The 57,671-nt window shown below is 41.8% G+C and carries 49 protein-coding genes (2 of these 49 cut by a window edge); 25 read left to right on the top strand and 24 right to left on the bottom strand.

What is annotated here, in order from left to right:
* The 10 genes from pnp to deoD form a co-directional block, all read left to right on the top strand.
* On the top strand, nt 1-1,443 hold the 3' portion of the coding sequence (gene pnp / locus IEY42_RS03210; protein ID WP_188923910.1) for a polyribonucleotide nucleotidyltransferase. 654 nt of this gene lie to the left of the window's left edge; the window shows 1,443 of its 2,097 coding nt (coding positions 655-2,097); its start codon lies off the left edge, out of view; its stop codon occupies nt 1,441-1,443.
* A 149-nt stretch (nt 1,444-1,592) separates the two neighbouring features.
* The gene (gene nlpI, locus IEY42_RS03205; RefSeq protein ID WP_188923909.1) at nt 1,593-2,504 is read left to right on the top strand and encodes a lipoprotein NlpI; all 912 of its coding nucleotides are present in this window, start codon (nt 1,593-1,595) and stop codon (nt 2,502-2,504) included.
* A gap of 76 nt (nt 2,505-2,580) precedes the next feature.
* Nucleotides 2,581-4,161 (top strand): peptide chain release factor 3, encoded by a 1,581-nt coding sequence (gene prfC / locus IEY42_RS03200; RefSeq protein WP_188923908.1) that lies wholly within the window; start codon nt 2,581-2,583, stop codon nt 4,159-4,161.
* Between the two features lie 210 nt (nt 4,162-4,371).
* Nucleotides 4,372-5,133, top strand: coding sequence for a TatD family hydrolase (locus IEY42_RS03195; protein ID WP_188923907.1), 762 nt, complete (start codon nt 4,372-4,374; stop codon nt 5,131-5,133).
* A gap of 177 nt (nt 5,134-5,310) precedes the next feature.
* Nucleotides 5,311-6,570: a NupC/NupG family nucleoside CNT transporter gene (locus tag IEY42_RS03190; protein WP_188923906.1), complete on the top strand. Its 1,260-nt coding sequence runs from the start codon at nt 5,311-5,313 to the stop codon at nt 6,568-6,570.
* A gap of 357 nt (nt 6,571-6,927) precedes the next feature.
* Nucleotides 6,928-7,785 (top strand): nucleoside-specific channel-forming Tsx family protein, encoded by an 858-nt coding sequence (locus IEY42_RS03185; protein ID WP_229779892.1) that lies wholly within the window; start codon nt 6,928-6,930, stop codon nt 7,783-7,785.
* Between the two features lie 395 nt (nt 7,786-8,180).
* On the top strand, nt 8,181-8,954 hold the full coding sequence (gene deoC / locus IEY42_RS03180) for a deoxyribose-phosphate aldolase (RefSeq protein ID WP_188923904.1): 774 nt from the start codon (nt 8,181-8,183) through the stop codon (nt 8,952-8,954).
* A gap of 146 nt (nt 8,955-9,100) precedes the next feature.
* Entirely contained in the window at nt 9,101-10,432 is a 1,332-nt protein-coding gene (gene deoA / locus IEY42_RS03175) for a thymidine phosphorylase (RefSeq protein WP_188923903.1), read from the top strand.
* Nucleotides 10,433-10,443: 11 nt separating this feature from the next.
* Complete coding sequence (locus tag IEY42_RS03170; protein WP_188923902.1) at nt 10,444-11,661, top strand: phosphopentomutase; 1,218 nt, start codon at nt 10,444-10,446, stop codon at nt 11,659-11,661.
* 103 nt (nt 11,662-11,764) lie between these two features.
* A complete protein-coding gene (deoD, locus tag IEY42_RS03165; protein WP_188923901.1) occupies nt 11,765-12,475 on the top strand; it encodes a purine-nucleoside phosphorylase in 711 nt (236 codons plus the stop codon).
* Between the two features lie 68 nt (nt 12,476-12,543).
* Here deoD and IEY42_RS03160 read toward each other — a convergent pair whose 3' ends face one another.
* Complete coding sequence (locus IEY42_RS03160; RefSeq protein ID WP_188923900.1) at nt 12,544-13,230, bottom strand: AhpA/YtjB family protein; 687 nt, start codon at nt 13,228-13,230, stop codon at nt 12,544-12,546.
* A gap of 163 nt (nt 13,231-13,393) precedes the next feature.
* Here IEY42_RS03160 and serB point away from each other — a divergent pair, with 163 nt between their 5' ends.
* A complete protein-coding gene (gene serB / locus IEY42_RS03155; RefSeq protein ID WP_188923899.1) occupies nt 13,394-14,380 on the top strand; it encodes a phosphoserine phosphatase SerB in 987 nt (328 codons plus the stop codon).
* A gap of 104 nt (nt 14,381-14,484) precedes the next feature.
* The gene (locus IEY42_RS03150; RefSeq protein WP_188923929.1) at nt 14,485-15,393 is read left to right on the top strand and encodes an alpha/beta fold hydrolase; all 909 of its coding nucleotides are present in this window, start codon (nt 14,485-14,487) and stop codon (nt 15,391-15,393) included.
* Between the two features lie 9 nt (nt 15,394-15,402).
* Here IEY42_RS03150 and IEY42_RS03145 read toward each other — a convergent pair whose 3' ends face one another.
* A complete protein-coding gene (locus tag IEY42_RS03145) occupies nt 15,403-17,796 on the bottom strand; it encodes a PilZ domain-containing protein (RefSeq protein ID WP_188923898.1) in 2,394 nt (797 codons plus the stop codon).
* Between the two features lie 469 nt (nt 17,797-18,265).
* On the opposite strand from IEY42_RS03145, the gene radA reads away from it, so the two are divergent.
* Nucleotides 18,266-19,645, top strand: a complete 1,380-nt coding sequence (radA, locus tag IEY42_RS03140) for a DNA repair protein RadA (protein WP_188923897.1) — start codon at nt 18,266-18,268, stop codon at nt 19,643-19,645.
* 103 nt (nt 19,646-19,748) lie between these two features.
* Here the strand turns inward: radA and IEY42_RS03135 are convergent, their stop codons facing one another.
* From IEY42_RS03135 to ubiU, 4 genes are all read right to left on the bottom strand, one after another.
* Nucleotides 19,749-20,114, bottom strand: coding sequence for a PilZ domain-containing protein (locus IEY42_RS03135; RefSeq protein WP_188923896.1), 366 nt, complete (start codon nt 20,112-20,114; stop codon nt 19,749-19,751).
* Between the two features lie 167 nt (nt 20,115-20,281).
* On the bottom strand, nt 20,282-21,559 hold the full coding sequence (locus tag IEY42_RS03130; RefSeq protein WP_188923928.1) for a YjiH family protein: 1,278 nt from the start codon (nt 21,557-21,559) through the stop codon (nt 20,282-20,284).
* Nucleotides 21,560-22,047: 488 nt separating this feature from the next.
* Nucleotides 22,048-22,986, bottom strand: coding sequence for a U32 family peptidase (locus tag IEY42_RS03125; protein ID WP_188923895.1), 939 nt, complete (start codon nt 22,984-22,986; stop codon nt 22,048-22,050).
* An 8-nt stretch (nt 22,987-22,994) separates the two neighbouring features.
* Nucleotides 22,995-23,996 carry a ubiquinone anaerobic biosynthesis protein UbiU gene (gene ubiU / locus IEY42_RS03120; RefSeq protein WP_188923894.1) on the bottom strand — a complete coding sequence of 334 codons (1,002 nt, stop codon included), beginning with the start codon at nt 23,994-23,996 and terminating at the stop codon, nt 22,995-22,997.
* A gap of 140 nt (nt 23,997-24,136) precedes the next feature.
* On the opposite strand from ubiU, the gene ubiT reads away from it, so the two are divergent.
* On the top strand, nt 24,137-24,643 hold the full coding sequence (gene ubiT / locus IEY42_RS03115; RefSeq protein WP_188923893.1) for a ubiquinone anaerobic biosynthesis accessory factor UbiT: 507 nt from the start codon (nt 24,137-24,139) through the stop codon (nt 24,641-24,643).
* 62 nt (nt 24,644-24,705) lie between these two features.
* Here ubiT and IEY42_RS03110 read toward each other — a convergent pair whose 3' ends face one another.
* Nucleotides 24,706-24,954 (bottom strand): YfhL family 4Fe-4S dicluster ferredoxin, encoded by a 249-nt coding sequence (locus IEY42_RS03110; RefSeq protein WP_188917317.1) that lies wholly within the window; start codon nt 24,952-24,954, stop codon nt 24,706-24,708.
* Nucleotides 24,955-24,960: 6 nt separating this feature from the next.
* Nucleotides 24,961-26,325, bottom strand: a complete 1,365-nt coding sequence (gene trhP, locus IEY42_RS03105) for a prephenate-dependent tRNA uridine(34) hydroxylase TrhP (RefSeq protein WP_188923892.1) — start codon at nt 26,323-26,325, stop codon at nt 24,961-24,963.
* Nucleotides 26,326-26,573: 248 nt separating this feature from the next.
* On the opposite strand from trhP, the gene IEY42_RS03100 reads away from it, so the two are divergent.
* A complete protein-coding gene (locus IEY42_RS03100) occupies nt 26,574-27,416 on the top strand; it encodes an HDOD domain-containing protein (RefSeq protein ID WP_188917321.1) in 843 nt (280 codons plus the stop codon).
* A 151-nt stretch (nt 27,417-27,567) separates the two neighbouring features.
* On the top strand, nt 27,568-29,049 hold the full coding sequence (locus tag IEY42_RS03095) for a putative bifunctional diguanylate cyclase/phosphodiesterase (protein WP_188923891.1): 1,482 nt from the start codon (nt 27,568-27,570) through the stop codon (nt 29,047-29,049).
* Nucleotides 29,050-29,072: 23 nt separating this feature from the next.
* Here the strand turns inward: IEY42_RS03095 and IEY42_RS03090 are convergent, their stop codons facing one another.
* From IEY42_RS03090 to ettA, 9 genes are all read right to left on the bottom strand, one after another.
* Complete coding sequence (locus tag IEY42_RS03090; protein ID WP_188923890.1) at nt 29,073-29,513, bottom strand: thioesterase family protein; 441 nt, start codon at nt 29,511-29,513, stop codon at nt 29,073-29,075.
* Between the two features lie 23 nt (nt 29,514-29,536).
* Nucleotides 29,537-30,226, bottom strand: coding sequence for a substrate-binding periplasmic protein (locus IEY42_RS03085; RefSeq protein WP_229779890.1), 690 nt, complete (start codon nt 30,224-30,226; stop codon nt 29,537-29,539).
* Between the two features lie 220 nt (nt 30,227-30,446).
* Nucleotides 30,447-32,261 (bottom strand): EAL domain-containing protein, encoded by a 1,815-nt coding sequence (locus IEY42_RS03080; protein WP_188923889.1) that lies wholly within the window; start codon nt 32,259-32,261, stop codon nt 30,447-30,449.
* Between the two features lie 55 nt (nt 32,262-32,316).
* Nucleotides 32,317-34,296 (bottom strand): ligand-binding sensor domain-containing protein, encoded by a 1,980-nt coding sequence (locus IEY42_RS03075; RefSeq protein ID WP_188923888.1) that lies wholly within the window; start codon nt 34,294-34,296, stop codon nt 32,317-32,319.
* Nucleotides 34,297-34,415: 119 nt separating this feature from the next.
* Nucleotides 34,416-34,889, bottom strand: a complete 474-nt coding sequence (locus tag IEY42_RS03070; RefSeq protein WP_188923887.1) for a LabA-like NYN domain-containing protein — start codon at nt 34,887-34,889, stop codon at nt 34,416-34,418.
* Nucleotides 34,890-34,906: 17 nt separating this feature from the next.
* Complete coding sequence (locus tag IEY42_RS03065) at nt 34,907-38,011, bottom strand: multidrug efflux RND transporter permease subunit (protein WP_188923886.1); 3,105 nt, start codon at nt 38,009-38,011, stop codon at nt 34,907-34,909.
* Nucleotides 38,011-39,114: an efflux RND transporter periplasmic adaptor subunit gene (locus tag IEY42_RS03060; protein WP_188923885.1), complete on the bottom strand. Its 1,104-nt coding sequence runs from the start codon at nt 39,112-39,114 to the stop codon at nt 38,011-38,013. The genes IEY42_RS03065 and IEY42_RS03060 overlap by 1 nt, the downstream gene beginning before the upstream one ends.
* 203 nt (nt 39,115-39,317) lie before the next feature.
* Nucleotides 39,318-40,553, bottom strand: coding sequence for a hypothetical protein (locus tag IEY42_RS03055; RefSeq protein WP_188923884.1), 1,236 nt, complete (start codon nt 40,551-40,553; stop codon nt 39,318-39,320).
* A gap of 299 nt (nt 40,554-40,852) precedes the next feature.
* Nucleotides 40,853-42,520, bottom strand: a complete 1,668-nt coding sequence (ettA, locus tag IEY42_RS03050; protein ID WP_188923883.1) for an energy-dependent translational throttle protein EttA — start codon at nt 42,518-42,520, stop codon at nt 40,853-40,855.
* 263 nt (nt 42,521-42,783) lie between these two features.
* On the opposite strand from ettA, the gene glyA reads away from it, so the two are divergent.
* The 9 genes from glyA to IEY42_RS03005 all read left to right on the top strand — a co-directional run bounded on the left by glyA (nt 42,784) and on the right by IEY42_RS03005 (nt 50,272).
* The gene (gene glyA, locus IEY42_RS03045; RefSeq protein ID WP_188917339.1) at nt 42,784-44,037 is read left to right on the top strand and encodes a serine hydroxymethyltransferase; all 1,254 of its coding nucleotides are present in this window, start codon (nt 42,784-42,786) and stop codon (nt 44,035-44,037) included.
* 108 nt (nt 44,038-44,145) lie between these two features.
* On the top strand, nt 44,146-44,595 hold the full coding sequence (gene nrdR / locus IEY42_RS03040; protein WP_188917341.1) for a transcriptional regulator NrdR: 450 nt from the start codon (nt 44,146-44,148) through the stop codon (nt 44,593-44,595).
* Between the two features lie 75 nt (nt 44,596-44,670).
* Nucleotides 44,671-45,816 (top strand): bifunctional diaminohydroxyphosphoribosylaminopyrimidine deaminase/5-amino-6-(5-phosphoribosylamino)uracil reductase RibD, encoded by a 1,146-nt coding sequence (gene ribD / locus IEY42_RS03035; protein WP_188923882.1) that lies wholly within the window; start codon nt 44,671-44,673, stop codon nt 45,814-45,816.
* 64 nt (nt 45,817-45,880) lie between these two features.
* Nucleotides 45,881-46,537 (top strand): riboflavin synthase, encoded by a 657-nt coding sequence (locus tag IEY42_RS03030; protein ID WP_188923881.1) that lies wholly within the window; start codon nt 45,881-45,883, stop codon nt 46,535-46,537.
* Nucleotides 46,538-46,601: 64 nt separating this feature from the next.
* Nucleotides 46,602-47,705: a bifunctional 3,4-dihydroxy-2-butanone-4-phosphate synthase/GTP cyclohydrolase II gene (ribBA, locus tag IEY42_RS03025; protein WP_188923880.1), complete on the top strand. Its 1,104-nt coding sequence runs from the start codon at nt 46,602-46,604 to the stop codon at nt 47,703-47,705.
* A gap of 123 nt (nt 47,706-47,828) precedes the next feature.
* On the top strand, nt 47,829-48,305 hold the full coding sequence (ribH, locus tag IEY42_RS03020; RefSeq protein WP_188917349.1) for a 6,7-dimethyl-8-ribityllumazine synthase: 477 nt from the start codon (nt 47,829-47,831) through the stop codon (nt 48,303-48,305).
* A gap of 13 nt (nt 48,306-48,318) precedes the next feature.
* On the top strand, nt 48,319-48,723 hold the full coding sequence (gene nusB, locus IEY42_RS03015) for a transcription antitermination factor NusB (RefSeq protein WP_188917351.1): 405 nt from the start codon (nt 48,319-48,321) through the stop codon (nt 48,721-48,723).
* Between the two features lie 87 nt (nt 48,724-48,810).
* On the top strand, nt 48,811-49,767 hold the full coding sequence (thiL, locus tag IEY42_RS03010) for a thiamine-phosphate kinase (protein ID WP_188923879.1): 957 nt from the start codon (nt 48,811-48,813) through the stop codon (nt 49,765-49,767).
* Between the two features lie 10 nt (nt 49,768-49,777).
* The gene (locus IEY42_RS03005; protein ID WP_188923878.1) at nt 49,778-50,272 is read left to right on the top strand and encodes a phosphatidylglycerophosphatase A family protein; all 495 of its coding nucleotides are present in this window, start codon (nt 49,778-49,780) and stop codon (nt 50,270-50,272) included.
* Nucleotides 50,273-50,472: 200 nt separating this feature from the next.
* Here IEY42_RS03005 and IEY42_RS03000 read toward each other — a convergent pair whose 3' ends face one another.
* The 7 genes from IEY42_RS03000 to barA all read right to left on the bottom strand — a co-directional run.
* Nucleotides 50,473-50,811, bottom strand: coding sequence for a hypothetical protein (locus IEY42_RS03000; protein WP_188923877.1), 339 nt, complete (start codon nt 50,809-50,811; stop codon nt 50,473-50,475).
* Between the two features lie 128 nt (nt 50,812-50,939).
* Entirely contained in the window at nt 50,940-51,608 is a 669-nt protein-coding gene (locus IEY42_RS02995) for a hypothetical protein (protein WP_188923876.1), read from the bottom strand.
* Nucleotides 51,609-51,675: 67 nt separating this feature from the next.
* Nucleotides 51,676-53,334: a DNA repair protein RecN gene (recN, locus tag IEY42_RS02990; RefSeq protein ID WP_188923875.1), complete on the bottom strand. Its 1,659-nt coding sequence runs from the start codon at nt 53,332-53,334 to the stop codon at nt 51,676-51,678.
* A gap of 128 nt (nt 53,335-53,462) precedes the next feature.
* Nucleotides 53,463-54,431 carry an AEC family transporter gene (locus tag IEY42_RS02985; RefSeq protein WP_188923874.1) on the bottom strand — a complete coding sequence of 323 codons (969 nt, stop codon included), beginning with the start codon at nt 54,429-54,431 and terminating at the stop codon, nt 53,463-53,465.
* A 186-nt stretch (nt 54,432-54,617) separates the two neighbouring features.
* On the bottom strand, nt 54,618-54,791 hold the full coding sequence (locus IEY42_RS02980) for a DUF3319 domain-containing protein (protein WP_188923873.1): 174 nt from the start codon (nt 54,789-54,791) through the stop codon (nt 54,618-54,620).
* Nucleotides 54,792-54,884: 93 nt separating this feature from the next.
* Nucleotides 54,885-55,484: a YjaG family protein gene (locus tag IEY42_RS02975; RefSeq protein WP_188923872.1), complete on the bottom strand. Its 600-nt coding sequence runs from the start codon at nt 55,482-55,484 to the stop codon at nt 54,885-54,887.
* Nucleotides 55,474-57,671, bottom strand: the 3' portion of a protein-coding gene (gene barA / locus IEY42_RS02970) for a two-component sensor histidine kinase BarA (RefSeq protein WP_444544467.1). Its footprint extends 637 nt past the window's final position; only the last 2,198 of its 2,835 coding nucleotides appear in the window; its start codon lies off the right edge, out of view; it ends in the stop codon at nt 55,474-55,476. Before barA ends, IEY42_RS02975 begins: the two co-directional genes overlap by 11 nt.

Below are 57,671 nucleotides of genomic sequence, written 5' to 3'. Positions count from 1 at the left end.
GGCGAATTTAAAGCTGAAGCGGGTAAGCCTACTTGGGATTGGACTGCACCAGTTCAAGACCAAGACTTAGTTGCTAAAATCAAAGATCTTGCTGAAGCAGAATTAACTGAAGCTTATCAAATTGAAGTTAAACAAGACCGTTATGTTCAAGTCGGTGTTGTTAAAGCTGCGGCAAAAGCTGCACTAGTTGCTGAGAATGCTGATGTTGATTTACGTGAAGTAGACAACTTATTAGGTAGCTTAGAGAAAAAAGTTGTTCGTGGTCGTATTATCAGTGGCAAGCCACGTATCGACGGTCGTGAACCAGACATGATCCGTGCGCTTAACGTACTTGCAGGTGTGTTACCTCGCACACACGGTAGTGCATTATTTACCCGTGGTGAAACTCAGGCATTAGTTACTTGTACATTAGGTACAGAACGTGATGCTCAGAAGATTGATAGCATTATGGGCGAGCGCACTAACCGCTTTATGCTTCACTATAACTTCCCTCCGTATTCTGTTGGTGAAACAGGTATGGTTGGCTCACCTAAGCGCCGCGAAATCGGTCATGGTAAGTTAGCATGGCGTGGTATGAATGCTGTTATGCCTTCAGCTGAAGAATTTCCATACAGCGTTCGCGTAGTATCTGAAATCACTGAGTCAAACGGTTCAAGCTCTATGGCTTCTGTTTGTGGTACATCATTAGCATTAATGGATGCGGGTGTTCCTATTAAGTCTTCTGTTGCTGGTATTGCAATGGGTCTTGTGAAAGAAGGCGACGATTTCGTTGTACTTTCTGACATCTTAGGTGATGAAGATCACTTAGGTGATATGGACTTTAAAGTAGCCGGTACTCGTGATGGTATTACTGCTTTGCAGATGGATATCAAAATTGAAGGTATTACAAAAGAAATCATGGATATCGCACTGCAACAAGCATACGGTGCACGTGTTCATATCTTAAACGTGATGGACCAAGCAATTGGATCGCACCGTGATGATATTTCTGATCATGCTCCACGTATTACGACTATCAAGATTAATCCTGAAAAAATTCGTGATGTTATTGGTAAAGGTGGTGCGGTTATTCGTGCTCTTACTGAAGAAACTGGCACTACGATTGAACTTGATGACAACGGCACAGTCAAAATTGCATCGTCTAACGGTGAAGCAACTAAAGAAGCGATTCGTCGTATTGAAGAAATCACTGCTGAAGTTGAAGTGGGCCGTATCTACAATGGTAAAGTTATCCGTATCGTTGATTTTGGTGCGTTTGTTAACATCCTTCCAGGTAAAGACGGTTTAGTACACATCTCGCAAATTAGCGATGAGCGTGTAGCTAATGTGTCGGATCACCTACAAATGAACCAAGAAGTTGCTGTTAAGGTAATGGAAGTGGATCGTCAAGGTCGCGTAAGATTGTCAATTAAAGAAGCTCAGACTAAGGATACTGCTGAGTAATTTAATCTAACATGTTAAGCGACTTAAAAAGGAGATCATATGATCTCCTTTTTTTATGTTTATTAAAATAATCTGTGTGAGTCCATAGCTCTTAGATAAGCAGATTGCTATGATATTGAATATAAATAAAACCTGATAAGGTAATACGAATGGAATGTAAACTACGCACCACAGTCATTGCCGTTGCTGTCGGTGTAAGTATGTTGTTGTCAGGCTGTGCTGCAACGCAAGGTTCAAGTGAAGATGTTGCAGGGCAAATGATTGTCGCGCCTGTCATGCCTGATTATAAAATGGAAGTGACCCTCGCTAAGCTAAATGAAGTATTAGCAACAATGGAGCTCACTGATGAACAACGTGCACGTTTTCATTACGACCGCGGGGTCATTTACGACAGCGTTGGTTTACGTTTATTAGGTCGAATTGATTTTCACCAAGCCATTAAGCTTCAGCCTGATTTAGCCGATGCGTATAATTTTTTAGGTATTTATTACACCCAAGAAGGCGAGTTTGAAAGTGCCTATGAGGCCTTTGACGGTGTATTGGAATTATCACCAGGTTACGATTATGCCTACCTTAATCGTGGCATCGCCTTGTACTATGGTGAGCGTTATCAATTAGCGATAGAAGATATGCAAGCATTCTTTGAGCGAGACCCTACTGATGGCTATCGGGTGCTATGGCTTTATTTAATGTCATCTGCGGTTGATAACACACAGGCATTAGCGGATTTAGCATTACAACGTCAACAGTTAAAGAATCAAGATTGGGCGAGTGTTTTGGTTGATTTTTATTTAGGTAAAATTAATCAAGAGCAAGTGTTTGCCGCGGCAAAAGTGGGTTTGTCACAGCCTAAAGAATATGCTGAGCGTTTATGTGAAGCGTATTTCTATTTAGCAAAACACGCTGCAGCACAAGGGCAATACCAACAAGCCGCTAATTTTTATCGATTAACATTAGCGACAAATATTTACGATTTTGTTGAACATCGCTACGCCAGAATTGAATTAGCAAAAATGAAAAACATGATCCAAAAGTCAGTGGCATTATCTGCCGAAGGTTAAACTTTACTTTGCCTAGCCAATTCTATCGATAGGCGCTATAATTTGCGCCTTTTTTAGCGGCTAGTGCAAGGTTAACATGTCAGGCAACAACGTTGAGGTCGACAAGCGTCGTACCTTCGCCATCATTTCGCACCCCGATGCGGGTAAAACCACCATCACCGAAAAAGTACTATTATTCGGCCAGGCTTTACAAAAAGCCGGTACGGTTAAAGGTAAAAAGTCTGGACAACATGCTAAGTCAGACTGGATGGAAATGGAAAAAGATCGTGGTATCTCTATCACAACTTCTGTTATGCAATTTCCTTACGGTGGCGCACTCGTCAATTTACTTGATACGCCTGGTCACGAAGACTTTTCGGAAGACACATACCGCACACTGACCGCAGTAGACTCTTGTTTGATGGTAATCGACTCTGCCAAAGGTGTAGAAGATCGTACTATTAAGCTGATGGAAGTGACACGATTACGCGACACTCCGATTGTGACGTTCATGAACAAATGTGACCGTGACATTCGTGATCCAATAGAACTAATGGACGAGGTTGAAGACATTTTAAAAATGGCTTGTGCACCGATTACTTGGCCTATTGGCTCAGGTAAAGAATTTAAAGGTGTTTACCATATTCTGCGTGACGAAGTGATTCTGTACCAAAGTGGTATGGGTCATACCATCCAAGAAAAACGTATTATTAAAGGGTTAAACAACCCAGAGCTTGATAAAGAACTGGGTGCTTACGCGGCAGAAATCCGTGATGAAATGGAACTGGTTGCAGGTGCATCACATGAGTTTGATCAAGCAGCATTTTTAAAGGGTGAATTGACACCTGTCTACTTTGGTACTGCATTAGGTAACTTTGGTGTTGACCATATTCTAGATGGCATCGTTGAATGGGCGCCTAAGCCACTGCCGCGTGAAACAGATGCTCGTGAAGTGCTACCGAATGAAGAGAAGTTCTCTGGATTTATTTTTAAAATTCAAGCCAACATGGATCCTAAGCATCGTGACCGTGTGGCCTTTATGCGTATTTGTTCGGGTAGATATGAACAAGGCATGAAAATGCACCATGTGCGTATTGGTAAAGATGTCAATGTGAGCGATGCATTGACCTTTATGGCGGGTGACCGTAATCGTGCTGAAGCTGCATACCCAGGTGATATTATCGGTTTACATAACCACGGTACCATGCGCATTGGGGATACATTTACTCAAGGTGAAAAGATACGTTTCACTGGGGTGCCTAACTTTGCGCCTGAAATGTTCCGTCGTATTCGTTTAAAAGACCCCTTAAAGCAAAAGCAATTACTCAAAGGCTTAGTGCAACTATCAGAAGAGGGCGCGGTCCAGGTGTTTAGGCCGATTGACTCTAATGATTTGATTGTTGGTGCTGTAGGTGTACTGCAGTTTGAAGTGGTTGTTGGACGCTTAAAAAGCGAATATAACGTTGAAGCTATTTACGAAGGTATTAGTGTGAGTACTGCTCGTTGGGTTTACTGCAAAGATGAGCGTAAACTTGAAGAGTTTCGTCGAAAGTGCAGCCCTAACCTTGCACTAGATGGTGGTGATAATTTAACTTATATTGCGCCAACTATGGTTAATTTAAACTTGTCGATGGAGCGTTATCCAGACATTGAGTTTGCTAAGACCCGCGAACACTAATTGTTAATCGATATGTTGTTTTAATGTTAAAAAGGTGGCTTTGGCCACCTTTTTTTATTGTTTTTTAAGCGGCTCGTCACAGTATCAATGGTATCTTTCTGTATCTAAATGACGTGTTTGTGTAGAGGTTCGTAGCAAAGAGCGTGTGCTTGATACTATATTGATTCCAATTGTTGGCGAAATAGGTGCCATTTGCTAAGTAGGTGATTAATGATCGATACCCATGCTCATCTTGATATGCCAGAGTTTGATGCTGATAGAACTGAGTTGGTCGCAGCGATGGCTGCCCATGGCATTACCTCTGCCATTATCCCTGGAGTGACTGTGGACGCTTGGGATAAACAACTGGACATTGCTGTAAAGTATCAATGGTACTTTTCGCTAGGGATCCATCCTTGGTATGTACCAGATGATATTGATGATGCCATTTGTAAGCTAGATGCCAAGTTGAAGCAATATAGAAAAAATAAGCATTTAGTTGCCGTGGGCGAATGTGGTTTAGATAAATTGCATAATTGGTCTGATAAGCAACTGTTAATATTAGAGAAGCAATTAGAGCTTGCACAAAAATATCAATTGCCAGTGATTTTACATGCGGTTAAAGCGCATCAAGAATTATTAGGGTTACTACGTAAAGCCAAGTTAAGCCGAGGAGGTGTGGTACATGGCTTTTACGGAAACAGTATTGTGGCTCAACAATATATCGATCTCGGCTTTAAATTAGGAATTGGTGGTTTATTGCTCAACCCTAGTGCCAAAAAGCTTCGACAGGCGGTGACTGACTTACCGTTAAATCACTTTTTATTAGAAACGGATTCACCCAGTATGAGTCCTTTCGATGAAGTGAATCAACGTAATACCCCTTTAACATTAACCAGAATTGTGTCCGAAATCTCATTTTTAAAGAAAACTGAAACTGTCTGTATATTAGAACAGTTGAATAAAAATGCAGTGCAACTGTTTGAGCTTTAATTGTTTTTTTTGAAACGGATTGCGTAAATTTTGGTTTTATTGCCTAAGAGATTGAAATTAAACTCTAAAAAGTTGATCAAAACGACGCTTTTCGTTTCACGCTCAGTTATAATCATCAACGGAAATTAGGTGAGTTAACAACATTCAAAAAAACTGTTAACAAAAGGGTGATGATTAATGGATATTTTAATGAGTTTAGTAGGGGTGGTCACCCTACTTGCGATAGGTTTCTTACTATCAAACAATAAAAAAGCAATTAGTATACGTACTGTTGGTGGTGCTTTAGCAATTCAAGCATTCTTCGCCGGCTTCGTATTATATGTTCCAATCGGTAAAGATATTCTGAAAGGTGTTTCTGACGCTGTATCAAGTGTAATTAGTTATGCACAAAGTGGTATTAGCTTCTTATTTGGTGATTTAGCTAACTTTAAAGTTGGTTTTATTTTTGCCATTAACGTATTACCCGTCATTGTATTCTTCTCTTCTTTAATTGCAGTGCTTTACTACTTAGGCATTATGCAGTGGATCATTCGTATTATTGGTGGTGGTTTACAAAAAGCATTAGGCACAAGCCGTACAGAGTCTATGTCTGCTACAGCCAACATCTTTGTTGGTCAAACTGAAGCGCCTTTAGTTGTTCGTCCGTTCATTGCCACAATGACTCAGTCTGAATTATTCGCCATCATGGTGGGTGGTTTAGCCTCAATCGCTGGTTCTGTACTAGCGGGTTACGCGCAAATGGGTGTACCTATTCAATACTTAGTTGCAGCGTCATTCATGGCAGCACCAGGTGGTCTATTAATGGCCAAACTGATGCACCCTGAAACAGAAACTGCTATTAACGAAATGGATGAGTTACCAGAAGATCCTGATAAGCCAGCTAACGTATTAGACGCTGCTGCTGGTGGTGCTTCATCTGGTATGAGCCTAGCGTTAAATGTTGGTGCAATGTTGATTGCATTCGTTGGCTTAATTGCCATGATCAACGGCATCATTGGTGGTGTAACAGGTTGGTTTGGTCTAGAGGGTATTACTCTAGAACTTATCCTTGGTTATATCTTCATGCCTTTAGCATTCTTAATCGGTGTACCTTGGAACGAAGCATTAGTTGCAGGTTCTTTCATCGGTCAAAAGATTGTTGTAAACGAATTCGTTGCTTACTTAAACTTTGCTCCATACCTAAAAGATGTTGCTGATGGCGGTATCTTAGTTGAAGCAACACAAGCAGTGATGACTGATCGTACTAAAGCGATTATCTCATTTGCACTGTGTGGATTCGCTAACTTATCTTCTATTGCAATCTTACTTGGTGGTTTAGGTGCTATGGCTCCTTCACGTCGCCATGACCTTGCAAAATTAGGTATCCGTGCTGTTATCGCTGGTTCATTAGCTAACTTAATGAGCGCGACATTAGCAGGTTTATTCTTAGCTATCTAAGTTAAGAGTATTGATAGGAGGTTATCTCCTATCACACTGGGTCTTTACACTTATAACGATAGAGACCCAGTGTAATAAGAACATTGTTATTGATTTTTGTGTTAATCCACCATTTCCGATGTGACACGACAACTGATTGATTACTGCGAAAGAGGATGCTTTAAAACCGCTAGTTAGTATCAATGAGTGTTGTTATCAATATGTAGGCATTATGTCGCGATATTGTTCACAAAATAGAATTTTGTATTCGTTTTTTATCGATTAATTGTTGTGATTTGTACTATTAGCGGTAAAATACGATTGATTAGAAAAGAAGTGCTATCCAAAAAGATAGTTTAATAATATATGGGGTTGATGATGATAAATTTAAAAACTGTTGCATTAGCAAGTACTCTTGCTCTAGCTGGAACATCTTTTACTGCTTCTGCTACTGACTTTAGTGATGGCGACATCCATAAGAATGATTACAAATGGATGCAGTTCAACTTGATGTATGCGTATGAAGAGGTTCCTCGTTCTCCTGCTGCTCATACTGGTCATGACTACTTAGAGATGGAATTTGGCGGTCGTTCAGGTCTTTGGGACCTATACGGTTACGTTGATGTGTTTAACTTAACTGAACATGATGCATCTGACAAAGATGGTTCTCCTAAAATGTTCATGAAGTTCGCTCCTCGTCTTTCTTTAGATGCATTAACTGGCAAAGACCTTTCTTTTGGTCCAGTTAAAGAGCTTTACATAGCAACATTATTTGAATGGGGCGGTGGTGCGAACAATATTTATAGCGCTGATGGATCAAACGGTCGTGGTGACGGTGATGTAAACAACGCTAAGATCGGTCTTGGTTCTGATGTTGAAATCCCATGGTTAGGTAAAATTGGCCTAAACGTAATGGGTTACTACAACATTGAAGCTAAAGATTGGAATGGTATCCATATTGCCACCAACTGGTTCAAACCTTTCTACTTCTTTGAAAACGGTAGCTTCCTATCTTACCAAGGTTACATCGATTGGCAGATTGCTGATGATGAATTCCAAGGTCGCTCTCAAGCAGAACAAAGCATTATCTCTTACCAGGGGATTCACTGGCATTCAGATCGCTTTGCACTTGGTTATGGCTTGAAAGGCTATAAAGATGCGTACTTGATTGAAGATTCTAAGTACTTCGAATCTACAGGTTTCACGCATTACTTTACAGCGACATACAAGTTCTAAGATTGGTATAGTGAATATGTTGGAGCCGCAGATTGCGGCTCCAAATTTTAAAAATAAAAAGAAAAAACAACCCAATTATTGAAATCTTTATCTAAAATTATTGTCTAAGTATCGTAGTTTTATATAAAGGTTTGTACTCTACAAAGTTTTATTTTCGCGCGCTAAAATGGATTTTTCGCGGAATGGTTGAAACAACTGTCTTTGTTTTATCTTTTCCGGTCTTCAAGGATTCAAGTCGTGGTACTCGTTATCAGATTGAATACTTAGGTTAGTAAATATCACCTAGATTTACTGGCAATACTGAAGGCCCGGCCATAATAATAATCATATGCCTGTTACCTAGTGTTGCCTGAATAAAAATTTATCTACTTTGATTTTTCGTTTGGAGAGCAATAATGACTGATTTAAAAAAAGCGGCGCAACTTGGCATTTCTTTAATGGATTTAACCACATTAAATGACGATGATACCGATCAAAAAGTGATCGACTTGTGCCACAAAGCTAAATCACCTGCTGGCAATACTGCCGCTATCTGTATTTACCCACGTTTTATTCCTATTGCGCGTAAAACGCTAAATGAGCTTGACTGTGAAGATATCAAAATCGCCACAGTAACTAACTTCCCACACGGTAACGATGATATTGCGATTGCGGTATTAGAAACTCGTGCAGCTGTTGCTTACGGTGCTGATGAAGTGGATGTGGTATTCCCATATCGTGCATTAATGGACGGCAATGAAACGGTTGGTTTTGAGCTTGTTAAAGCCTGTAAAGAAGAATGTGGCGATGCGGCCATTCTTAAGGTCATCATTGAGTCTGGTGAGTTAAAAGACCCTGCGCTAATCCGTAAAGCATCTGAAATATCAATTGATGCTGGTGCCGACTTTATCAAAACATCAACCGGTAAAGTACCGGTTAATGCCACATTAGAAGCCGCTGAAATTATGTTAACCGTTATCAGCGAAAAAAACCGTAACGTTGGCTTTAAGCCAGCCGGTGGCGTACGTGATGCAGCACAAACCGCCGAGTTTTTAGGTCTAGCAGCACGCATTTTAGGCGATGATTGGGTGACTCCCCAAACATTCCGTTTTGGCGCATCAAGCCTATTAAATAGCTTATTGCACACATTAGAGTTGTCAGACGCGCCTAAACCGACTTCAGGTTACTAATGACAATAGTCTAGTGGAGTTCTGCTAGGTTTTATCTTCACTTTAGATGACGCATCAATGCGTTATCTAAAGACACTATCATACGATAGTATTCCTATATTAATGGCGATCCTAAAGGTGATGGGTTGCCTAAAGGGGGATGTATTATGTTTCTTGCTCAAGAGATTATCCGTAAAAAACGCAACGGCGAAGCGCTAAGCACAGCCGAAATCCAATTCTTTGTTAATGGCATTACTCACAATACCGTATCTGAAGGTCAGATTGCGGCATTTGGTATGGCAGTTTATTTCCAGGACATGAATATGGATGAACGTATCGCACTAACAAGTGCCATGCGTGATTCTGGTACTGTATTAAATTGGGATGCATTACGAGTAGACGGCCCTATTATTGATAAGCACAGTACTGGTGGCGTAGGAGATGTTATTAGCCTGATGCTTGGCCCTATGGCAGCAGCTTGTGGTGGTTATGTACCCATGATTTCTGGACGTGGTTTAGGCCATACCGGTGGTACACTCGACAAATTTGATGCCATTCCTGGTTACCAAACTGAGCCATCTAGTGAGTTATTTCGCAAAGTGGTAAAAGAGGCTGGTGTGGCTATTATCGGCCAAACTGGCGATCTCGTGCCTGCTGATAAACGCTTTTATTCTATTCGTGATAACACTGCTACTGTTGAGTCTATCCCGCTTATTACCGCTTCTATTTTATCGAAAAAATTGGCAGCAGGTCTTGATGCGCTAGCCATGGATGTCAAAGTCGGTAGCGGTGCATTTATGCCTACTTACGAAGCGTCTGAAGAATTAGCTCGCAGTATTACCGCCGTTGCTAATGGCGCGGGTACTAAAACTACTGCATTACTGACAGACATGAACCAAGTATTGGCTTCTTGTGCGGGTAATGCGGTTGAAGTGCGCGAAGCTATTCAGTTTTTAACTGGTCAATACCGTAACCCACGTTTATATGCTGTCACTATGGGCTTATGTGCTGAAATGCTTGTTTTGGGCGGTATTGCACAAAACGAAGCCGATGCTCGTAATAAACTAAATACTGTATTAGATAATGGTAAAGCAGCTGAAGCATTTGCTAAAATGGTCTCTGGTTTAGGCGGTCCAACTGATTTTGTTGAGGCTTATGACAAGTATCTGCCTCATGCGAAGATTATTCGTCCAGTTTATGCCAATACTTCCGGCTTTGCTTACCAAATGGATACCCGCGAGCTTGGTTTAGCCGTTGTCACGTTAGGTGGTGGACGTCGCAAACCGGGTGACGCGCTTGATTATAGTGTCGGATTAACTCAAGTTTGTGCATTGGGTCAAGAAGTTAACAAAGATGTCCCGTTAGCGATGATCCATGCTCAATCTGAAGACGCCTTTGCAGAAGCTGCTGCGGCAGTTCAACAAGCAATCGTGGTGAGTGATAACGCGCCTGAAAAGACGCCTGAAATTTATCGCTACATTCGCGCTTCAGATTTATAAAGGAAAACACAATGAAACGTACTTTTATTTTAATGCTAGATTCTTTTGGCCTGGGGGCTGCTACCGATGCTGAAAAATTTGGTGATGTCGGTTCTGATACTTTTGGCCACATTGCTCAGGCGTGTGCAGAAGGCAAGGCTGATGTAGGCCGTCAAGGACCTTTAAAGCTGCCTAACTTAGCTAAGTTAGGTTTGGGTCATGCAGGCTTTGAGAGCACGGGTAAATTTGCTGATGGCTTTAATGCTGATGTAGAAGTGATTGGTGCTTACGGCCATGCAGACGAGCTCAGTTCTGGTAAAGATACTCCAAGTGGTCACTGGGAGATGGCGGGTGTACCTGTTCTGTATGAATGGGGTTACTTCAGTGACTTAACCAACTCTTTCCCGAAAGAGCTGACAGATAAAATTCTTAAACGTGCTGGCTTAGACGGGTTTTTAGGTAACTGTCATGCATCTGGTACCCAAATTCTTGAAGAGCTTGGCGAAGAGCACATGAAAACAGGTAAGCCTATTTTCTACACCTCTGCTGACTCGGTATTTCAAGTGGCATGCCATGAAGAAACATTCGGTATAGAAAACCTGTACAACTTATGCAAAATTGCTCGCGAAGAACTTGAGCCTTATAACATCGGCCGTGTTATTGCGCGTCCTTTTGTTGGTACTGGCCCTGCAGATTTTGCTCGTACTGGTAATCGACATGACTATGCGGTATTACCCCCAGCACCTACTATTTTAGATAAAATGAAAGACGCCGGCGGTGAAGTGGTTAGTATTGGTAAAATTGCTGACATTTATGCCCACAGCGGTATTACGCAAAAGTTTAAAGCGACAGGATTAGAAGAGTTATTTGACGAAACATTAGCGCAAATCAAACGCGCAGGTGATAACACCATCGTGTTTACTAACTTTGTTGATTTCGACTCTCATTATGGCCACCGTCGTGACACTGCCGGTTATGCTAAAGCATTAGAGTACTTTGATTCTCGTTTACCTGAACTTTTTGCGATTTTACAGCCAGACGATTTGGTTGTGTTTACCGCAGATCACGGCTGCGATCCGACTTGGGTAGGGACAGAACACACTCGTGAACGTGTACCAGTATTAGCTTATGGAGCAGGTTTACCTGCAGGTTCATTAGGCCGTCGTCAGTCATTTGCTGATATCGGCCAGTCTATTGCGAGCTACTTTAAGCTAGAACCAATGAATTATGGTGAATCTTTTATTAATTAGTCACATTTTCAAACGACGGTTCTATATATAGTTCAATGTGTTTGCTAAACTGTCGATATTATTAAAGCAAGATCAAATAAAATAGAAACATAGGGGTTATAACATGGCTACACCACATATTAATGCTGTAGAAGGTGCTTTTGCTGAAACTGTACTGTTTCCAGGCGATCCATTACGTGCAAAATACATTGCTGAAACATTTTTAGAAAATGTTGAGCAAGTAACAGATGTTCGTAACATGCTAGGTTTTACGGGTACCTATAAAGGTAAGCGTATTTCTGTAATGGGCAGCGGCATGGGTATTCCATCTTGTTCAATCTATGCTCATGAGCTTATCAAAGACTACGGTGTTAAAAACTTAATCCGTGTTGGTACTTGTGGCGCTATTAGCACTGACGTAAAAGTACGTGACGTGATCATTGGTATGGGTGCTTGCACTGACTCTAAAGTAAACCGTTTACGTTTTAAAGATAATGATTTTGCAGCAATTGCAGACTTTAGCTTAATGAGCGCAGTGGTCGATTCTGCTAAAACTCACGGCACTAAAATCCGTGTAGGTAACGTTTTCTCAGCTGACCTATTTTACACTCCAGATCCACAGATGTTTGACGTGATGGAAAAAATGGGTGTATTAGGCGTTGAAATGGAAGCGGCAGGTTTATACGGCGTAGCACATGAATTAGGTGCTAAAGCATTATGTGTTGTGACTGTATCTGACCACATCCGTACTGGTGAAAAAACCACTTCTGATGAGCGTCAAACTACCTTCAACGACATGATCGTGATGACTTTAGATGCAGCATTAACACTGTAATCTATAACGTTATATTAAAAAGGGGTGCTCATTGAGCGCCCCTTTTTTTATCTCCAGCGTGCAGCACCTCAGGTGAGGGGCTTTTTATCTACAGTATCATTTTCTGTTTGCGTAGACTCCGCAACCAAGGCAACTCTCTTTGGTTTTTTGCGCAGTTTAGCCCGTGTTTTGCGGCGGTCGAAATCAGCTCGCTTAAATGATAGCGAACGAGATAACAACAAGCCAATAAAGCCAGCAACGATTAACATCATTTGCTGAAGCTCCATGTTTTGTTCGTGCAAAATTTTAATCTCGTCAAAAAAGATATCCAAGTTTAGGCGTACCTCAACATAACCGAGATTGTTGTCATCTTGGATCACATTTTCGATTAATGGTGGGTAAGGTTTCAATAAACCTTTTAATGCTTCTGAGTCTGCTTCTAGCTGCTCAAATGACACACTTTGAGCAAAGGCTAGCCTAACGCCTTGCGAATTATAAATATTCACTGACATAACTTTAGGATCAGCGGCTAATGCAGACGCTAACCATTGAAGTTGTTCGTCATTTTGTAAATACATAGCGGGTGCTGCGCCATTAGCAGCCTGTTGTGCGAGTAAGCGAGCCATCACTTTAGTTTGCGAGTTAAGTAAGTTTTGACCATTTCGCAAACTGGCTTGCCATAAATGTATCAGACCAAAAATCAGTGATATAGCGATAATAATTTGTATTATCCGGCTGAATTTTTGTCTTTTCTTTAGACCTTTAACAAAAATCACTTTAATCCTCAGTGTTTTTTCTATTTAATTGAAGGCTGTTTTGGGTTGTCTAGTGGTGAATAAAAGGTACAGCGACAATTCAATTTTAAGAAAATCATCAAAAAGCTATACTAATCGAAATTTTTGTCAGTAGATAGTCGTAACATACCAAGAGGCCGGGTTGATGCAACAAACGCATGATAATGTTTTACTTAATTGGTTATTTTCAGAGACTTGTGAGACTTATCAACATCAAGGTCGTATTTTATACCGCTATGAAGAGTCTGAATATGTATTGGAGTTGCAATCTCATTTGCCTTACCGATGTCGTGTTATTTTTAGTGTTGAAGCAACTGCGGAAATTGAATCCTGGCTAGCGTTGATACCAACGGGGGCTCATATTGCTGAGCTTAAGAGGCAAAACGATTTACGCGGGTTTGAGGTTGCCACTCAAAGTGTGAGTGACGAGTGGATAATGTCTTTTCCGCAACAGGTCAGCGCTGAAATCGTGCTTGTACAACAACCTTTGGCGCAGCTTAATGTGCCGGGGTTATTAGTGATGGACATGGATTCCACAGCAATAACAATTGAGTGTATTGATGAATTGGCAGCCATGGCAGGCGTTGGTAAAGATGTTGCGGCGGTAACCGCCCGTGCGATGCGTGGCGAGCTAGATTTTGAGGCATCACTTAGAGAACGTGTTGCCAAATTAGCGGGCGCAGATGAGGGGATCATTCAATCGCTATGTGACTCTTTACCGTTAATGCCAGGGATTGAGTCTATGATTGCTGAGCTTAAGTCGCATCAGTGGAAATTAGTGGTGGCCTCTGGTGGTTTTACGCCTTTTGTTGGTCATCTAAAACACTTGCTCGATTTAGATGCAGCTTATGCCAATGAGTTAGTGATTAAAGAGGGTAAGCTGATTGGTGAAGTCACGGGTGAGGTCGTAGATGCACAGTATAAAGCTAATGTGATTGCAAAAAGTGCAAAGCGATGGTCAATAGCGGCTGGGCAGTGTGTTGCCATTGGTGATGGCGCAAATGACATTCCAATGATCCAAGCGGCCGACCTTGGTTTGGCATTTCATGCAAAGCCTAAACTTATTGCGGCGGCTGATGCGGCGATTCAACGCTTAGATTTACGTGCTTTAGTGTTTTGTTTACAAGCTTAAAATTTATTATTTACGTTAATTTTTAACGTTTTTACTCTAGATAAGTTGTATTTCATGGTAGTAATGATAGCTTAACCCCACAATTGATTTGAATATTGCCTATTTTGACAACTGCCATTTTACAACATTCATTGTTTATTCCTTATCGTGAAGGTCATCTTCACGTAAGGCATATTCACCCTCAAGCTCCCCATGGGGCGACGATTCCTATTTTGATGCTGCATGGTGCCATGTCCAATGGTCGTGTTTTTTACAGCGAGTCGGGGCGTGGGTTAGCGTGCTATTTAGCTAATGCAGGTTTTGACGTATATATCATGGATACAGCTGGGCGAGGCTTAAGCGAGCCCAAAATTCACCGAGATTTTAAGCTGGGTCAAGGTGAGGTCATTCGTGAGCAATTGCCATTAGTGCAGCAATTTATATTGCAACGTCACCCACTCGTTAACCAGGTACATTGGTGTGCTCATTCATGGGGTGGAGTATTAATGGCCAGCTGCTTAGTACGTTATGTTGCTTTGCAAACGAGTGTTGCATCTTTGCTAACATTTGGCTCTAAACGAACCATTAGGGTTAAGTCACTCAAAAAGTGGTTAATGGTCGACTTTTTTTGGAATCGCTTGGCGCCTTTTTTTGTTCAAAGACAAGGCTATCTAGATGCCAACCGTTTACGTGTTGGTATGGACAACGAAAGTCGTGCCTCATTATTGCAAACCATCGATTGGGTAAAGGGCGAGTGGGTCGATCACGACGATGACTTTGATTATGCAAGTGCAGCAAGGCAAACCCAATGGCCAACAAGCTGGTTTATTGCCGGTAAAAACGATCGAGTATTGGGTAACCCATCTGATGTGCGTGATATGATTGCTGAATGTGGCTTTAAGCAAGTGAAATACACTTTATTGTCTAAAGCGCAGGGAAACTTATTTGATTATGACCACGCAGGAATGTTAACTAATAAGCAAGCAGAACAAGATCATTTTATCGCAATTAAGCAGTGGTATTTAGCCTTATAAGGCAAGTGGCTATTTAGGTTTGCTGACCATGACTAGGCTGGGGTAACGTATTTCGACTTCGGCAGTAATATCGAGTAACTCACCAGAACCGATGACTTTCCATAGCTGCTCTTCAAGTTGTTTTGCACGATGATTAGCATGAATATGGATATACTCTAATTCGCGGCGAATATAACTCATATCAGGTTTGTCTGTGGCGCCGCGATACACTCGCAGTGCCATAAAACGACCCACTTTTTTACTTTGCTGAATAAATTGTATTTGATTGTCTCTGCCGCCTAATTCCGATTTGAGTATGCATTTGATTTGCACTGCTCCCCTTGCTTGGCGGATGAGCTGAATAAACACCTCAAAAAAGTCCATATCGTGGCTAGGTTTCATTGATTTGATTGGATCGATTATTTGTTGTTTTAATACGTTGTTATCAAGTAACGGTCGTAAATTATATTGCAGTACTTGGTCCGAGTCTTGGGCAAACAAATGGCTTATTTCATCTGTGGTCGTGCCAATGCCAATGTAGGCCATCTGTGCTGATTTAACTGTTTTTTCAATAAAATAAGGTACACCCGGCAGCTGACGCATAAACAAGTTTTTAAGTCCGTCGGCTAACTCTTTAAGTTGCCCCTCATTATCTGATAACTGTTCTAGTTTTTGTTTATTATGTGCAATCAGTTTATTTAAAAACTCAACGCCATCATGTGGTGTATGCCCTATCAATGCACTTAAATGCAATGTTTGACCGTTCATACGGCTGCGAATGAGTTGATAAGGTAAATGAGTTAAATTGGCTTTGCCGGAAGCGGCTTGTAAGCGAGGAAAAGACAACATAACTTGAGCGGGTTCGGTAAAGTCGACGCTTTCTTCTAAAATAAGCTGTAAGCCTCGGCTTGAAATATCATGGGTGACACCATTGGTTTTCTTCTCACCTTGTTCAATCGTTACAAGGGTTTTAAATGCAAAACGTGCTTCGTGACGACGCTCACTAAATGGCATCGATACTTTTTTAATACTGTGCCGCTTAACCTTGGCTTGCGCAAAAATCTTTAGCCCATTCACGTCAGCTTTATTAAACCAGCTTTGGTAGTCCTTACGGACATTTTCGTTGGTTAAGTCGATTAGTTGCAGAGTATGGCTAAATTGCGCTAATTGTTGCTCTGTTAGGGCACTATATCGTGCATCGTCACCTGGTAGAGTCGATGTTTTGTAGTTTTTGCCGTGATCAATGGTTTGCGCAACAACTTTAAATACTCGCCAACTGGCTTTGGTTGAAGCAAAACCTAAAAATAAATGAAGGTTTTTAGTCGCTTTTAACTCTGCTAATGATGCTGAGTAAAAGTGCAATTTCCCTTGTGCGTGGTGAGTAAATGAAAACAGCAAACAGTGGTCAATGTCATTGGTGCTTTTTAAGATTTGAGTTAATCGTCGGTTATTTAAAAAATTAGGTAACTGACTGATCTCATTCTCATCTTGAAAATAGTGTTGTATGGGCTGGTTACCACGCCCTAATAATTCATAAGCAATATGTGGTATGTCGTCTTTGACACTGATATACAAAGGGAGGTGGGTTAATAGGGGTAAGTAATGCCGCTCATAACCTAGCCCTGTTGCAGTCACAATGACATCATTAACATCCACTTTGTAACGAAACTTAAAGCTTCGAATAACCTTGCTAATCACTTTGTCGAGTGCTTCACCACCGCCAAGACGTTTAAGTCGTAAAACCGCGTTGCCGTCTTTATTTTGGATATCAACAATTTGATAATCAACGCCATGCTGAAGTTCATCGACAAAAAATTCTTCGCTCAGTTCGAGTAATTTGAGCTTAAGCGGCTTGTCTTGATCTAAGTGATGCTTTAAAGGGAGTTTTATCCGAGCGCCGCCAACAGAAAGATCTAAGGTCACGCCATTGACTTCAGGTACGCCTTGTTGAGTCACCGCAATACGAATGCTGTAATTCATTCGTTCTTCACAGCGGTTAAAGTAACTACCCAGTACCACGCCTGGGACTAAATAAGGGTTGTCTTCTGAGATAAGCTCTTCGGGTTCAATATTACGAAGTTTTAAACGGCGTAATTTATGTGCTTTAACCACTTGTTCGTAAACACCAAGTGTATATTTATTACGATATAAGGGAAGAGCATTAATGAGCGACTCTTTAGCTGGCTCATCAAGAAAGTGCCTTTGATTGGCTATGACGACTTCTTCACACGGTAATTCTGTTTTGTCGCGTAAATCAATAATACGAGTACATTGCGATGAAATTCTATTTAATTCCATTTTGAGTAGGAATCGGGTGGAGTTTGATTCATCCACAGTCAACTGCTCGAAGATTTCCTGAAAATCAGGTTCCATCAACAAGGGCTTCAGTTGTTCAATTAATGCACTGTGATTATCTAAACTCATTTATATTATCGTTTTATCGTAAGTCGGGTTGATATTTATCGGCAAGAACATACTGTTCTTTATGATATTTTTATAATTATGCATGACCAATCTACAATTGATAAGCTAATATGATGCAAAAGTAAATGAATAAAAGTCATCAAAAAGTGTGAGTGCGAAATTAATATCTATTTCATCGCCTCTGCCACATTATACTAAGTGGTTGTTTTTGCTTTTATCGCTTAACCGTATGTCAGTGTGAACAAGATTGTTATTTTTGGCAAGGTTCAAACAATATATCTTCGCTATAAACTTCATTTAATTGATTATTTATATACGTTATCTCAGTTTTTGTTTCGGTAGTGCAGTGATAGGATAATAGTCTGGATCTTATTACTGGCTTATCGTGCCACGGTTAATCGCGACGCAAAATCAACCTTAGGTTAAATTTTTAAAATACTAAACATTAGAGTAAATGATAGGAAGTAACATGGCTAAAGCTCCAAAAATGGCATTTGTGTGTGACGATTGTGGTATGGATTATCCGCGTTGGCAGGGACAATGTCGTTGTGGTGCCTGGAATACCTTAGTTGAGGTGCGCCTATCTGCCGCTAAAACGTCAGCATCTCGTCCTGCAGTATTAGGTTATGCCGGTGCGGCGGGTGGCGGGGCCAAAAAACTTAATGAAGTCGAGTCCGTTGAAGCGGAAAAAAGGTTGACGGGTATAGGCGAGTTAGACCGGGTACTCAGTGGCGGCTTGACGACAGGTTCTGTGAATATCATTTCTGGCGATCCAGGTGCGGGTAAAACCACTTTACTGTCGGATCTTGTTGCGCGGATGTCGCAGTCGACAGCATCGTTATACTGTACTGCAGAAGAATCTTTATCTCAGTTTAAAAACCGGGTAAATCGCTTAAAACTGAATTATAACGAAGACAATTTATACCTGTTATCGGAAACCAGTGTTGAGTCAATTATCGAAGAGTTAGAAGCCAAACAAATTAAGTTTGCGGTGATTGACTCAATTCAAGCAGTGGTAACCGACAATGCTAATGGTAGCCCCGGTTCGCCTTCGCAAGTTAAAACAGCGGCGCAAGCTTTTACCCAATATTGTAAGAAAAACAACGTCACTATGTTTATCATTGCCCATGTGAATAAAAATAATGAAATCGCAGGGCCGCAAACCCTAGTGCACATTGTCGATTCGTTGTTGCATATTGATACCAATGACGGCCAAATCCGTACCTTAAGGGCCAATAAAAACCGTTTTGGTGATGTAGATACCGTGGGAATTTTCCGCATGAGCGAGCGTGGTATGGTGAGTGTTGATAACCCTAGCGAGATATTTTTGTCTGGCTCTACAACGGACTCACCTGGCTCTACCATTACTTGTATCCGTAAAGGTAACCGCAACTTATTATTGGAGATCCAATGTTTAACCACTGAAACCGAGTCAGAATTTCCGCAACGTGTTTGCGTGGGTTTGAATATGAATCGGATTAAAATGTTAACCGGTATTTTACGTAAACACACCAAGACTAAAATTTTCCATGATACGTTTTTTAATATTGTCGGAGGTTTAAAGATTGATGAGTCTGAAACTTGTATCGATCTAGCATTAGTGACGGCATTATTGAGCAGTTTAAATGACTTTGTGGTGCCAAGAACGACCTGCATTATGGGAGAACTGAGCTTAAATGGTGATGTGAGGCCTATCGACAGCGGCGTGCCGAGAGTGAAAGAGGCGGCGCAACATGGTTTTACTGAGATATTTATTCCGTTTCGTAATTACCATAAATCAATGGAAGGGTTAGGCGCTAAAATTACTCCAGTTAAAACGATTCATGAGTTACTTGAGCTGATAAATTAGTTTTTGTCCTGATCTGAAAAGGCAAACCACTAGGTTTGCCTTTTTCGTTTAACAACATGTAAAAACGACGGTAATCATCATTAACAATAACGACTCATTATCCTTAGGGGGCAGGTGTAATCAACGAGGATAGTTCACGATCGAGTAATTCAGCATCGCCCATGTTCAATTCAATAATTCGGCGTAAATGGGTAATGCTATCAACATCGATATGGGTACATTTTAACCCCAAGTGTTCTTGAGTTTTGTGCACGATAGCGGCTTCCATTTGCAGTTCAATATCAGACTCTGGCAGTACAAATGCCAGCGTTAAAATGGTATTTAGTTGTCCTGTGTAACCTTCAGGTAATTCAACCAGTGCGCCATTAAGGCTTAAATCTAAAATTTTGGTACGCCAAGCTTGCTCCGTTTGTGCTAAATGTGCGCTGGCAGCAAAAAAGATACGAGAAAATTTGCGTCTGTCATCCATTGGGTACCCTTAATGCGTTTAATGATAACGAGTTATTGCTTGCAACCATTGAGTATGTTGTTGCTTAAGCATACTCGAAATTTATTTTTTTCGCTGAGTTTTTAAGCTAAAAAAAGGAGCGCATTGCGCTCCTTATGGGGTAAGTCACAAATATAGCCAGTATTTATTTATACGAGCAAATGTCCCATGAGTGCAATAACAGGTAGCGTGACCAATGTGCGCAAGATAAAGATGACAAACAGTTCAAAAAAGTTAACTGGAATTTTACTGCCAATCAATAAAGCACCCACTTCACTCATGTAAATTAACTGCGTTACAGATAACGCGGCAATCACAAAACGGGTTAAGTCAGACTCAATCGAACTGGCGAGAATAGAAGGGATAAACATATCCGCAAAACCAACCACAATGGTTTTAGAGGCTTCACTCGCTTCCGGAATTTGCAGTAACTCTAGTAAAGGAATAAATGGCATACCAAGGTAGTTAAACAATGGTGTGTGCTCTGCCAACACTAATGCCACGGTACCAATGGCCATGACAACCGGTATCACTCCAAATATCATGTCAACAACGTTTTTAACGCCTTCAACTAATACTTGCTTAACACCACCCACGGCCGATGCACGTTGCATTGCTTGTTCAAATCCCCAAGACATAACACCGTGATTTCCAGGTACGCTTTCGTCATCTTCATGACGTGGCGTGTTATCAATATAGGTGTCTTTTTTCCATGACAGTGGTGGTAATTTGGGCACAATGATCGCCGCGACAATACCAGCTAAACAAACGGTTAAGTAAAACGGCACAAATAAGTGTTCAAGTTTGACTTGCGAAATAACCACTAAACTAAATGTAATCGATACCGCTGAGAATGTGGTACCAATAACCGCCGCTTCTCTTTCAGTATAAAAGCGGGTTTCATACTGTTTATTGGTCATTAAAATACCAACGCTACCATCACCTAACCATGAAGCCATACAGTCAATGGCACTGCGGCCGGGTAAATTAAAAATGGGTCGCATGATTTTGGTCAATAAGGTGCCAAAAAACTCAAGTAATCCAAAGTTAAGTAATAATGGTAAAAGCATCCCAGCAAAAATAAACACTGAAAATAATACCGGTACTAAGTCGTTTAATACTAAGCCACCCGTAGCTGAAGAGGTGATAGCCTCTGGGCCTATTTGCAAATAAACCATGACAATAAATATCGCCCCAAGTACCCGAGTGGTTAGCCAAAACAGATTGACTTTTAATAGAGTACGCAAGAAGTGATTTTTGCGAATAAATTGCGGGTTAAGCAGTTTTGTCAGTACAGACGCGATAGCCATTAACACTACGATGGCTGTTACGATTAACTGAATCGTACTGCCCATTTGAGATTGCAATGCTTTTGAAACGATAGCTATCGGAATGGTGATAGCACCGTCAATGCTGATAGGGGTCATAAATAGCAGTAGACCAATCAGGGACGGAATAATAAAAGTCAGTATTGTTTTAAGATTATATTTTTTTTGTGTCACGTTAACTACACCTTACGTATGTGCTTTTTGAGTATGCAAGTCGCACTTGCCAACTGCCGAATATGAACATCACAGTGAATGTCCATTCAGTTGTATATTTTTGGAAGGCAAGGTTACCCCCTTATCCGCCTTATGTAAAATGATAACTGTGACGAATAGTTATTAGATAAATGTGGGTAGATATACGCGGTGTGCTTTTGTGTTGCACATCAAATAAAACATAAAATAATCATAGTGTTGATTAATTGTTTTGTATTTGTGTGTTAAGTGTTTAGGCACTAAGGTCAGAACCATTTGATAGGCGGTACGTTGTCATCCTAGCCGAAAGGGGCAAGGCTAACTACGCGATAACAAAATAACCGCGCAGTAAGCTTTGGCGAAGGCGTTTAATTCATCTCAGTTTGATTGGACGATTAAGGTGCTAATTGAGCTGATTCAGTATACTGCATGCCAGGTAGCCCTAACCAATAGCCGTTGCAATGGCGCTGATGATCTGTCGCAGAGGTAAACGGTAACAGTTTTGTCGGTAACTCATTCGTTTGGCTAACATCACCTGCGGTTAAGTTAGCTAATAGCGAAGCCAGTTCATGGCCTAAATCAACATCTGCAAATTTGCTGGGTGAAATTCGCCAATAATTTACACCCATAGTGATCATATCGGGGATTTGGTTAATCAAATTAACTTGTGCCGCAGATTGGGTTTGAATGCCATTTAATCTTAATAACGGTTGTGACTCCTGGGTTTGGGCCAGTAAACCTTTGCTATGACGCTGGCAAATGGTTTGACACTTATCTTTGGGGAGTTGGTAGTGTTTTGCGGTAAAGCAGCGAGCTGAATGTGCTAATGGCATATACCCGTGGCCTAATACTTCAATTTCGAATGGCGGTTTTTTATCGGTGTCGATAACCGCTTGCAGCCAATCTTTTGATAACTCGCAAGGCATCACAAAGCGGTACATGCCTTTTTGATGCAATAAGTCCAAACTAGCTCGGTTGTAATTATTTATGGTTGGCCCACAAACAAAAGGCACTTTAGCTTGATGAGCGTAAAATACCGCCGCCATATCGTTAGCTTCAATGCTAAAGTCACCGTTATCAATGGCGCGCTTTAATTCATTAAGTTCCGATTGAGCTTCAATCAACGCCATTGTCGATAAAACCACGTGTTTACCATGAGTCTTCAACATATTGGCGAGGTCTAAATAATCGGTAAATTTAAGCTCTCGGCGGCGGCTACAAACCGTTTCCCCAAGGTAAACCGTGTCGATGTTACTGTTGGCCACCTGTTGGTAAAATTGTTCAACATCAGCTTTAGACCAGCAATAGCTGATGGGGGCGAGTGAGATTTTCATAGTAACCCTTATTGCCATTGGCGCTCGTAAGCACCTAATGTGGTGATTTGTCCTTCAGATACTTTGGCTAAAGCTTGTGACCATTGCGGTTGTTCGGCAAATGAATCTGGTGCAGCAAAGTAAGTGTCTATTGCTTTACGCCATACTTGAGTTACCTGGCTTACGTATGCTGGACTGCGTTGGCGACCTTCAATTTTAAGTGATGTCACACCTGCTTTGGCTAAATCGGGTAACAGGCTTAAGGTATTCAAACTGGTGGGGGATTCTAATAGATATTTAGCATCTTGATCGTATTCAGCCACATAGCGACCTTTACAGACCACCGGGTACCCTAATTGTTGGCTGGCGTCTGCTTTATCGATCAATACATTGTTTAAGCGAGTGAGTTTGTCGGCGCCACTGTCTTGCCAGCGCACGTGGTTGGCCGGTGAGCATGAACCGCCAGTATTAGGCGATTGTCCTGTAACATAAGATGATAAGTGACAACGGCCTTCAGCCATAATGCACAAGCTGCCAAAGGCAAATACTTCTAAATCTACTGGGCTGGCTTTGGCTAAATCTCTAACTTGCTTGATTGACAGCACTCTTGGCAGTACAGCACGCTCTATATTAAATGCTTCTTTATAAAACGATAGTGCCCCTAAGTTGGTTGCACTGGCCTGAACTGATAAATGTAACGGTAGATGAGGGTAATGCTGGTGGGCGTAACTTAATAATGATAAATCGGCCACGATAAGTGCATCCATACCCAGCTGTGCAGCAATATCGACAGCCAGATACCAACGGTGTTCTTGTCCCGGTTTTGGGAAGGTGTTTAAGGTTAAAAACACTTTACGCCCTTGACTGTGGGCGAGTTTGGTTGCTTGGGTGAGTTGTTCTACAGAAAAGTTTAACCCGGCAAAAGACCTGGCATTTGTGTCATCTTTTAACCCCAAATAGACCGCATCGGCGCCAGCATTTAAGGCAGCTTTTAAAGAGGCGAGGTTGCCAGCTGGGCATAAGAGTTCCATGTCACTGTTCTCATTTTTTTTAAAGAACAGGAGTGTAAATGTGATTGAGTTAACATGAATTGATTTAAAACAGGTTTCGTTGCATAAATTGCCAGTAAACTCACTTGATTAAATGCTCTGTTTGCAAGTAGGAACCCTTCATGGCTCAAGTATTACAACAACGTATGTCTGAACATATTTTACAATTTGCACCTCAATTTAGTCGCCGTTCATTAGCGATAATGCCTGAGAAGCTTAAAATAACTCTTATTAATCAGATGTTAAACTTAGTGTTAGCTGAGCAAGTTAACTCTGGCGAATTAGCTTTTTTAGCCAATAAGTGGGTGGGAATTTGCGTTGATGATATTGATTTACAATTTCAAGTGAGTGTTGATACCAAGTTACGTGTTATGCCGATGACTAAACCGAATGTGATTTTTAGCGCCAATGTGCCTGAACTCTTGTTAGTTGCCGCAGCTAAAGAAGATCCAGATACGTTGTTTTTTCAACGTAAACTGCGAATTGAAGGTGATACCGAATTAGGCCTTGAAGTAAAAAACATGCTGTTATCGATAGAGCTTGATGCGCTGCCTAAGCCAATAAGGTTAACCGTAGACAAGCTAGCGAGTATGTTACAAACATTAACCCAAGGTTCAGACACTCAATAATGAGCAATCAGGCCAATAAAAAAACGGCGCTTTAAGCGCCGTTTTTAATTGGATTAATTCAGTTATCGCCCTGTAATTATGGCGTATTTAACTAATAATTCATCATGTGATTCAATATGTTGCGGGTCAGGGTCAATACAGTCAATTGGACAAACCGACACGCAGGTGGGTTTGTCATAATGACCGACGCATTCTGTGCATAGCGCAGGATCGATTTCGTAAATCTCGTCACCCATGGTGATGGCCTCATTGGGGCACTCGGGTTCGCACATATCGCAGTTGATACAACTGTCATCGATGATTAATGCCATAAATTATTAACCTGGTTGATGAGGGTTTCGTGTATCCACTCCCTCGGGTAAATTGCGCATTAGCATGGCTCGTTCAACATTGATATTTTGCGGAATATCCATAAACACAAAATGACCAGAACCTAAAGCCGCTTCTATCTGTTCACCTTTGCGATTGACTAATGATGCAATAGAGATAACAAAGTTGCCTTCGGTTGTCATCACTTCAACACTGTCACCCACAGAGAATTTATTTTTAACATCAATCTCAGCTTGGCCTTCAGCGTTACGTTTACCGGTAAACTCACCCACAAATTGTTGATTGTTACTCACAGAGTGGCCATATTCGTAATTTTGATATTCGTCATGCACATGGCGACGCAAAAAGCCTTCGGTATAGCCACGATGAGCTAAACCTTCAAGGTTATTCATTAAGGTGCGGTCAAAGTCTTTACCTGCAACAGCATCTTCAATGGCTTGACGATACAGCTGAGCGGTGCGAGCGACATAATAAAAAGACTTGGTGCGCCCTTCAATTTTTAATGAATCAACGCCCATACGGGTTAAACGGTCGACATGTTGAATCGCCCGTAAATCTTTTGAGTTCATAATATAAGTGCCGTGCTCATCTTCAAATGCTGGCATGTATTCGCCAGGACGGCCAGCTTCTTGTAATAATACAATCTCGCTACTAGGCTTGCCTGCCCCTAATGTTGGTGTCTCAATTTGTACGTCTGGGGGAAGGGCGATCACATCACCGGTTTCGGTTTGCTGTGCCTGGTGTACATCATACTTCCAACGACAGGCATTAGTGCAAGTGCCTTGGTTAGGGTCACGTTTATTGATGTATCCCGATAATAAGCAGCGGCCAGAATACGCCATGCAAAGTGCACCGTGAACAAACACTTCAAGTTCAATGTCTGGACAACGTTGGCGGATTTCTTCAATTTCATCTAATGATAATTCACGCGATAAAATGACGCGTTTAATCCCTTGTTGTTGCCAAAACTTTACCGACGCCCAGTTAATGGCATTGGCTTGTACAGACAAATGCACCACTTGTTCAGGAAACGCCTCACGTACCATCATAATTAACCCAGGGTCAGACATAATGATCGCGTCTGGCTTCATGGCAATCACGGGTTCCATATCTTTAATATAGGTTTTTAGTTTGGCATTATGCGGCGCAATATTACTGACAACATACAGCTTTTTGCCTAGTGCATGGGCTTCTTCTATCCCTGTGGCGAGGTTTTCCATTTTAAAATCATTATTTCTCACCCGTAAGCTGTAGCGAGGTTGGCCGGCATAAACAGCGTCGGCACCATAAGCAAAGGCATAACGCATATTTTTAAGCGTGCCAGCAGGCGATAATAATTCAGGTTTAAACATAGTTTTCTCGGCCTTGAACAAGGTTGACATCTTCAGGGGGCGCAAGCTTACTTAAGGACATTAGTGAGAACAAATATAGCCGCAGGAATTGTGAGATGGGTTGTACTTTTGGTGGTCGATTGAGATTCAATGCGCTGCAATCATTGAAAATGCACAATTAATTGAGCTTGCTGTTTTTGAGTCATCGCAAACTGAATGTGTTTGGGTATATAATCTTGGTACTAGTGTATTTATTTTATGGAGAGCGCATGTCTACCGAACATCAACTCTTGGTTGGATTATTAAAAAAGCTTAAAGACGATGCGTTGGTGTTACCAACCTTGCCAGAAGTGGCTATGCGAGTTCAAGAGGTGGTGGCGCGTAAAGATTCAAGTCTTAAGCAGGTTGGTGATGTTATCGGCCAGGATGCGGCAATTTCAGCGCGAATCATTAAAGTGGCTAACAGCGCATTATACTCTCGCGGCAATAAAGCCGAGAGCATTAGTGCCGCCGTTAACCGCATTGGTTTAGTGCAAATTAAATCTATTACTACCTCAGTGGCAATGGAACAATTGTTTATTTCGACCAACGAAATGGTATGGGAAGTGATGGATGAAGTATGGAAAACATCAATTGAAGTGACGGCTTCATCTTGTGCGATGCTTGAAATATACAACAAGCGTAACCCCACCAAACGCCTAGACCGTGACACCTTAACGCTGGCCGGATTAGTGCATAATATTGGTGCGCTCCCTGTATTAACCGAAGCGGAGATCCACCCTGAGCTTTGCAGTAAAATTGAACAATTACGTAGTCTTGTGCGTAAAATGCAAGGGCCAATCGGCCGCGCTGTATTAAAAACATGGGATTTTGCCCCGGAGGTGATGGAAGTGGTCGAACGTTGGGCTGACTTACATTACATGCCAGAAAAAGTCACTTATTTAGACTTTATTCGCTCGGCAGCATTTTATACCGGAGAGTTACGTGCAGGTGAAGAATTAGATGAACGTTTAGGGGTATTTGCTCAACGCGGGTTACCTGTAACGCCAGAAGACTTAGCCAGTGATGAGTTCATTGATATGTATCATTCTATTAAGCAAAGCTACGAATAATGCTACTTGGCGTGGCGTATGGACGGTGTGCTGTTGGCTTGCCGTCGATACCACTTTAGTCGATAATTTATATTCGTTTCTAGGTTGATGTTAAATGATGGTATACCCTGAATGCTGAATAATAGGACTCTTTATTAATGATGATATGTTAATGGACAATTTTGTGCTCATTTTGTTGTGTTTGACCGGCGTTATAGCGGTTATTATTGGAGGAATGTATTTTCGTCAATATCGCGCCTTGCAGCAATTAACCCATGCACTGCAATTACAAATGCTCAACCAAGATTCATTTACCTTTGATACATCATCTTCCTCGTTAAAACCCCTGACTTCTGTCCTTAATCAGATATACCAATCTAACCTATTTAGCACCGAACGAGATAAATTAACCGGGTTAACTAATCGGGTCGGCTTTAAGCGTAAAATGCTCGCTAAAATGCCTGTGTCAGACGGCATGCTAGTGCTAGTTGATATTAAGCAGTTTCGATTTGTGAATGACTTATTTGGTTTTATATTTGGCGACAAACTCCTTAAAGCGTTTGCCAAGCGAATCGAAAACGTAACCCATAAACCACAATTTATTGCCAGAATGAATGGCAATGAGTTTCTATTGTTTTTCCCTAATGAGTTAACCTTAACTGAACTGTTAACCATTAAAAACGATTTGCAACAGCCTTTTGAAATAGAACAACAACCCATCAGTATTAAAATTCAGTTAGGGGTATTATCACTCAGTGAGCACCATGCTGATGTGAGCTTAATGCTTAGGCGCCTCGATTTGGCACTGAAAAAAGCCAAGCAATTAAAACAGCCTCTTGCTTTTTATTATCAAGGTGACGACAAAGCTCAGTACCGTGAATTATTGATCATTAATGGGCTCCCTAACGGCTTAAAATACAATCAATTGTATATGGTATTCCAACCAAAACTTGATATTGAAAGTGGTCAGTGCCAACAAGTAGAAGCGTTAATTCGCTGGCACCACGAAGGGCTAGGGCCTATTTCACCCAATGAGTTTATTCCACTGGCAGAACAAACAGGCATGATTGATTTATTAAGTGCTTGGGTATTAGATGCCGTTGTCGCCCAACAAGCTAAATGGCGAGAGAAGGGGATTTACGTCAAGGTGGCGTTAAACTTGTCATCAACCGACCTCGATAATCCTAACTTAGCCAATGATGTTGCCAGTAAGCTTGCTAAATACTTGGTACCTGCTGAATGTATCATGATTGAAATTACCGAAAGTGCGTTAATGGTGTCGCTAGAACAAACCATAGTGACATTAAATCAGCTGCGCGACATAGGGGTTAAAATTGCCATTGATGACTTTGGTACCGGCCATTCATCGTTAGCATACTTACGCTTTTTACCGGTTGATGAAGTTAAAATCGACAAAGCTTTTTTAGATGAGTTTGAAACAACCCTCGCCGCCAAACAAATTGTTAAAACCAGTATTGAGCTAGCTAAAAGCTTAGGTTTTGAAGTGACGGTAGAAGGGGTAGAGTCTAAGTCGGTGTTAGACACATTACGGACTTATGGCGTTGATACGATTCAAGGCGACTATTTTGCCAAGCCCGCCACAGCACAAGAGTTTGAACACATTTACCCACAGCTTAATCATTTATCTGCTTAAGCTGTTTACTGCGCTCGATTATTTTACGCCATGCCTGCCGATAGCTGGGTAATTAACGATGGTGGCATGGGGGCTAATTGACGCTTTTGGTTCATGCATACCATTTCTATTGTGGCTGTGACCGCGGCTTTCGTGGCGTTAGGTCGCCAAATAGATTGCTTCCATACGGTTCGGAATTTACTTTCAAAGTAAAACTGCGTTCGCACGTCAACGATATCTGCAAATTCAACCCCGTCATGGCACACCATATCGGTACGATACACTGCAAAGCCTAATTGTTGCTGCTGCCATAAGTTATGCAATATTTCTGCGCCGATGACATGCTCGCGCGCGCGCTCAAAGTATTTTAAAAAATTGGGGTGATACACCACGCCTGAAAAATCAGTATCTTCATAATAAATTTGCACATTAAAGCGATATTCTGGGCTGTAATGCGGTGTGGTAGGTAAAGTTGTTGCGCTCATTGTGAGTTAACCTTGGTAAATAATTAGTCTAGCGGAACCAATAATTGCTGATAGTGACCTTGTTGCTTTAATGTTTGTAACCCTTTGTCGAGTAATTTACTCCATTGCTCAGCTTGAGGATCTTTCTTTGAGAAGGCGACAAATATTTCACTGATGTGGTTATTAAATTTAGCACTAATGTCTTTGTTTACACCCATTTGATCAATATACACATCGGCTACCATGTCATACATAATGGCTGTGTTAATGCGGCCAACCAGTAATAAATTAATCAATTGGCGCTGGCTGTTAACTTTGGTAATGCGTAACTGGCGCTTTTCAATCAGTTGAATAAATTCATCACCATATTCATAGCCATCAATAATCCCCACCACACTGCCTATCGGTAAGTGCCATTTATCATCGACACTGGAGGGGTGATCTTTGGCAAAGAAAAAAGAGGCATTGACGGTAAATAAGGGCTCCTGGCCAAATACAAAGCGTTTGAGTGTGCTTTGTTCTTTAGTGACATTAAAGACGCCATTTACAGAGCCGCGATCGGTCATCACCAATCCGCGAGTATAAGGTACTACGATCGTTGAAACAGCCACATCAACTTGTTTAAAGGCTTGCTGAATTAAATGATGAGAAATACCGCGGCCAAATTCATCGGCAAAAGGAGGCCAGCCGTCTTCTGCGGCTAAGGTGACTTTGAGTGGTTCAGAATAGGCCATAGTGGGCAACGTCAACATGCAACAAAGCATCACCGTGGCCGCTATTTTTTTGGGCCGTGTGTGAGAGAAGTTGTACGCTGAAAATAGAGCCAATAGGACGTTTTTAAAAGCGGTGGCCAGCATATATTCCTTTATTGAATAATCCATTCGTTTCACCGAGATCATAGCATTATTATTGAGAAAGGGATATTTCAATGCTATCGACAACCCCCCGCCAGGCTTAGCCCGTTGGGTTTGCTAGTTCTAACTTATCGTTCATAATATAACTTTGTTTGAGTAAGCTTTGTGTCGCCAGCGCATTAAGCGCAGGGCCGAATAAAAAACCTTGCACAATTTTGCATTGGTAATGCCTAAGCTTAACCAATTGAGCGTGTGTTTCTACCCCTTCGGCAATGACATCTAACTGCAACTCGTTACCTAATTTAATAATATTTTTCAGTACAATATTACTGGTTTCTATCGGCAACATAGAGTGAATAAAAGCTTTATCTATTTTTAAGGTATCGAGAGGAAACTGAGTTAAATAGTTTAATGAAGAGTAGCCTTTACCAAAATCATCAAGTGCGATGCGTACTTTAAGCTGCTTCAGTTGGAATAGCACAGCCTTTGCCGCTTTTATATCGGTAATTAATAATGACTCTGTGATTTCAAGCTCTAACATGTGAGCAGGAAATTGACTTTGCTGTAATATCAGCGCGATGTCTTCAACGATAGTAGGCTGTGATAATTGCAGTGGCGATATATTGACCGAAATATTGCCCTTAAGAATACCTTGCTGCTGCCATTGATACCCTTGATGACAAGCTTGAGCCAGTACCCACAATCCGATGTCGATAATTAATCCGCTGTCTTCTGCCTGGTCAATAAAGCGCGTAGGAGAAATTAATCCATCGGTAGGATGTTGCCAACGAATAAGGGCTTCGAGCCCCAATATGCTTTGAGTGTGGGCACAACATTTTGGCTGGTAATACACCACTAACTGGTTTTCGGGAAGGGCATTATTAAGCTGGTTTTTAATTAATAACCGCTCTAATAGCGCTGCAGACAGTTTCTCGTTGAAAAAATAACTGCCATTACGGCCATTTTGTTTAGCGGCGTACATTGCCGTATCGGCATGCTTTAATAATGTTTTTGCGTCTTTACCGTCATTTGGATAACAGGCAACACCAATACTGGCTGAACTGTTTAACCAAAACTCATTGATTTGATAACCCGCGTTTAGTGAGCTTAGGATCCGTTCGATAATATTGACTAAATCTTGGTTAAGTCTATTTTCATCTGGTTCATATTGAATAATTAACGCAAACTCATCGCCACCTAAGCGGGCTAGTACATCTTGATGTTTTAAGCAGTGTTGTAAGCGTTTAGCCACTTGGATAATGAGTTCATCACCAATGTCGTGCCCCATAGAATCATTTACTTCTTTAAAATGATCTAAATCGATAAACACGACCGCTGCGGTTTGGGTGGGGGTGTTAATTAACCTTGATAATTGCTGATTAAAATAAAAGCGATTGGCTAAGCCAGTTAAGCTGTCGTAATTGGCACGGTTGCTTAACTCTTTAATTTGTTTAAATCGAGACAACGCAAATAACATCGACATTAAACAAACGGTAATGGCTAAGGCTATTAACGCATAAAACCACCAGGCTTGATTGATACTGAAAGCAAACTCTGCTTGTTGTGGGCTCCAGATCCCATCGCTATTCGTGCTTTGTACTTTAAAGGTGTAATCACCGGCGGGGAGGTTAGTGTACATCGCATTGTGTTGTTGGGTGGTAATCCAGTCGTCATCAAAGCCTTCCAGCATAAAGCGATATTTATTGCGCTCTGGTGCGGTGAAATCTAATGACGCAAATGAAAACTGAATCATATTGTTATCATAATCGACTGTAACAGCATCAACGTTGTTGTTGATATTGACGTAAGATTTATTGGCGGTATTGGCCGCGGTAATATGCACTGGCGGAATAAAATGATTTTGACTAATCGCGGTAATATCAATCTGAATGACACCTTTATTAGAACCTATCACAAGTTGATTGCCAATCAGATCTATCGCCGCTTCGTTAAAAATTAAATTACTATGATTAATCGCACTTGGGTAATGGGTAATGGGTGATGGTGCCTGTGCGGCTTGCGTACTGCGTTAACATTTGGCGGCTGGTAATCCATAAATTACCTTGTTCATCTCCGGTAACGGCCTTCAAGCGATTATCCGTTAGGCCGTCTTTGCGGGTAATATATTCAATATTGTATGGGGTTTCATCTTTTGTTGTTGGGGTGATTTTGGCTAAACCAAGCCCTTGAGTCGTGGCCCAAATAACACCTTGTTCGTCTTGATAAATACCACTTGTTCGAATATTTTCGCGGTCATTGCCTAGGCTTAAATGTGTGGTTTTGTCGCTATTTGAGTCGATAATAAAAATGCCATTAGTGGTGGCAAGCCATAATTCTCCAGTATCAATAATAATCGCATCAAAGGTGAAATTGCCGCCAGAGGTGTAGAGGTTTTCATTATCATTAAAATAATGTTTTAGTATGCCTTCTGATGGACTAAATAACATTACCCCAGCATTTAAATAACCGGTTATCCAAACGTTGCCTTTATTGTCTGGGGTGACTGTGTAAAAGTCGGTTTGAGGAAAACCATATGGGTTACCAGGGGCATTACTATAGTGAGTAACGTGTTGGCTTTTAGCATCGAAATAACTTAACCCTTTATCATGTGAAGCCCAAACGTTATTCGCTGCGTCAACTTGTACATTCCAAATACTGCTTATTAATGTATTATCGGACTCGTTGGTCAAAGGGGATAATGTGGCTGTTTTTCTCTCTAAGTCGATAGTATCTAAACCATTATTAGATGCCACCCAAACATGATGCTGTTTGTTTACTGAAAGAGCAAAGACATTTTCTCCTGATAGCTCAGAGTCATTTGCTAGCGGTTTATACATACGACTGGCTTGTTTTAAAGGGCTGTAATACCCCACACCTTGAGTTGATGCAAACCACACGAGACCAGATGAATCAATAAACACATCATCAATAAAGTCGCTTGGCAGAGAGTGATCATTAAATGCTTGAGATGTAATCCAATCAAATTGACCTGAAGCTATCGAAAGCACCCCGACACCTTTATTGGTGCTTACCCAGATGGTTTGTGGATTTTCAATGGCAATACTAGTGACATAATTACTGATTATGTCACCTTGTTGTGGGTGAGCTTGAGCATAATAGTGCTGGTAGCTTTTATTGTTAGGGTTAAAACGAATTAAGCCATAATTTTGTGTACCAAACCAAATTAAGCCATTGTCGGCCACTTCACTGCTGAGTATGTAGTCGTTAAATAACGTCTTGGCAGTAATAGGCGTAGATACTTTATTACTGTTATTGTCAGCCATATTAGGCTCAAATAAATGCAATGCTTGAGTGTTTGGTTCTAACACGGCTAAGCCAAAGTCAGTGCCTACCCATAACCGCTGTTGTTGGTCAGCGACAATACTATAAATTGAGGTTTCTACGGCAGTCTTTTGTTGGTTGAGATATAAGGGGATCGAAATGAATTGAGCCGAACTGGCCGATTTAAATTGTAACCCGCTGCCGGTACCCACCCATAAATTATTACTTGGGTCTTGGTAGAGTTTCGTTATCCAATTGGTATTTTGAGCAAATGGTTCAAGGTTTAACGGGTAAATGCTTAATTGATCATCGAGGGTTAATTGGTTTAAACCATCTTCGGTAGCAAACCAAATATTTCCTTGGCTATCTTCTATTATATCGGTAACAAAGTTATTGGAAATATGTCTTTTAGAGCCAGGCGAAAATTGAAAGTGAATAAACGCTTGGCCATCATATCGGCTTACTCCTGAATCAGTCGCAAACCATAAAAAACCATTTTTTTGCTGGTAGATCATTGTCACTAATGTTGAGGGTAAACCATCGGAAATATTTAAGCGTTCAATTTGATATTGATTTGCAGCGACACTGAATACAATGGAAAGTGAGATTAATACCCCACTTATTATTACACATAGGTAACGTACTAATTTGTGAAAAGAGAAAACCATTAAAAACCTTATCTTCAGCAACGATGCTTTGTCGTGTTAATTCAACTTTTCATACAATATGAAGTATTGTAAAAAGCTGTCGATAAGTTGTATCTCAAATAAGGCTTACGCGCAAATCATTACAACAATAAAGTGCTGTCTATTGGTGTAAATTGTTGACATTGATCACTGAGCGACTTGGCGGTCAACCGTTCAACGCTAATAACATGGGTGTAGCATTGGCTGCTTTGGTTTATTTTTTTCAATAATAAATCAAAGTCACCGTCGCCAGACAACAATATCACTTCATCAACCGTTGGGGCTATCTCGAGCATGTCGATGGTAATCCCCACATCCCAATCCCCTTTGGCTGAGCCATCGCTTCGTTGAATATACGGCTTAGTTTTTACCGTAAAGCCAATGTGTTTTAAGGCATCTTGAAACTTAACTTGGCCATCATCGGCAGGCGCTATCGCATAAGCGATAGCGTGGCTAATGTGACCGCGCTTTGCTAGTTGTTGATACAGTGCGCGGTAATTAAATGAGCGGCCAAAACCTTGTTTACAGGTGTAATAAATGTTTTGTACGTCTACAAATACTGCAATGTTAGTCATTCTTACACCTGTGTTGATTAAGGCTGCGTTGCCGCTTGTGCGGCAATGGCATCATTTAGTTGGGCTTCAACATACCCGGGTGAGTGCGTTGAGGCCGAGATTATGCGATACATGGCAGGGATGACTAATAAGGTCACGAAAGTAGCAAATGCCATGCCGGAGAATATCACAGTTCCCACTGCGATGCGGCTTTCGCTGCCAGCACCTGTTGACATAATCAATGGAATTGCGCCAATTAAGGTAGTAAAGGCGGTCATTAAAATGGGGCGTAAGCGGCGTGCAGATGCATCAATAATGGCGGTGTTGAGTGCGAAGCCGCGATCCCGTAACTGATTGGCAAATTCAACAATTAAAATGCCGTTCTTAGTCACCATGCCGATTAACATGATCATACCAATTTGACTGTAAATGTTCATACCTTGATTGGTGAGTGCTAGGCCAATAAAGCCACCAAAAATCCCCATCGGTACTGTAAACATTACCACTGCGGGGTTAATAAAGCTTTCAAATTGGGCCGCTAATACCAAGTAAGCAATTAATAAGGCAAGGGCAAATACGACCAATACCCCGCTTTGGTTTTCTTTAAAGTCTTTTGACTCACCAGTATAAGTAATTGAAATATCGGTAGGTAATATTTCAATTGCGCGTTGCTCTAAATAGTCTAGGGCTTCACCAAGTGTATAGCCATCACCTAAGTTTGCTTTGATGGTGATCGATTTTTGCTTATTGGTGTGGCTTAATCGTTGTGGTGAGGCAATTTCTTCTACATGGGTGACTGTGTCTAGGGTGATGAGCTCGCCCCTTGCGCTTCTAAAGTAAATTTTACTGAGATCGCTAACACTATTAAAGCTGTTTTCGTCACCACGAAGGTACACATCGTATTCTTCGCCTCGCTCTACAAAGGTGGTTTCGCTACGACCGCCTAACATGATTTCAAGAGTGGTTGATATTTCGGATACGCTAATGCCTAATTCGGCGGCGCGCTGTTTATCCACTGTAACCACAAGCTCGGGCGTGGTTTCAGCATAATCTAAATCGGCACCTTCTAGCATGGGGCTAGCATCGGCTTCTTGCTGTAAAATTTGCGCCCATTTGAACAATTCGGCGTAGTCAGAGCCGCCAAGCACGAATTCAACGGGTTCACTTGATCTACCTCTAAACCCTGGCAACATAGGGCGAACCATTACATCAGGGATATCTTTTAAGGTCTGGCTAATTAACCCTAATGCTTGTTTAACATCGATGTCGCGATCGGCCCAATCTTCTAGCTGAATAATCGCAAAGCCAGTTTGATCGCCAGCGCGGCCACCAAAGGCGGGCGCTTCAACACTGAATGACTTCACTACCCCTTGGCCAAGCAGAGGTAATAAGCGGCTTTCCACAATGTCCATGTTAGCAACCATACGGTTATAACTGGTGCCTTCAGCGCCTTTGATAAAGGCAAAAAGTACCCCTCGGTCTTCTTGCGGTGACAATTGGGATGGCACTTGTTGCATTAAAAAGTAACTGCCAGCAATACACGATAAAATAACGACAGGCGCGGCGACACGCCATGCCAGCGCCCAGCTAACCATACGACGATAATTGTGTTCTAATTGAGAAAATCGACGGTCTACCCACTGGTTAAAGCGGTTTTTATTCACATTAGCTTTGAGTAATTTACTGCCCATTACTGGGGTTAGTGTCAATGCGATAAGCGATGAAAAAATAACTGACATGGCTAGCATGGCCGAAAACTCGGTAAACAATAAGCCGACCATACCATCCATAAACGATATAGGTAAAAAGACCATTACCAGTACTAACGTGGTTGAAATTACCGCAAAGCCGACTTCTCGTGTCCCTTTGTAAGCGGCAAGTATGGGTTGCTCGCCCTTTTCGATATGATGGAAAATATTCTCAACCACCACAATTGCATCATCAACCACTAAACCAATGGCCAAGATTAATGCCATAAGTGTTAATAGGTTAATGGTGTAGCCTAGGCTGTATGCTGCCATAAAGGCTGCAATTAGAGACACAGGAACGGTAACTGCAGGGATTAACGTTGCTCGCACTTGTCCGATAAAAATATATAGCACTAATACAACCAGTACCCCAGTAATCAACAGCGTGTTGTATACCTCACTGATTGAACGGTCGATAAATACATTGGCATCGTAGTCGACCACTAAATGGGTTCCTTTGGGTAAGAAACCTTGTACCTTGTCGACCTCTTGTTGTACCCGTCTTGAAATATCTAATGGATTAGCATCCGACTGCGGCACAATCCCTAAGCTGAGATTTACGATACCGTTACTTTTAAAGGTGGAGTCTTCGTTTTTGGCACCAATGAACACATTGGCGACATCTTTAAGGTATATGGCGGTGCCATCTGATGCTGTGTGCACCACTAAGTAATTAAAATCTTCAGGGCTGAAGTAGAGGCGTTTGGTTCTAACGGACATCACCGTAGTATCGTTACGGACTTCACCACCGGGTGTTTCAAGGTTTTCGGTGTTTAATGCACTAATAATATCGTTGGTGGTCACATTTCTGCCAGCCATTAGCTGTGGCTTTAATTGCACATACATGACCTTATACAGGCCACCAGAAATATTGACTGAGCTGACGCCGGTGATCAGGCTAAATCGATCTTCTAAAACACGTTGAGCGTAGTCGGTCAATTGAGTGCGGTCCATGTTTTCAGAGCTTAAATTAACATAAATCGACGGTTCTCCAGTGCCGTTATCTTTAGACACAATTGGATCGTCGGCTTCATCGGGTAAGCGGCGCTGTGCTTTGGCCACAGCATCACGAACGTCACTGACCCCTTCGGTTAAATTCCAACCGAGCTCAAACTCAATCGAAATACGCGACATACCATTACGTGTGGTTGAGGTGATTTCATCAATGCCACTAATCCCGGTCAGTTCATCCTCGAGCGTTTTGGTGATTTTACTTTCCATAATCGTGGCAGAAGCGCCACTGTATGTTGTCATTACAGTGACAACAGGATTTTGCACATCTGGCATCTCCCGAACAGCCAGTTTAGAAAACGACACTATGCCAAATACGCAAAGGAGCAAGCTGAGTACAATAGCGACAACCGGGCGCTTAACGGCAGTATCACTTAGCCACATTATTTATGCTCCTGAGCAGACAATACTTGCGTGTCGTTTTGTGCCGTTTTTATCGATTTACTCAGGTCGTTCACTTTCACCCCGTCGCGCATATTCACGAGCCCTTGCACTACGATGTTGTCACCAATATTGACGCCAGACTCAATCAATACTTCATCTTTGATCCTTGCGCCTAGTACGACTTCTTTACGCTGGGCGACATTGTCTTGGTTTATGACGTAAACAAATCGTTTAGTGCCTGAGTATTCAAGTGCTTGTACTGGGACGATTGGGGCTGAAACGCTGGGGAAAATTAATGTTGCAGACATCATCATGCCGGGTTTTAGTTGGCCTTTTTTATTATAAAATTGGCTACGGATGTTGAGGTTAAGCGTTTGCGAATTCACTCTTGGGTCAATTGCAATGATGTTGCCGGTAAAGGTGGTGTTTGCCCATGCTCTGCTGCTGGCATTCACTGGCATACCTGTGCTCAGTAACGACAGGTAATGTTCGGGCACTTGTAAATCTAATTGCAGTACCGATAAATCATCCAATGACAGTAATTCCTCATTTATACTGACCATTTTGCCTCGGCTAAAATTGACCAAGCCGGTATTGCCGCTAAAAGGGGCTGTTACGGTGTGATAGGCCAAATCGGTTTGTGCTGATTGAAGGCGGGCGAGGGCAATGTCGACACTGGCCTTTTGTGCTTCAATTTCGGTTTGGGTGATGGCGTTAACATTGATAAGTTTTAAAAACTCGTTGAGTTTACGGACTTCATCTTTGTGATAAGCCTGCGCCTCTAATACATTGGCTTTGGCTTTGCTGTTATCAAGAGTGAGTAATGTTTGTCCTTTTCTGACATGTTGGTTTGAGCTCACTTCAATTGAATCGATTTTACCGCCTACTTGCGGTGCAATCATCACTGAATCGGTGGCGACGAGTTTACCAATAAGCGTGACAGATTGAGATAACTCATGTTGTTCTACATTTGCAGTCATAACCGGAATAATTTTTTCAACCCGTTGAGGTTTTGTCGCTGCAAAAACATTGATACTTAATACGCAGCAGGTGGCGATCGCAAAAGCTGCTGAAAACGTCTTTAAGCCGAGTTTCTTTATCATGTTGGATGTCTCTATAAACCAGGCGTAGGGTACGCAAGTTGTGAATTAGCTAATGGTTATATTGTAAATATGTTTTGTAAAACTTATCGTAAAGTAATGTAAAGCTTTTGGTTTTGTTTGTAACAAGGCACTTTGTTTTATTTAGCGCAACAAAAAAGCCATATCGAATGATATGGCTTTAAGGTTGAGCAAAGTGTTAAGGCTTACTTTTCGATAGGCTCGTTGGTAAACTCAATATTTTGCTTTTTAGTCGCAGGTGAAACACCCATAAAGTATTCGTAGCCTTTATCTGAAGACGTCTTTTTAGCATCTTCATCACTGAGCTTAATACTGGTTTGGTCTGAAAACAGCGTGTACTTCGCTTTAGGTTTGTCAGCCGATTTGGGTGTTGCTTTTGCGGTTGGCTTGAGGATCCCTTTAGGAAGCTCTGCCACTACTGATGGCGTTTGGCTGCTTGGTTTTTTTGCTGTCTTAACATTGTTGAACTTGTAATTAAATACGCCGTTACCTTCAATGTTTTCAACACTTGATTGGTCTTGGTCTTGGTAAGAAGCCAAAATGCCATGCTTGCCTAATGGAATTTCGTGGAACAGCTTTTTACCGGTACCGACTTTTACACCGTTAACAAACCAATCTGCAGGCACGTTACTGACTAATGTCACCATGGCCGATTTTAAACCTAGCTTGTCATTAAGCATTTCATCGATTTTGTTGTTATAAGATGGCTTGAACTTCATGGCCACTTTATATTGTAAACCGCCTTTCATGTTCATGTTAGCGTCGATGACTTCGTAAGAAAGCAGCACGCTTTTATCATTTAAAAAAGGTGATTCATTACGGGTGCTGCTCAAAATACTGCTTTTTGATTCTTTTAAACAATCAGCAATAGTTTGGTATTTAGAGCATTCAGTCGAACCATTAATATTAATTGGCAAAGTGCTACTTGATTTTGATAAGTCAGCAATTAAGCGGTTAGTTATATCAGTTTTAAGCTTGAACAACTGCTGGCTTTTAGTCGCACGCTGTTTATTGATAGATTCGTATTCTGACAGGATTTCTTCTTTTTCAGCTTCAAGACGCTTGCTGTCTTGTTCTGCTTTTAGCGTTAACTCATCAACCAAAGTGACAGATTCTTCAATTTGCTTGTAAGTGTTTGGCAAGGTTATTTTTGTGCGGATAGCCTCAGGTAACCCTTCGATTAATTCATCATAACGTTGCTGTTCTGATGCGATGGTTTTTTTTAGACCTTCAACGTCGTAGGCTTTCTTGTTAAGTTGAGAGAATTTGTCATTCACATTGATCAACAGACTGTCGATATCATATTCGGTTTCGATTTGGTTTAGTGTCTGTTTTTCTGTATTGGTAATGACTTCGAGTGCCGCAAATGAATTACTTGCGTATAAGCACAATAAAGCAAGGCTAATTGAACCGTATCTCACTGATTTCTCCATTATATTTCTATACAAGCTGGAACCATCGACACTCTGTAATGCGCTGAGTGTAATCAGCAAAGAGCAAAATAATCCGTTAATAATTTATAATACTGAAGTTATTTTGCCTTTACAAACAGATTGTGATGCTTAGCTCACAATAAATTGACAAAATTTTGACACTTCTAGATGCTGAGCTGAGTTTATAGTGAAAACAAGCAAATATAAACGAAAATCAGTCTGATAAAGCAAAACAGAGACCGAAGTCTCTGTTTTAGTCTCAAATGTTACTGATAAAGAATCAAACGTTACTTACTTATGCGCTTGTATTTTAAACGGTGTGGTTCAACCACATCGGTACCCAGCGTTTCTTTTAGCCACGTCGAATACTCAGTGTAGTTACCTTCATAGAAGTTCACTTTACCTTCATCACGGTAGTCTAAAATATGGGTCGCAATACGGTCGAGGAACCAACGGTCATGCGAAATAACCATGGCGCATCCAGGAAATTCAAGTAACGCTTCTTCTAATGCTCGTAACGTTTCAACATCTAAGTCGTTGGTCGGTTCGTCGAGTAATAATACGTTACCGCCGGCTTGCAGTAGTTTCGCTAAATGAACACGGTTACGCTCACCACCGGATAAGGTGCCAATGATTTTTTGCTGATCGCCACCACGGAAGTTAAAGCGGCCAACGTAGGCTCGGCTTGGAATTTCTGTGTTATTGATGCGCATGATGTCTAAACCGCCAGAAATCTCCTGCCACACGGTATTTTTATCATTCATAGAGTCACGGAACTGCTCTACCGATGCAATTTGGACAGAGTCACCCACAGAAATCGAACCGCTATCTGGTTGTTCTGCACCCGATATCATTCTAAATAACGTTGATTTACCGGCACCGTTAGCACCAATAATGCCGACAATTGCCCCTTTAGGCACGGTGAATGTTAAGTCATCTATTAATACTCGGTCACCATATGACTTGGTTAAATTAGTCACTTCGATGACTTTGTCGCCTAGGCGAGGTCCTGGTGGAATAAACAGTTCGTTAGTTTCGTTACGCTTTTGGTAATCGTTGGTGTTCAACTCTTCAAAACGCGCCATACGGGCTTTGCCTTTTGATTGACGGCCTTTAGCACCCTGGCGAACCCATTCTAATTCTTTAGCAATGGTTTTCTGGCGTGCGCTTTCTGTTGATGACTCTTGCTGTAAACGAGCATCTTTTTGTTCAAGCCACGATGAATAGTTACCTTCCCATGGAATACCTTCGCCGCGGTCAAGTTCTAAAATCCAGCCAGCCGCATTATCTAAGAAGTAACGGTCGTGGGTAATGGCCACAACGGTGCCGTTATATTCTTGTAAAAAGTGCTCTAACCATGCCACTGACTCAGCATCTAAGTGGTTGGTTGGTTCGTCAAGTAATAGCATTTCTGGCTTTTCAAGCAGTAACCGACAAATCGCCACACGGCGACGTTCACCACCTGAAAGCACTTCAATTTTGGCATCCCATTCAGGTAAACGAAGCGCATTGGCGGCACGTTCAAGAATCCGCTCAAGGTTATGAGCATCTTGTGACTGAATAATCGCTTCTAATTCACCTTGTTCTTTTGCCAGCGCATCAAAGTCAGCGTCTGGTTCAGCATAGGCGGCATACACTTCATCTAAACGGGTTAAGGCATTTTTGGCTTCGCTTACCGCTTCTTCAATGGCTTCGCGCACAGTTTGTTGTTCATTTAAGCGCGGCTCTTGCGGTAAATAACCAATCTTAAGCCCCGGCATTGGGCGAGCTTCACCTTCAATTTCGGTGTCAAGACCAGCCATAATACGCAATAAAGTTGATTTACCTGAGCCATTTAAGCCAAGTACACCAATTTTTGCGCCAGGGAAAAAGCTTAACGAAATGTCTTTTAAAATTTGCTTTTTAGGTGGAACAATCTTGCCCACTCGAAGCATGCTATATACAAATTGAGCCATGTTTATTCAGTCTAATTGTCAACAATGATGCTGATAATTCTACTGTATTCTTTGCGTAACTCAACAGTCGTTTGCAGGTTTTCAGTTGTGGCTTTATTTATGTGCAGATGACAGAGGGGATTGGTAGTGTATTAGCGATTTAACATGAATCGTTTTGTATTGAGAACACAGTGAATTTCATGTTGTTTATACTGTGAATAATTATCGTTGCAGAGTAGAATACCGCGCAACCTTACTATATAGATAATGATGTTGGAGCTACCATGTTGAAAAAAGCGATGAATATTGCGGATTACGATCCAGAATTATTTAAAGCCATTGAAGATGAAACTTGTCGTCAAGAAGAGCACATAGAATTGATTGCGTCTGAAAACTATACCAGTCCACGTGTGATGGAAGCGCAAGGTTCTCAGTTAACAAACAAGTATGCTGAAGGTTATCCAGGTAAGCGTTACTATGGTGGGTGTGAGTATGTTGATGTTGTTGAAACATTAGCAATCGAACGTGCAAAAGAATTATTTGGTGCCACTTACGCTAACGTGCAACCACACTCTGGTTCACAAGCAAACAGTGCCGTATTCATGGCATTATTACAGCCAGGTGACACAGTGTTAGGCATGAACTTAGCGCACGGTGGTCATTTAACGCACGGTTCTCCAGTTAACTTTTCTGGCAAACTTTACAACATCATCCCTTATGGTATCGACGAGTCAGGTAAAATTGACTATGACGAAATGGAACGCTTAGCGGTTGAACATAAGCCTAAGATGATGATTGGCGGTTTCTCTGCTTACTCTGGTATTGTTGACTGGGCTAAAATGCGTGAAATTGCAGACAAAATTGGTGCTTACCTATTTGTTGATATGGCACACGTTGCAGGTTTAATTGCTGCTGGTGTGTATCCTACGCCAGTCCCACATGCTCATGTTGTTACCTCTACTACGCATAAAACATTAGCTGGCCCTCGTGGCGGCATTATTATTTCTGCAGCTGATGATGAAGACTTATACAAAAAGTTAAACTCTGCGGTATTCCCTGGCGGCCAGGGTGGTCCTTTAATGCATGTTATCGCCGGTAAAGCGGTCGCATTTAAAGAAGCATTAGAACCAGAATTTAAAGTATACCAGCAGCAAGTAGTTAAAAACGCTAAAGCCATGGTTGAAGTGTTTTTAGCCCGTGGTTATAAAATCGTTTCTGGCGGTACTGAAAACCACCTAATGTTGGTTGACTTAATCGGTCGTGACTTAACTGGTAAAGAAGCTGACGCGGCTTTAGGCAGTGCCAACATTACCGTTAACAAAAACTCTGTGCCTAACGATCCACGTTCACCATTTGTGACATCTGGTATTCGTATAGGTTCGCCAGCTATTACGCGCCGCGGCTTTAAAGAAGCTGAAGCCAAAGAGCTGACAACTTGGATATGTGACATTTTAGATGATGCATCTAACACTGATGTCATTGAGCGCGTTAAAGGCCAAGTATTGGCATTGTGTGCTAAGTTCCCTGTATACGGTTAATCTTGATTGTTTTTGGCGTTGAGGTTTAGGTTAACCTTGCGCCACAAATAGGATAAACTTTAATGGCCGCTAATTTTAGCGGCCATTTTGTTTTCTGCAGGAGGTTCAATGCATTGCCCTTTTTGTAGCGCGACCGATACCAAAGTCATCGATTCTCGTTTAGTGGCCGACGGTCACCAAGTTCGTCGTCGCCGGGAATGTACCGAATGTCATGAACGTTTTACGACCTTTGAAGGCGCTGAGTTAGTGATGCCTCGGGTGATAAAACGCGATGGCACCAGACAACCCTTTGATGAAGAAAAACTGCGCGGTGGCATGCTGCGTGCTGTTGAAAAACGTCCGGTATCAATTGATGAAATCGAACAGGCGCTGAGTAAAATTAAATCCACTTTACGTGCCACTGGCGAGCGTGAAGTCGACTCTGAAATGATTGGTAATTTGATGATGGAGCAATTAATGAGCCTAGATAAAGTGGCTTATATTCGCTTTGCTTCGGTTTATCGTGCATTTGAAGATGTGTCTCAATTTGGCGAGGCTATCGCTAAATTACAAAAATAAGCATTACATCAGGCCACGATTATCCATCGTTATAAATGTGAATAATGCTTTATGGCATTCAAAGAGAGTTCAACCATGTCTAATTGGTCTAGCGTCGATATTGAAATGATGAGCCGAGCCATTATGTTGGCAGAACAAGGCCGCTATACCACAAGGCCTAATCCTTGTGTGGGTTGCGTTATTGTCAAGCAGGGGCAGATTATCGGTGAAGGGTATCATCAACGTGCTGGGCAAGGACACGCTGAGGTTAACGCGCTTAAGATGGTCCAAGAGCAAGGGTTATCCGCCCAAGGTGCAACGGCGTATGTCACATTAGAGCCATGCAGTCATTATGGCCGAACCCCGCCGTGTGCATTAGGGCTTATTAATGCCAAAGTGGCTCGAGTGGTTGTGGCTGTAACCGATGCCAACCCGGAAGTCTCTGGTCGTGGTATTGCCATGCTTAAAGAGGCGGGAGTTGAGGTAGATGTCGGCTTATTAACCGAGCAAGCTTATGGATTAAACCTTGGGTTTATGAAGCGGATGAAAACCGGTTTACCCTGGGTGACGGTAAAAGTCGCGGCCAGTTTAGACGGAAAAACCGCGTTATCTAATGGTGTGTCAAAATGGATAACGGGCATTGCGGCGCGCGCAGATGTGCAAAAATACCGCGCAAGTCACTGTGCATTAATCACTGGTGTTGAAACGGTTTTGGTCGATGACCCAAGTTTAAATGTGCGTTTTGAATCATTGGAGGAGTTAACTACTCGTCATACCCCTTATGAGATTTTTCAGCCACTTAGAGTGGTGTTAGATAGCCGAGCAAGATTAACCGCAAATCAGCAACTTTTTACCATTGAAAGCCCGATCTTATTGGTGTCAGGGTGCGATTATCCACCAGAGATTAAAGCGGCTTTTCCTGAGCATGTGTCATTTTTAGTTATAGAGTGTGATTCGTCGGGTAGAATCCCATTACTGCCCTTGCTAACGTATTTAGGTAACACGGCCAACTCAGTATTAGTTGAGGCGGGGGCAACGTTAGCGGGCGCATTTGTTGCACAAAACTTAGCGGACGACATTGTGCTTTATCAAGCGCCTAAAATCCTCGGCAGTCATGGCCGCAATATGTTGCAATTGCCAGATTATACCTCTATGGAACAAACGCCAACGTTGCAACTCATTGATGAGCGCAGTATTGGCAATGATAAGCGTTATATCCTCAGATATAATCAATCCTATTAATTGCTGGTTGCTAAGGCTAAAAGTCTGAGCGACAGCAAAGTATCAATGTTAAAAGTGAGTCATTATGTTTACTGGGATAATCGAAGCCCTTGGCACATTACGTAAAATTGATCGTAAAGGTAATGATATACGCCTAACGGTTGCGAGTGGAAAGTTAGATTTAGCCGACGTTAAACTGGGCGATAGCATTGCAACCAATGGTGTTTGCTTAACTGTAGTTGAGAGCTTAGCAGATGGTTATGTTGCTGATATTTCGGCTGAAACGGTAGCACTAACGGGTTTTAACCGTTACCAAGTGGGTCAAAAAGTCAACCTTGAAAAAGCCGTTACGGCAACCACCAGGTTAGGTGGCCATATGGTTAGTGGTCATGTTGATGGTATTGCTAAAGTGGAGCAGTGTGCTTATAGAGGCAAGGCGTTAGAGTTTTGGTTGTCTGCGCCGGCGTCGCTGAGCCGTTATATCGCCCATAAAGGGTCGATTACCATTGATGGTGTGAGTTTAACCGTCAACGAAGTCGATGGAACGCGTTTTCGGTTAACGATTGTGCCTCATACTGCTGGTGAAACCACCTTGGTGACGTTAAAAGTGGGCGATAGCGTGAATATTGAAGTGGATTTAATCGCCCGTTATTTAGAGCGGTTAATGCAACCAGAAGCAAACCCTGAACCGACTTCCGGAGTGACAATGGAGTTGCTCGCTAAGTCTGGTTTTTTACGCTAATGACGTATAAAAAGTTGTACCCAACATATTCAAATACTATAAATCGATAAATAAAGGTCTGACAATGGCGCTACATAGCATAGAAGAAATCATTGAAGATATTCGTCAAGGTAAAATGGTTATTTTGATGGATGATGAAGACAGAGAGAATGAAGGCGATTTAATCATAGCCGCTGACAAAATCACACCAGCAGCAATTAATTTTATGGCAACTTATGGACGTGGACTCATTTGCCAAACGATGACCAAAGAACGTTGTATTCAATTAAATCTACCGTTAATGGTCACCAATAATAACGCTCAGTTTTCAACTAACTTTACTGTGTCGATTGAAGCGGCTACAGGAGTAACAACCGGTATTTCAGCCCATGACCGTGCGGTAACAGTGCAAGCCGCGGTGGCAAAAAAAGCTAAAGCGTCTGACTTAGTGCAGCCAGGACACATCTTTCCGTTAATGGCTCAAGAAGGTGGGGTGTTAACGCGCGCGGGTCACACTGAAGCAGGATGCGATTTAGCACGCTTAGCAGGTTGTGAACCATCGGGCGTGATTGTTGAGATTTTAAATGAAGACGGTACCATGGCGCGTCGCCCAGATTTAGAGATTTTCAGCGAAAAACACGGTATTAAGATGGGCACCATTGCAGATCTTATTGAATACCGTAATACCAATGAAACTACGGTTGTGCGTGAAGCTACGTGTAAATTACCAACTCGTTTTGGTGAATTTACTATGGTTACTTTTAGAGACACGATTGATAATCAACTTCACTACGCGATGGTTAAAGGTGAAGTAAAGCCAAACTGTTTGGTGCGGGTTCATTTACAAAACACCTTTAACGATTTATTGCATTCTGAGCGCGATCAAAAACGCAGTTGGCCGCTAGAGCAAGCTATGGAACGAATTGCTGCCGATGGCGGTGTATTGGTGTTATTAGGTAATAATGAACACCCAAGTGAGTTAATTGCAAAAGTAAAAGCGTTTGAAGCTGAAGATAATGGTGAGTCGCCAGCTTCAGCAATGTGGCAAGGTACGTCTCGCCAGGTTGGTGTTGGCTCACAAATCTTAGCTAGTTTAGGTGTCACAACCATGCGCCTATTAAGTTCGCCAAAGCGTTATCATTCGCTGTCAGGCTTTGGCTTGGAAGTCACTGACTATATCGGTGAATAAATCGAGTAGTCGGTAAATTTAACAATTTCATTAATTGCATAGCGCTCAGGGCTAATGGCTGTGATATCATAGCGCCTCTTTTTGCCCCGAGCCGGGTGCTTTAGCTAATTTAGGTAAGATAGAATGAACGTAGTTCAAGGTAATATCGAAGCGAAAAATGCCAAAGTGGCGATCGTAATATCGCGATTCAATAGTTTTTTAGTTGAAAGTCTGCTTGACGGTGCAATAGACACATTAAAGCGTTTCGGTCAGGTAAGCGATGACAACATTACTGTTGTACGTGTTCCTGGCGCAGTTGAATTGCCACTTGCAGCAAAACGTGTTGCAGCAAGCGGAAAATTCGACGGAATCATTGCACTTGGTGCTGTGATCCGTGGCGGAACTCCTCATTTTGATTTTGTTGCCGGTGAATGTAACAAAGGTCTAGCTCAAGTTGCTTTAGACTATGACCTACCCGTTTCATTTGGTGTATTAACAACCGATACCATCGAACAAGCTATTGAGCGTTCAGGTACTAAAGCAGGTAACAAAGGTGGCGAAGCTGCCCTTGGTTTACTTGAAATGGTTAATGTACTGCAACAACTAGAACAACAGCTGTAATAGTAGGAAAAGTATGAAACCTTCAGAGCGCCGTAAGGCCCGCCGTCTAGCCGTTCAAGCCATTTATTCGTGGCAGTTGAGTAAAAATAATGTTGCTGACGTAGAACATGAGTTTTTAACTGAGCAGAACACAGACGGTGTAGATGTTGCTTATTTTCGTGAATTATTATCAGGTGTGGCGTCTAAAACCTCACAGATTGATGATTTACTAAAGCCACATTTAGATCGTGATTTTGAAGATGTTTCACCAGTAGAGAAAGCCATTGTACGTTTGGCAACTTACGAGTTGACCTTCCGTAAAGATGTGCCGTTTAAAGTGGCCATTAACGAAGGTATCGAATTAGCAAAAGCATTCGGTGCAGACGACAGTCACAAATTTGTAAACGGCTTGCTTGATAAATTAGTGAAACACAAGTAACACCAGAACGGTATCTTCGGATGCCGTTTTTCATATCTATTAATTGTTTCTAAATTAAGGTGGTCGGTTTTCCGTACCAAACTGAATGTGAAAGAATTTCAACTCATCGAACATTACTTCCGTAATAAAGGCCAAAAAAGACGCGATGTTGAACTTAGCATTGGCGACGATTGTGCCTTAGTGAATCCGGCAGAAAATAAATCGATTGCAATATCTTGTGACACGTTAGTCGAAAACGTTCACTTTTTAGCTGACATACCAGCCCATGCTTTAGGTTATAAATCACTGGCTGTGAATCTATCAGACCTAGCTGCAATGGGGGCAGAGCCTGCGTGGTTTACCTTAGCAATCACTTTACCCAGTGTTGAGCCTGAATGGCTCGAACGTTTTAGTGATGGCCTCTTTGAAATTGCTGAATATTACGGTATTGCATTAATTGGTGGCGACACTACGCGTGGGCCTCGCTGTATTAGCATTACCATTAATGGCCAGGTAATAAAAGGCAGTGCACTGACTCGCGGCGGAGCATGCAATGGTGATTGGATTTATGTCACCGGCACGTTAGGGGATTCAGCTCTGGGTTTAGATATTTTGCGCGGTGCTAAAATCGTCAACACCGAAGATAAAGAATACCTGATTAACCGTCACTACTATCCCACGCCACGTGTGTTAGCAGGGCAAGCTTTACGAAACTTAGCCACCAGTGCTATCGATTTGTCCGATGGATTAGTATCCGATATTCAGCATGTGCTTAAGGCTTCAAAAGTGGGTGCGATTATCGATGTTAGCCAAATCCCGTTATCAGCATCCATTAAAGCAAACTTAAGCCGTGAAGAGGCGCTGAGTTATGCATTAACGGGCGGTGAAGATTACGAGTTATTATTTACTGTGCCTGAATCTCAGCGCGGGGCGATTGATACAGCATTGATCCATGCTGGGGTTAAATTTGTTAAAATCGGTCAAATTTGTGCCGGTGATAAACTCAAATTAGTCGACGATGGTGAACCGTTTGTTCCGGTATCGCGTGGTTTTGAACACTTTTAAATGACGGCTTATGAAACTACTGACCCAAGATAAATTCGTGCACAAACTGTCGCTTGCTAACCCAATTCATTTTTTAGCATTAGGTTTTGGCAGTGGTAAAGTCGCCAAAGCACCAGGCACCTTTGGCACTCTAGCTGCCGTACCTTTAGTGCTACTAATGCAACAGTTAAGTTTAACTCCCTACTTGCTGATCACTGTGCTTTGTATGCTTGCTGGTTTTTACATTTGTGGCAAAGCAGCAAAAGACATGGGCGTTCATGATCACGGTGCCATAGTGTGGGATGAAGTGGTTGGCTTAATGATCACCATGACCGCAGCGCCTTCAGGTTTTGTCTGGTTAGTGCTTGGTTTTGTATTGTTTCGCTTTTTTGACATCATTAAACCTTGGCCTATTCGTTGGCTTGATGCCAAAGTCCATGGTGGTTTTGGGATAATGATAGACGATGTCTTAGCAGGTATATTTGCATTAATTGGTGTGCAGCTAGCGGTTTATTATTTAACCTGAGCTTGGGTTGAGCGCTGAATTTATACTATTTAAAATCAGCACGTTAACCAAACTCACTTTCAGATTTGTCATTTGTTATGCTTGAAAGGCGTTTATTATTTCGAGTTGAGGTTACTTAATCTAACTCAGACTTCAGGTTATTGGTAATTACACAATAAAAAAGAGCACCAAGTGCTCTTTTATATTATTAGTTTTTTTTGCTATTGAGTCATTATTAACTTGCTGCGTAGCTGTTCTATTTCATTATTCATATTGACAATGCGCAACTTAAGATCTGTTTCATAAAAAGTGCAGCTTAATACTTTACCAATTGGGTTGTACCGTAATTGCCATAACTGCAGCAAATTATTGTCGTTATCGCAATATTCTGGTTGTATAAGCGTAACCGATGAATCTGTTGAAACGGGCTCTTTAGCCATGTTAACGAAATACTCAGCCCGCAAGTTATCATCATCAATGGATTTAATAAACATTTTAGCTAACCATTGCTCGTAGAAAGGCACGCTCTCTTGTTGAGCATCTATTTCCATTTGTTGCATTATGTTTCGACCAAAAAGCCATTCACCTGCAGATATTCGCTTAAAGTCGCTTTGAGTTAATACGAAGGGAGATTGCCAGGTGCTAATTTTTATCGAAAATTCTTTGTTTTCAGGGGTAATCGATTTAGCTAAGTTATCTGTAGTTTGAGCATGTTATAGGCAATGCTATGGTTCATTAACGAGCGAGAAGAATGATACACATTATTCCAAAAGTGAGCGTCTCTCTCTAAAAATGCTGTTACGCTATCAATATCTATTTTATTTGCAGTTGCGTTAACGCCTTTTATCGCTGCCAGTATGCTTAAATCTCTAAGTTGAAAAAGCTTACTCCAATGGATTTGCTTCAGCAGTGTCAGAGATTGATCGCTTTCTTGCCAAAAAGGCATGTTTAATAATGTATTATATTGCTCAATCTGAGCGTGGTATGCGCCTATAACATCATTAATATCATTATCGTTAGCATTAACAAATTGATTACATGTGGTGATGTCAGTTTGATAGCAAGCGGTTTTAAAACCACGTGTTAACTCAAGCTCGTTAGCACTCAGGGCTAACAATGATTTTTGTTCAAGCGATGCATTATCTTCAGGAGTGCTAACAATAATTTTTGCATATTCAAACCCGTTTGCGTCCGATACAACGGGTTGTTGCTTTAGCCAGCTTTCAACTAATAGTGTATTTGGCGATTTTGTTCTGTCAGACGCGTTGATTGCCACTAAGCAAACAACAGCAAATACCAATAAGCTACTGATTATCCCAACCAGTACACCAATCGTTTTTAACACCGTCAACATCATTTTTTATTCGCAAAGTCCATTTAACACAATGGTAACATGTTGCTTAACTTTTGATAAGTGATGAGCTTTATTGTAATAACTCACGAGCGTTAGCTAGAGTGTTTTCAGTAATCACGTCACCACCTAATAATCTTGCCAGTTCTTTGACTCGCTGCTTTTTGTCTAATGCCTGCATGCTTGTTTCGGTACTGCCAGCTTTATTGAACTTATTCACAAACATGTGTTGATGGCCATTACCTGCCACTTGCGGTAAGTGAGTCACACACAAGACTTGAGTCGACTCACCGAGGCTACGGAGCATTCTGCCAACAACCGATGCGGTCGGGCCTGAAATACCCACATCTACTTCATCAAATATCAGTGTTGGAGTGGCGACTTTTTTAGCGGTTATCACTTGAATGCCTAAACCTATGCGCGATAATTCACCGCCTGAAGCGACTTTTGAGATGGGTTGCAATGGTTGGCCAGGGTTAGTTGTTACCATAAACTCAATATTGTCGCAGCCATTAACTGAAATATTGGCTGGGTCATGATTGACTTGGATACTAAATTTACCCTTAGGCATGTTGAGCTCATGAATCGATTGAGTCACCAATTTATCGAGCTCTTTGGCGTAGCGACTCCGACTTTGACTGAGCTTTTGTGCATTGGTTAAATAGGCCTTTTGGCTGGCCTCAAGCTGCATTCTTATTTCATCTAGTTTGCTTTCATCCCCAGCAAGCTCAGCCAACTCAGTTACCAACTCTTGATGGTGTAATGCGAGTTTATCTGGGCTAACATGATGCTTGCGAGCGAGTTGCATTGCGGTTGATAAGCGTTTTTCAAGAAAGGCAAAATGTTCCGGATCGAGTTCTAAGCGACTTAAATAGCTTTCGATTTCACTGGCACTTTCTTGTACCTGGATTAAAGCTTCATTTAACATGGTGCTAATGGGCGCAAGCGAGTCATCATATCCTTGTAACGTGTCTGCAATGCTGGTCACTTTATTGAGCAGTGATTCAATGTTGCCCTCATCGCTTTCGGTCAGTAAGTGCAAACCCGCCTGGCAACGCTCAATTAAATCAGTGCCATTAGCCAAACGTTTATGCTCTTGTTCTATTTCATCAAACTCTTCTAAGCCTAGGTTAAACTCGTTTAATTCTTCGACCTGATATTGCAGCAACTGTTGGCGAGAGATACGCTCATGCTGTGCTTGTTCAAGTTGTTTTAGTTGGTTTTCTACCTGTTTGCAACGCTGGTAACTGGCACTAACACTCTCAAGGAGTAATTTGTGGTTGGCGTAACTGTCGAGCAAATTTAATTGATGCTCGCTTTTGAGCATTGCATGATGGGCGTGCTGCCCGTGAATGCCAATGAGCAACTGGCCAATGGCTTTTAATTGTGTCACGGGTACAGGATTGCCATTGATATAGGCACGAGACCGGCCATCACTATTGATGGTGCGGCGCAGTATGCATTCATCTTCAGCGTCAAGATCATTGTCTTCAAGCCAGCGCTTAGCTAAAGGTACATCGTGCAGGGTAAAGCGAGCGCTGACTTCTGTTTTGCTGGCACCAGGCCTGACGGTATTAGCATCACTGCGGTTACCTAAACACAACCCCAGAGCGTCGATGGCAATCGACTTACCAGCACCGGTTTCACCGGTGATGCTTGTCATGCCGGCTTTAAAGTCGAGTTCTAAAAAACGTACGATAGCAAAATTGTTAATGCTGAGTTGGCAAAGCATAATTAATTCCTGTCAATGAGACTATCAAACTACTGTATTGATAAACAGTATATACTGTTTTTTTATACAGTAAAGTGGTTGGCTAAAAATCACCCTTGTTTAATTGTTGATCAGCAATTGACTAATGATTAACCATACGCTTTTAATAGGGTTTCTATTATCGGTAAACTTAGAAAGGTCATTAAGGTGCCGTAGAGGATCCCTTGAGCACTGACATTGGCATGTACCTGGTAACGCTCCGCCAGTAAGTAAACACTTGCTGCTGTGGGTAATGACGCTAATAACACTCCCATGGTTAACCATTGTGGCGTGACACCAAATGCCTTTAATAGGACGTATGCAATGAGTGGCTGAACCACAAGTTTTAACACATTGATGCCGTTTAACTCGACAATTAATCCGGCACTAAATACTTTACGACCACTTTGCTGACGTAAGGCTTTAACCAGTACCATGCCGATAGCAAACAGGGCGCAAGGACTTGAGGTATTGCCGATTTGGTGCAGCATTAAAGATATACTTGAAGGGAGGGTAATATGGCATGCCGACAACGTGATACCTATTGCGCTTCCTACAACAATGGGGTTTTTACCCAGTGCACTCGCCATAATTAATATAGCAGGTTCGGTTGATTGTTTACTGCGGCTCGCAAGCTCAATTGACACCAACGCGAAAGCAAACATGATTACCGATAGCAAGCTTGCTATGGCTGCGGCAACTAAGGCCATTTTATTCCCCGGAAACATTAAACTCATCAGTGGGATACCGATAAATGCGGTATTTCCAAATGTAGAGTTTAAGGCACGCATTGCTGCGACAGCTTGCTGTTTAGGTGCTTGCCACAATGACAGTAATATCACTACTGAGTATGTGATGACCATGGCTAAACTAAACCCTGCAATAAAGCCCCATTGGGCAATATCTTCAATGGGCGTTTCTGCTAAAACAATTAATAAAATAGCCGGGAATGCGACGTAATAAACAAATTGATTGAGAATGACATCAGTATCTGCGGGTAAGATTCTGACTTTTTGAAATATGCTGCCTAGCACCATGATGGCAAAAACAGCTATAAGCGGGGTAAGAATACTAGACATCCCTCGCGTTTCCTTCGCAAAATGATAGAGTTGTCACTGTACTGCTTTTACCTGTCGAGATGCAATTAGACTAATGATAAAGATGATATTTTTTTAAGGCGACCAGTGTCTAATTAGGTCTGGTAATCTGTTTATCGGCATCGGTATTTTACCTTGGGGGTTTACTGTTGTTTATTGTTTGTTGGATTATTTCGTGATTTTTGGTGGGGGTAAGATGCCAAGTTCTGTAAAAAAATGCACTTGTCTTCTTAATTCAAACAATGAACCAACACGAACTTGACGGCCAATCACTAAGGTCCAATTATCTGTTTTACCGTCAGGGTTGGTAAAGGTGTAACCTTGGTAAAAAATCTTTTTCATTGACGATTACTCTATAAAGCCTGAATAGCTTCAGGCTGTTTAGATGACAACAGATTGAGTGCTGTGGTTAGCCCAAATGTAGCCTAAAACGGATCATTGCATACTGATGCCAATATTAGATACACCCGCATCAATAATGTCTTTGCGTAAGCCTTTGACTAATTCGCTGTTGATGTCTGGGTTGGCCTCGATAATATCAAGTAGCATGCCTTGAAGTTCTTTCTCTTCTTCCATGACAGGATGTGAAAACACAAACTCATCGAGTTCTTCATCCATTAACGACTCATCGCTAATGGCTTCTATATAGTTAGCAACGGTACTTGATGACAATTTACTGATGTTGGTGATGTCTTCTTCAATTTTACTGCTAATCGCACTCATCAACGTTGCAATGGCAACGGCAGCGTCCATAGCTGGGTAAGCACCGTAGGCTTCAAAATCACTTGGGTCTGGGGTGTTTTCATCAAGACGTTGTAAGTGAACATCTATATTGAATTTAATTTTTTTGTCGTACTGGCTTTGCCATAATAATTCTAATGCTGTGCTTAATACTTGTGGCTCACCGAATTCGCAAACTTCTGAAAACAGTTGATAATTAGGTAGCATGCGTTGGCATAGGGCAAGTGCAAAAAGTTGCTTTTGTGGTAAAGAAAGTGCCTTAAGGCGTTTAAAAAAGCCGGTTTTACTGGTCATTAGGTATATCCACTGATAGCTGGTTTATCACTTGATTTGCCGCTGATTCTACCTTAGTTAACTCATCAAGTAACTCTAGTATTTCAGGTTCTAAATCATCGATGTCAATTTTGTGCTTTAACCCCGACTCAATGTCTTGGCAAAGCTTTTGGGTTGTTGGCACTCCGCAGTAACAGGTTGCACCATGTAGTTTATGCACTGCTTGTAATAACGTGCTGCTGTCGCGGTCATTTAATGTGTTGGTGATGGTCTCGATAGTTTCAGGTAAAGAGCTGACAAGCATTTTTAGCATATCTAAGGCTAAATCCGGTTTTTGGTTAGCTTGAGTTAGGCATAAATCCCAATTGAGTACTTGTGTGTCAAAGTGAGTAAATTGGGGGTTAGCAATCCAACGACTAATCACGCCTTTTAAAGACACTTCATCGATAGGTTTTGGTAAGAACCCGTCCATTCCGCTGGCTAAAATATTTTCTCGCTCTTCAGCTATAGCATGGGCGGTGACAGCAATAATAGGCGTATGGCGATTAAGCGACTTTGCGCGTATATGCTGGGTTGCCGTTATCCCGTCGGTGCCAGGCATTTGGATATCCATAAAGATCAGATCAAATGCGTGGGCTTTAGCTTGTGCGATGGCTTCTTTGCCATTATTAACAGTGACGACATTGGCCACAAGTTCTTTTAATAAAGTATCGATGAGTTTTAAGTTGGCGATGTTGTCATCAACAGCTAAAACAGAGGCATTAAGTTTTTTATTAGCATCAATTTTAGCGGGCTCCGGTAAGCTGATTAACGTTGCAGGTGTTGGCGGATAAATTAAGTGATGCGCGAGGGTAAAATCACTTACTGGAGTGTTGAGCAATACATCAGCATTGGCTTTAAGTACATTGATAATTACATCTTGGTTAAGGCAATCATGCAAGATGATCAGGCAGTCTGTATGCTGGCGTGCTTGTTGTAATAATTCAATAAAGGCGGCCTCGTCTGCAAAGCCATGACAGCTCATGATGATGTAATCAAATTTGCTGTTTTGACTTTTGAGCACTGACGTCAGGTTATCTGAGTTCGCCACATTGGTTAAAATAAGCTGCCATGAAACCAAACGGCGATTAAGCATGTCGCGGGTTAACTCTCTTGGCTCATACAGTAAAACTGATTTATGTCGGAGGACTTCAACAGGTATCACTTCGCCAATTTCAAATTGGCTGATCCCAAGAGGTAAAATAAACCAGAAATTAGAGCCTTTATTCGGCGCTGAAGTAAACCCAATTTGCCCACCCATTTGATTAATGAGGCGCTTGGTGATGACTAAACCTAGCCCTGTACCGCCAAAACGACGTGAAATGGATGAGTCTGCCTGGCCAAAAGCTTGGAACAAATATTCTTGTTGGCTTTCATCGATACCAATGCCAGTATCGATAACTTCGCAGCGCAGGGTGATGTTGTCTTCATCTTGACCCACAAGGTGAATTTTAAGGATCACGCTGCCAATATCGGTAAATTTGATTGCGTTTCCAACCAGGTTAGTAATGATTTGGCTCACGCGCATGGCATCGCCACTGACACTTTCTGGAACATTTTCATCAATATCGATAACCAGCTCTAGTCCTTTTTCCTGGGCACTACCGGCAATAATAGTTAAAGTTTCTGTTAGTGTTTCTCTGAGCGCAAAAGGCATTTTTTCGAGCACCATTTTGCCGGCTTCGAGTTTAGAAAAGTCGAGGATGTCGTTAATAATGCCTAGTAAGTTACTGGCACTTCGTTCAATGGTTTTAATGTAATCGAGTTGGCTGGTGTGCAGAGGCGTTTTAAGTAGCTGCCTTGCAAAACCAATGACTCCGTTAAGCGGTGTGCGTAATTCATGGGACATATTGGCCAAGAATTCAGATTTAATTCGGCTGGCTTCTAAAGCGCGCTTTTTGGCTAAATCTAACTCGACGTTTTGAATTTCGATTTGTTCTAAGGTTTCGCGTAAATCGGATGTGGCTTGGTCAATGTTTTGTTGCATTTCATCGTGGTATTCAGACAATGAACTCGCCATGGCGTTAATACCACGTTTTAGTAAATCCAACTCACCAATTAAGTTACCTTCAAGGCGGGTATCGAGTTTACCTTCACGAATTTTTGCCACCACCCGAACCATTTCAGTAATGGGGTGGTTAACATGTTTCACCAAACGGAAAGTGAAAA

The sequence above is a fragment of the Shewanella algicola genome (genome assembly GCF_014648035.1).
GTDB classification, from domain to species: Bacteria; Pseudomonadota; Gammaproteobacteria; order Enterobacterales; family Shewanellaceae; genus Shewanella; species Shewanella algicola.
Note: the sequence above shows the minus strand (reverse complement) of the source record. Positions and strands in the feature narration are given on the sequence as shown.

Bases quoted from the DNA above. Each gene is read 5' to 3' on its own strand.
- nlpI (WP_188923909.1), top strand. From the start codon at position 1,593: ATGGAATGTAAACTACGCACCACAGTCATTGCCGTTGCTGTCGGTGTA.
- prfC (WP_188923908.1), top strand. From the start codon at position 2,581: ATGTCAGGCAACAACGTTGAGGTCGACAAGCGTCGTACCTTCGCCATC.
- IEY42_RS03195 (WP_188923907.1), top strand. From the start codon at position 4,372: ATGATCGATACCCATGCTCATCTTGATATGCCAGAGTTTGATGCTGAT.
- IEY42_RS03190 (WP_188923906.1), top strand. From the start codon at position 5,311: ATGGATATTTTAATGAGTTTAGTAGGGGTGGTCACCCTACTTGCGATA.
- IEY42_RS03185 (WP_229779892.1), top strand. From the start codon at position 6,928: ATGATAAATTTAAAAACTGTTGCATTAGCAAGTACTCTTGCTCTAGCT.
- deoC (WP_188923904.1), top strand. From the start codon at position 8,181: ATGACTGATTTAAAAAAAGCGGCGCAACTTGGCATTTCTTTAATGGAT.
- deoA (WP_188923903.1), top strand. From the start codon at position 9,101: ATGTTTCTTGCTCAAGAGATTATCCGTAAAAAACGCAACGGCGAAGCG.
- IEY42_RS03170 (WP_188923902.1), top strand. From the start codon at position 10,444: ATGAAACGTACTTTTATTTTAATGCTAGATTCTTTTGGCCTGGGGGCT.
- deoD (WP_188923901.1), top strand. From the start codon at position 11,765: ATGGCTACACCACATATTAATGCTGTAGAAGGTGCTTTTGCTGAAACT.
- serB (WP_188923899.1), top strand. From the start codon at position 13,394: ATGCAACAAACGCATGATAATGTTTTACTTAATTGGTTATTTTCAGAG.
- IEY42_RS03145 (WP_188923898.1), bottom strand. From the start codon at position 17,796: ATGAGTTTAGATAATCACAGTGCATTAATTGAACAACTGAAGCCCTTG.
- radA (WP_188923897.1), top strand. From the start codon at position 18,266: ATGGCTAAAGCTCCAAAAATGGCATTTGTGTGTGACGATTGTGGTATG.
- IEY42_RS03135 (WP_188923896.1), bottom strand. From the start codon at position 20,114: ATGGATGACAGACGCAAATTTTCTCGTATCTTTTTTGCTGCCAGCGCA.
- IEY42_RS03130 (WP_188923928.1), bottom strand. From the start codon at position 21,559: ATGACCCCTATCAGCATTGACGGTGCTATCACCATTCCGATAGCTATC.
- IEY42_RS03125 (WP_188923895.1), bottom strand. From the start codon at position 22,986: ATGAAAATCTCACTCGCCCCCATCAGCTATTGCTGGTCTAAAGCTGAT.
- ubiU (WP_188923894.1), bottom strand. From the start codon at position 23,996: ATGGAACTCTTATGCCCAGCTGGCAACCTCGCCTCTTTAAAAGCTGCC.
- ubiT (WP_188923893.1), top strand. From the start codon at position 24,137: ATGGCTCAAGTATTACAACAACGTATGTCTGAACATATTTTACAATTT.
- IEY42_RS03110 (WP_188917317.1), bottom strand. From the start codon at position 24,954: ATGGCATTAATCATCGATGACAGTTGTATCAACTGCGATATGTGCGAA.
- trhP (WP_188923892.1), bottom strand. From the start codon at position 26,325: ATGTTTAAACCTGAATTATTATCGCCTGCTGGCACGCTTAAAAATATG.
- IEY42_RS03100 (WP_188917321.1), top strand. From the start codon at position 26,574: ATGTCTACCGAACATCAACTCTTGGTTGGATTATTAAAAAAGCTTAAA.
- IEY42_RS03095 (WP_188923891.1), top strand. From the start codon at position 27,568: ATGGACAATTTTGTGCTCATTTTGTTGTGTTTGACCGGCGTTATAGCG.
- IEY42_RS03090 (WP_188923890.1), bottom strand. From the start codon at position 29,513: ATGAGCGCAACAACTTTACCTACCACACCGCATTACAGCCCAGAATAT.
- IEY42_RS03085 (WP_229779890.1), bottom strand. From the start codon at position 30,226: ATGGCCTATTCTGAACCACTCAAAGTCACCTTAGCCGCAGAAGACGGC.
- IEY42_RS03075 (WP_188923888.1), bottom strand. From the start codon at position 34,296: ATGGTTTTCTCTTTTCACAAATTAGTACGTTACCTATGTGTAATAATA.
- IEY42_RS03070 (WP_188923887.1), bottom strand. From the start codon at position 34,889: ATGACTAACATTGCAGTATTTGTAGACGTACAAAACATTTATTACACC.
- IEY42_RS03065 (WP_188923886.1), bottom strand. From the start codon at position 38,011: ATGTGGCTAAGTGATACTGCCGTTAAGCGCCCGGTTGTCGCTATTGTA.
- IEY42_RS03060 (WP_188923885.1), bottom strand. From the start codon at position 39,114: ATGATAAAGAAACTCGGCTTAAAGACGTTTTCAGCAGCTTTTGCGATC.
- ettA (WP_188923883.1), bottom strand. From the start codon at position 42,520: ATGGCTCAATTTGTATATAGCATGCTTCGAGTGGGCAAGATTGTTCCA.
- glyA (WP_188917339.1), top strand. From the start codon at position 42,784: ATGTTGAAAAAAGCGATGAATATTGCGGATTACGATCCAGAATTATTT.
- nrdR (WP_188917341.1), top strand. From the start codon at position 44,146: ATGCATTGCCCTTTTTGTAGCGCGACCGATACCAAAGTCATCGATTCT.
- ribD (WP_188923882.1), top strand. From the start codon at position 44,671: ATGTCTAATTGGTCTAGCGTCGATATTGAAATGATGAGCCGAGCCATT.
- IEY42_RS03030 (WP_188923881.1), top strand. From the start codon at position 45,881: ATGTTTACTGGGATAATCGAAGCCCTTGGCACATTACGTAAAATTGAT.
- ribBA (WP_188923880.1), top strand. From the start codon at position 46,602: ATGGCGCTACATAGCATAGAAGAAATCATTGAAGATATTCGTCAAGGT.
- ribH (WP_188917349.1), top strand. From the start codon at position 47,829: ATGAACGTAGTTCAAGGTAATATCGAAGCGAAAAATGCCAAAGTGGCG.
- nusB (WP_188917351.1), top strand. From the start codon at position 48,319: ATGAAACCTTCAGAGCGCCGTAAGGCCCGCCGTCTAGCCGTTCAAGCC.
- IEY42_RS03005 (WP_188923878.1), top strand. From the start codon at position 49,778: ATGAAACTACTGACCCAAGATAAATTCGTGCACAAACTGTCGCTTGCT.
- IEY42_RS03000 (WP_188923877.1), bottom strand. From the start codon at position 50,811: ATGCAACAAATGGAAATAGATGCTCAACAAGAGAGCGTGCCTTTCTAC.
- IEY42_RS02995 (WP_188923876.1), bottom strand. From the start codon at position 51,608: ATGATGTTGACGGTGTTAAAAACGATTGGTGTACTGGTTGGGATAATC.
- recN (WP_188923875.1), bottom strand. From the start codon at position 53,334: ATGCTTTGCCAACTCAGCATTAACAATTTTGCTATCGTACGTTTTTTA.
- IEY42_RS02985 (WP_188923874.1), bottom strand. From the start codon at position 54,431: ATGTCTAGTATTCTTACCCCGCTTATAGCTGTTTTTGCCATCATGGTG.
- IEY42_RS02980 (WP_188923873.1), bottom strand. From the start codon at position 54,791: ATGAAAAAGATTTTTTACCAAGGTTACACCTTTACCAACCCTGACGGT.
- IEY42_RS02975 (WP_188923872.1), bottom strand. From the start codon at position 55,484: ATGACCAGTAAAACCGGCTTTTTTAAACGCCTTAAGGCACTTTCTTTA.